This window comes from Streptomyces sp. NPDC102258 (genome assembly GCF_055584685.1).
The window spans coordinates 1-53,883 of sequence record NZ_JBVJLO010000005.1 but is presented as its reverse complement, the minus strand read 5'-3'; the positions used below and the strand labels follow the sequence as shown (position 1 = coordinate 53,883).

The window sequence follows — 53,883 nt, the reverse complement described above, 5'->3', positions numbered from 1 at the left end:
TCGCGGACGCCGGAGTGTCTAACGGTGCCGGGCCAGGGAGCGGACGAGGATCAGGAGCGCGAAGGCCATGACGACGAGGTGGATCCAGGCGGGGCCGGGCACCGGGGTCAGGGCCAGGGACGTGAGCGGATTCGGAGTCATACCGCGCGTGTGCCCCCGGTCGACGCATTGACGCACTCGGCGGAGCGAGCGGCGTGGGCGGCGCGGGGCGCGGGGTGCGCGGACACCCCGACGGCCCGTCAGCCCGGCTGCCATCAGCCAGACGTGAAGTCGGGCAGGACCAGGGAGCCGTCCTCGGTCAGGGTGAAGCCGGGGTTGTGGGCGATCTCCCACGCGTGACCGTCGGGGTCGGTGAAGACGCCCGAGTAGAAGCCGATCGGATTGACCGCGGCCGGCCGGGTGACGCTGCCGCCCGCCCGGGCCGCCGTGTCGAGGAGGGCGTCGACCTCGGCGTCCGTACGGACGTTCTGGGCCAGGGCGATCCCGCCGAAGCCGGCCGGGGGAGGGGCGTCGGGAAGCCCGCAGTCCGCGGCCAGCTTCCCGCGGTCCCACAGCACCAGGGCCAGGCCTCCGGCCTGGTGGAAAACGGTCTCCTCGACCTCGGTGCCGCGCCACCCCAGCGCCTCGTAGAAGGCCTTGGCGCGGGCGAGGTCCGTGACGCCCAGGGTGACCAGGCTGATCCGTTGCTCCATGCCCTCACCGTAACGGCCGCGACCGGTCCGTACAGTCGGCGGCGGCCTTCACCCTGCCGGGCGGTGTCGGGGCCGGGATTCCGGGCAGGTGCGCGGAGTGGCCGGGCGTGATGCCCGGCCGAAGCCACCGAGGAGGAGGCCCCCGTGACCGCCTACGTGATCACCGTTCCCGGAACGTTCCTCACCGAGGTACCGGACGCCGTACGGGACGAACTGGCGCGACGACTGCGCCGGCAGGACCCCGCACGTTCGGACCAGCGGGAGGTGGAGGAGCTGGGTCTGCTCACCGTCAACGAAGACGGCACCTTCTGCCTGCGCCTCGAAGTCGAGGCGGCGGACCGGAACCACGCCGAAGGCACCGCCCTGCGCATGGCCGCGTCGGCCCTCGCCGACTCGGGCCTCGCGGAGAAGGACGCCCCCCTGGGGCCCGCCATCGTCACGGGAATCGACACCACGGGCTGACGAGGCTCGGCAGGCGCGGGAGCGAGCGCCGTCAGAGGGAGCGGGCCGTCGCGAGGCGCCGTTCGTGCACGCTCAACTGGAGGGCGGCGAGATCCAGCAGCGGAGTGGCCACCCCCAGAGCACGGGCGCGCACGGTGAGATCGGTCAGGACGTGGTCGGCCTCCGTGGGAGCCCCGGCGACCAGGTCCCGGTAGAGGGACGGGGTCAGCGGCGAGCCGGGCGCCGAAGAAGCCGCCTACGGCGCCCGCGCCGACCGTGAGGATCCTCATGAGGGCTGCCTTTCGCGGGAGGAGGGAACGGCGGAGGCCGTGCCGGTTCGGTTGGGCCGGGGTGCGTAGCGCGACACCGCCACTCCGGCCAGGCAGAGCACCCCGCCGAGCAGGGTCAGCCAGGCCGGTACCTCACCGAGGAGACCCCAGCTCAGCAGGACGACGACGGCCGGGACGGCGTACGTCGTCGCGCCCAGCCTGCCCGCGGGCATGCGCGCAAGCGCGTACGTCCAGGCGATGAAGGCGAGGGCGGTCGGTACCACGCCCAGGTAGACCATGTTCAGGGTCGCGGACAGCGGCGCCCGGGGCAGTTCGGCCAGCAGCCGACCCGAGAACGGCAGGCAGGCCGTGGTGCCGATCAGGCAGCTGTACGCGGTGATCTGCAAGGGCGTCCCGTGGGCGAGGGCCGGCTTCTGCGCGACGACGCCGGTCGCGTAGGCGACGGCCGCGAGCAGGCAGAGCACGACGCCGAGCACGGAGGTGGAGCCGCCGTCGCCGGACGACATGGACAGGCCCACGACCACCGCCCCGGCGAAGGAGACGGCCATCCCCGCCAGCAGCCGCGGCGGCAGCGCCTCGCCGAGGAGCCGGGCCGCGAGGAGCGCCATGAGGATGGGGCCGGTGTTCACGAGCAGGGACGCCGTGCCCGCGTCGACCAGCCGCTCCCCCCAGTTCAGCGCGACCGTGTAGCCGCAGAACCAGACCACCCCGGACAGCAGGATGCCGCGCCAGGCCGCGCGCGGCGGCAAGCCCTGGCGGCGTACGAGGAGCAGGACGACGAGCACCAGCGAGGCGGCCAGCAGCCTGCCGAGGGCCAGGGCGCCGGGGGAGTAGGCCGCGCCGGCGCTGCGGATGGAGACGAAGGCGGAGGCCCAGGCGAACACCGTGAACGAGACGGCGGCCACGGTGAGCGCGCCGCGGGGGAGGAGACTCGGACGGAACGTCATGGCCTCACCCTAGGGCGCAGATATTTCGGTGTCCACCGAAATGTTCACAGCGGGTCAGGAAAGCCCGGACGGGTTCGGGAAAGCCGGTCGAGCCCGGAAAGTTTGGTCCGGAAAGCCTGGTCCGGCCCCTCATCCCCACGCCTCGGCGCGGAGGCCCAGGAGCTCTTCGAAGGCCCGCTCCCCGGCCGCCGTCACCTCCAGCCCCCGCCCGCCGCCCGCGGCGCGCACCACCCACTTCTCCTCCAGTGCCCGCGCGCACAGCCGCGCCCCGGCGAGACCGCCCAGGTGGCGGCGCCGCTCGGTCCAGTCCAGGCAGGAGCTCACCGCGGGCCTGCGCCCCGCGCCGACGAGGCTGACATCGGCGCCGGCGCACCAGGCGAGGCCGTCCTCCGTCAGCTCGAACACGCGCTCCGTACGCAGCAGCCCGCGCTGCTCCATCGCGTCGGTCACCGCCATGCCGAGCCGTCCGGCGAAGTGGTCGTAGCAGGTCCGGGCCCGCGCGAGCGGATCCGGGGCGCCGACCACCGGTACCGAGAAGGCTGCGTCCCGGTCCGGGATGGCGTGCGAGGCGAGCGCGTCGACCAGGCGGGCGGTCGCGGCATCGGCGATCCGTACGTAGCTGTGGCGGCCCTGCCGTTCGGTCACGCAGATCCCCGCGTCGAGCAGCCGGGCCAGATGGCCGCTGACCGTGGACGGCGCCACCGCGGTGACCCGGGCCAGTTCGCCCGCGGTCCAGGCGCGGCCCTCCAGCAGCGTCATGCAGATCGCGGCCCGGGTCTCGTCCGCCAGGGCGGCGGCGAACGCGGCCAGGAGGGCCGCCGGGGCGGGGCTGTCGGCGGGCGGGGCGGAGTACGACTCGTTCATGTACTCCAGGATGCCCCATCGTTTCGGTGTCTGACGAAGAATGGGCCTACGGTGTCACGGCTCAGTGGCCCGCCGCCGCCTTCACCAGGGCCACGGCAAGGCCGATCGCCGCGTCGAGGGCCCCGGCCAGCACGGCGATGGCCGGACCACTGCCCATCCGGACGCCGCCGTACCACCCCCAGGCGAACAGGCTGGCCACGTTCACCCCGGCGGCGGCGTACAGGGCGGTCCGCAGGTGCATCACGCCGAGCATGGCGGAGCCGATCAGGATCAGCGGGCCGACGGCGGACAGCAGCAGCGGGCTGCTGACCCACAGCATCCGGCGCAGCTCCGCGCCCGTGGCGAGCCGGCCGTGGACCACGCGGTGGGCCTGCTGGTCCGCGACGAGGCTCGCCAGCCACAGCCCGACGGCGGCGGTGAGGACGGTCGCGGTGGCGCCGAGGGCGTCGGCGTGCTCCGACACGGCCAGGCCGATCACCACGGAGATCATCGTGATGGTCGCGTACAGCCGCTCCTTCAACCGCGCGGCGGCAGCGGCAGTGGCTTCGGCGGCGTCGGACCCTCCGGGCCCCCCGGGCTTCGGCCCCGCCCCGCCCCCGGCTGCGCCGCCGCCCTCATCACCCATGCGGCGAGCCTAGGGCCGCGGCCAGTCGGTACGGCGGCAGCGGCCGGAGCCCCCGCCCGGCTCACCCGGACGGCCCCGCCGGCCTGCCGAACGCCGTACGGGCCCGGAGGATGGGAGGTCACCGGCGCAGCGGAGCACCCGGCAGAGAGGCCGTCACCATGCCAGGACCCACTCGCGGCCCGCACGGGCCACGCGGCGGGCACGCGAGGACCGACCGGATGCTCCGTACGCTGCTGCGCCGCCGCAAGCGCTCGCTGAGCACGGCGGACGTGACGGTGTCCGACCAGTTCCAGGTGCGCCGCGCGGTCACCGCGGCGGCGCTCGGCAACACCATGGAATGGTTCGACTTCGGCGTGTACGCCTACCTCGCCGGGACCATGGGCAAGGTCTTCTTCCCGTCGAGCTCCCCGGGCGCGCAAGTCGTCGCCGCCTTCGCCACCTTCGCCGCGGCCTTCCTGGTCCGCCCGCTCGGCGGGCTGGTGTTCGGCCCGCTCGGCGACCGGATCGGCCGCCAGAAGGTGCTCGCCGCCACGATGATCATGATGGCGGCGAGCACCTTCGCGGTCGGCTTCCTCCCCACCTACGCGTCGGTCGGCTTCCTCGCGCCCCTGCTGCTCCTCGTCTGCCGGCTCGTCCAGGGCTTCTCCACCGGCGGCGAGTACGCCGGAGCCACCACCTACATCGCCGAGTACGCCCCCGACCGACGGCGCGGGTTCCTCGGCAGCTGGCTCGACTTCGGCACCTTCGTCGGCTACGCCCTGGGCTCGGGTCTCGTCACGGTCCTCACCCTCACCCTCGGCGCGGACGGACTGGAGTCCTGGGGCTGGCGCATCCCCTTCTTCATCGCGGGCCCCCTCGGCCTCATCGGGCTGTACATGCGGATGAAACTGGAAGAGACCCCGGCCTTCAAGAAGGAGGCGGCCTACGCCGCCGCCGAGGGCGGCCCACGGGACGAGGTGGGCGGTACGACGGCCGCCGAAGCACCGCCCACGGCCAGGGGGAACCTCAAGGAGATCGTCACCCGGCACTGGCACGCGGTGCTCATCTGCATGGGGCTCGTCCTGCTGTACAACGTCACCAACTACATGGTGACCTCGTACCTCCCCACGTACATGACCGTCACCCTCGGGCAGCACGACACCACGGCCCAACTGCTGGTGCTGGGCACCATGCTGCTCGTCGTCCTGACCATCACGACGGTGGGCCACACCTCGGACCGCTGGGGCCGCAGGCCGGTCTTCCTGGCGGGCAGCCTCGCCCTCGTCGTGCTGGCCCTCCCGGCGTTCCTGCTCATCCGGGCGGGCGGCATCCTGTGGCCGGCCGTGGGCTGCGCCGTACTCGGCCTGCTGCTCGTCTGCTTCGCGGGCACGGCCGCCTCCACCCTGCCGGCCCTCTTCCCCACCCGGCTGCGCTACGCCGCGCTCTCCCTCGCCTTCAACATCTCCGTCTCCCTCTTCGGCGGTACGACGCCGCTGTTCACCTCCGCCCTCGTGGAGGTGACGGGCAACGACCTGGTCCCGGCGTACTACCTGATGGCGGCCGGCGTCATCGGCTTCGTGTCCACGCTGTTCCTGCACGAGACGGCGGGCAAACCGCTGCGCGGATCCGGGCCCATGGTCGAGACCTCCGGCGAGGCGGACCGCCTGGTCGCCCACAGCCGTACGGCGGCCGGGCGCCAGGCGCGGGACATCTGGATCCGGCTGCGCCATCCGTGGGCCCACCGCCACCCGGACGACCACCACGACTGACCGGCTCGCCGGACGCCCACGGACCCGCCGCGGAGGTATCAGCCGCCCACGGGCCGCCCCGCCGCATGTGAAACCCGCCGCACGACGCCCGCCGCATACGGGCCGGGGCCCCGGGCAGGCGCGGGCCCATGAACCACTTCACCGCGTACCCCACTCCCTCCGGGAACACCGCCGACGGAACGCGCGTCCGGCGGCTCACCCCGCACGCCGCCCGGACCAGCCCGGCGCCGCGCCCGTAGCGGCGTCCCGACCGGCCACCCCGACGCGCCCCGCGGGCCACGACACCCCCGAGGAGACATGAACATCGTCGCTCGACTGCTGATCGTCCTGACCGGTTCCGTCCTGCTCGCCCTCGCCGCCGGATGGGCCGTCGACCTCCTCCTGCGCAGGGCCGACGCACGGCACCCGGAGACCCCGCTGTGGCAACTGCTGCGCCGCTGCCGCCGGTCCCTGCAGATCGTCCTGATCGCCGCGCTGCTCTCCGCCGCGCTCCGCGGCGCGACCGGCCGGATTGCCTGGCCACCGCTGACCGAGCACCGCGCCGTGATCCTCCACGTCCTCTCCCTCGCCCTCATCGGGGCGGGAGCCTGGCTCGTCGTGCACACCTCCTCCGCCATCGTCGAGACCGCGTACGCCCGTTACGCGACCGGCACCCGCGACCCCGCGCGGGTGCGCCGGGTCCGTACGCAGGCCAGCCTGATCATGCGCGTGGTGACCGCGGCCGTGGCCGTCCTCGCCCTCGCCGCGATGCTGCTCACCTTCCCCGGCTTCCGCGCGCTGGGCACCTCCGTACTGGCCTCCGCCGGACTCATCGGCATCGTCGCGGGCATCGCCGCCCAGTCGACCCTCGGCAACATCTTCGCGGGGTTCCAGATCGCCTTCGGCGACATGGTGCGCATCGGCGACACCGTCGTGGTGTCGGGGGAGTGGGGAGTGGTGGAGGAGATCACCCTCACCTTCCTGGCCGTCCGCACCTGGGACGAGCGGCGCATCACCATGCCCGTCTCCTACTTCACCAACCGCCCCTTCGAGAACTGGTCCCGGGGCGGCGCCCAGATGACCGGCTCCGTCTTCCTGCACTGCGACCACAGCGCCCCGATCGCGCAGATGCGCGACCGGCTCCACGAGATCCTGCTCAACTGCCCCGAATGGGACGGCCGCGGCTGGGACCTCGCCGTCACCGAGACCACCCCGTCGACCATCGTGGTCCGGGCCGTCGTGACCGCGAAGGACGCCTCCGACGTGTGGACCGTACGCTGCGCCGTGCGCGAGGGGCTCATCACCTGGCTGACGGAGAAGCACCCCGACGCCCTGCCGCGCCTGGCCCTCACCACCCCTGACGGCCACGGCCCCGGCTTCTGACGGCGCGCGCCCCGCCCCCGAACCGAGGGGTGACCATGAACTGACGGGGCATCCGTTCCCCATGGACACCCACGCGAACGACACCGAGCCGGCCGCCGCCGCAACCGGCGCCCCCCGGCGGGCCGGCCGGACGGGCCGGCCGTGGCGGTGGGCGGCCCGGGGCGCCGCGGCGCTCGTCGTCCTGGCCGCCCTGCTGGTCCTCGCCGGCCGGCTCTTCGCCCTCCCCGCCCTCGGTGACCTCTTCGGGACCCGTACTCATGACCGCACCGGACCGGCCGTCCTGAAGTCCCTGCGCGACATGAGCCGTTTCGAGGGCGCGGCGGGCGACTACCAGGTCGTGGTCGACCTGGAACACGACGCCCCCTTCCTGCCCGACGCCGTACGCGGCACGCGCACCCTGTACGTCGGCGCCGGCGCCGTCTCGGCGTACGTGGAGCTGGGCGGCCTCGACGAGAAGGCCGTATCGGTCAACGCCGACCGCACTGAAGCGGTCCTCCGCCTCCCGCACGCCCTCCTCGGCGCGCCCGCGCTCGATCCGGCCCGCTCGTACGCCGTCTCCAAGCAGCGCGGGCTGCTCGACCGGCTCGGCGACCTCTTCTCGGACAACCCGGCGGGCGAGCAGGCCGTGCAGAAGCTCGCGGTGGAACGCATCGGCGCGGCGGCCCGGGACAGCGGCCTGACCCAGCGCGCCGAACGGAACACCACGGTGATGCTGGAGGGGCTGCTCGGCTCCCTGGGCTTCGAGCGGGTGTCGGTCACCTACGGCTGAGCCCGCCCACCGCGCCTACGCCGTGACGAGGTCTCACCCGGCGGGCCGGGCCACTCTCCCCGCGACGCCGGCGGACGCGGCGACCACGGCCAGCAGCACCACCACGAGCCCCAGTACCCACCCCGGCCCCGGACCGGCGTACAGCAGAGCGCCGGCCAGGGCCCCGCAGGCCAGCGCCGCCACCGACAGCCCGCGTCGCGGCCCGGCCGGGCGCCAGGGATCGGCGGCCAGCCCCGTCAGCGTCCGCGTGACCACGGTGGTGGTCAGGTCCGGCAGCGCCAGCCGGTGCACCACCGCGTTCTGCACCCCCATGCCGACGGCCAGCGGTACGAGGACGGCGTACCGGCCCAGGCCGCCCGCCGAGGCCGCCAGCGCCACCCCGGTCAGCGCCGCCTGACCGGCCACCAGCGGCGCGAACAGCCGGACCGGACGGACGCCGGACCATCGCCCGCCCACCAGCGCCCCGCCCAGGAAAGCCGCCAGGGCCGTCGCGGACGCGGGCGCCGACAGCCCGCCCACGCCGGCCAGCGCGAAACCCAGCAAGGCCACGTTGCCGGTCATGTTGGCCACGAACACCCGCCCGAGCCCCAGGAAGCTCACCGCGTCGACCAGGCCGCTGACCAGCGTCAGCACCAACAGCAGCGCCCCCAGGCGGGCGTGCGGGTGCCCCTCGGGGAAGAGCCGTCTCATCGGCCCGGGCCGGTCCCCGCCCACCCCGCGGCCCGCCGCGTCGGCGTCCATGCCGACCAGGGGATCACGCGGCCCCGGGCGCCGCGACCGCGCGCACCCGGAGCCGACGGGCCCGGCCGGGGCGCGCGGGCGGCCCGGACCGGCTCAGGGGCGGTAGCGCAAGGGGTGGTCCGCCGGGACCTCCACGACGGCGATCCGTACGCCGTCCGGGTCCGCGATCCACATCTCGATCAGCCCCCACGGCTCGCGCAGCGGGGGCCGCAGCACCTCGGCACCCCGCTCGCGCAGCTCCTCGTACGCCGCCTGCACGTCCGCGACCTGGAGCCACAGCTGGAGCCCGGGCGCGGGCGGGGTCTCGGAACGCCCCGAGACCTCCAGGTAGCCGCCGCCGAGGAAGTAGACCGTGCCGCGCTCGGGGCCGGTTCCGAACTCGCGGAAGACGGCGAGGCCGAGGGTGTCGCCGTAGAAGCTCCGCGACCGCTCGGGGTCGGTCGGCCGCAGGAGGACCCTGCCGCCCAGTACGTGCACCATGATCGGGACTTCCCTTCGCTCGCCGGCAGTCCGGACAGACTGGCACACGGCGCGGCCGCTGCGGGTGCGTACGTCTACGTCCCTCCGGCATGGGTAGGCGCGGCATGCGACACGTCCGAGCCGCCCCGTACCGGGGCCGAGGAGAGGAGAAGCCGTGGGAACCCCTCCGAACGATCCCGTACCCCCCAGCCCCACCCCGGCGCCCGGGCCGGGCCCCGGCCCGCAGCCGGGCCCGCTGCCCGGCCCCGTGCCCGGCCCGGGCGGCCCGGACCCGGTGCCCCCGGCGCCTCCGCAGCCGCCCGGCCCCGACCCGGTGCCGCCCCCGGCCCCCGGCCCGGGGCCCGAACCGGGCCCGCTGCCCGGCCCGGGTCCCGTGCCCGCGCCCGCCACGTGAGGGTGCGCACCACCCCGGGCCGCCGCACCATGGCGGTGTACGGGTACTCCCCGCGGCGAAGGAGACGGCCATGACCACCGGCCCCGCGCCCCACACCCCCTCCGGGTGCCGACTGCTGCTGGTGCGGCACGCCAAGGCCGTCCCGAAGGGGGATCCGGCCGAGGACGCCGAGCGGCCCCTCGGCGAGCGCGGCCGGGCCGACGCGCACCGGACGGGCCGCTGGCTGGCGCAGGCCGGCTACGCGCCCGACCTGGCGCTGTGCTCCCCGTCCCGCCGTACGCGGCAGACCTGGCAGCTGCTGGTCCCGGAACTGGCCGAGCCGCCCTCCGCCGTACACGACGAGCGGCTCTACAATGCGCCGCCGCACGCGCTGGCCACCGTCCTGACCGAGTGCGCGGCGGGGCTCGGCTGCGTGGCCCTCGTCGGGCACAACTCCGGCATCCACGAGTTCGCCAAGGCCCTGTGCGGCTCGGGCCCGCCGAAGCTCCTGGCGGACCTCGCGAAGGCCTTCCCCACGTCGGGGGTCGTGGTGGTGGACCTGCCGGGCGGCTGGGACGCCCTCACCCCCGGCGCGGGCACGCTGACCGACTTCTGGTCCCCCCGCCACTGACCCCTGAAGCCCTCCACCGCGCGCCGTACCGGTCAGCGGCCGTAACCCGCGTCCCCGGCCGGTCCGGTGGGTCCTGCGGGGCGGCAGAAGCGGCGGATCAGGTCGGCGTGCTGGGGGAAGCGCTCCAGCAGGTCGTCCATCAGGCCCAGGGTCATGTCCGCGAAGTCGAAGCCCGGAGCGACCGCTTCGCTGATCAGCGCGTGGTCCCCGGAAGTGAGGTGGGAGGCCTTCCAGGTGCCCCCGGGCACGGCGAGCACCAGCTGCTCGCCGCGTCCGGGGTCCTGACCGAGCACCGCGGTGCGGTGACGGCCGTCGGGGTGGATCAGGTGATAGGTGACCGGGTCGCCGTGGTGGTGGAAGTGCAGGATGTCGGACCGGTTGAGGTGCCAGTGCCCGACCGGCGACCAGTGGGTGAGCAGGTAGTGGATGGACGTGAGGGTGTAGCGGTCGCCGTGGGGAGTGGAGATCGGCGGGCGGTGATCGGACTGGAAGGTCCGTCTGAAGTACCCGCCCTCCACATGCGGCTCCAGGCCGAGGGCGTCGATCCATTCCTGCGCCGTACGCACGGTTCCTCCACTTCAGCGGGGCATGGCCGCGATCGCGGCGCGGGCGATGTTCCTGGCCTCCTGCTTGCAGGTCGGCGCGGGGTGTTTCTCGCCGCCCAAGGCCACGTGGACCACGAGGTTGCCGTCGCGGACGTACAGGCCGCAGTGCTCTTCGGGGTCGGGATAGGCCGGGTAGGGGGCGCTCCAGTACGCATCGTCGCCGAAGCCGAGGTCGCTCGCCCGGGTTTCCTTGGCGGCGTCCTCTTGGAATTTCTCGCGCTGCTGCTCGCTCTCCCGCTCGGTGCGCTTCAGTTCCCAGCCGACGAACGCGTGAACCTTGTCGACCAGGCCGGCGATCCTGACCTTCGTGGGGTCGCCGGATATCTTTCCCCAAGCGCAGCTCGTCGAGGCGCCTGAGCCCTCGCGGTAGTAGTCGAGTTCCTCCGACCGTGCGGGCAGCGGCAGCCGGACCGCCACCTCGGAGCAGATCGGCGCCTTCACGTAGGTGATGACGGGCCTGGCGGGCGTGCTCTTCGCACTGCCCGCTCCGGACGTAGAGCCGGCCCGTGGCGGGTCTGTACCGCCGCCGTCCTTCAGCGCGTACAGCCCGGATCCGATGCCGACGACGGCGAGCACACCGGCCGCCGCCAGGGCGATGGTCCTCGCGGTGCGCCGGCGGGGCGTGGGCAGGAGTGCCGTCGGGTGGGGCGCCCGGCCGAGCGCGGTTGTTGCCACGTCGGCGGGCGCGGCCGGGGCCGGCCCCGGCACGAGCGTGCGGTCCGTGTCGCCGAGCAGCCGGTCGATCTCGGCTTGCCGGGCGGCGATCGTCCGGTGCACGGCGGCCGGCCAGGGCCGGTCGGCGGGCGCGACCCGGCCGAGGAGCGTGAGGAGCCGGTCCGGGGTGGGACGGGCCGCCGGGTCTTTGGCCAGGCACGGAGCGACGACCGCCCGCAGCCCCGGCGTCAGGGCGGACAGGTCGGGCTCGGCGTGCACGACGTTGTAGAGGGTCCCCGCCATGGAGGTACCCGCGAAAGGGCTTTCGCCGAGCGCGGCCATCACCAGGACCGTGCCGAGCGAGAACACATCGCTTCCCGGGGTCAGCGAACGGCCCTCGGCCTGTTCCGGCGACATGAAGGCGGGCGAGCCGACCACCCAGCCGGTCTGGGTCAGCTCGGTGGCCTCCGCGCCCTCGGCGACGCGCGCGATACCGAAGTCGATGACGCGCACCCCGTCCTCGGCGAGCAGGACGTTCTCGGGTTTGAGGTCCCGGTGGACCAGCCCCGCCCGGTGGATCTCGGCGAGTGCGGTGGCCAGTCCGGCGGCGAGGCGGCGTACGGACGCCTCGGGCAGCGGACCCGCCTCCTCCACGGCCGCGCCCAGCGAGGGTCCGTTCACGAACACCGAGGCGAGCCAGGGCGTGCCGGCGTCCGCGTCGGCATCCATCACGGCCGCCGTGTACGCGCCGGACACCCTCCGCGAGGCGGTGACCTCGCGCCGGAAGCGGGCCCGGAATCCGGCGTCGGCGGCGAACCGCGCGTGGACCCGCTTGACCGCGACGAGCCGTCCGTCCGGCGCGGAGCCGAGCAGCACCCGTCCCATCCCGCCCCGGCCCAGCTCGGCGAGGAGACGGTAGGGCCCGGCGGTGGCCGGATCGGCCGGCCCCAGCGGCATCATCGTGGGGACTCCGCCAGCTTCAGGGCCGACTTCCCCACGGTCTTGGCGATGTCCCGGGCCTCCTCGTCGGAGTAGCGCGTGCTCTCCACGATGACGTTGAGCTCCATGTTGATGTCACGGGCGTACAGATTGGCCATGTCCCGCTGCCAGAAGGCCTCCTCACCGACCCCGACGTCGGCGCGCTCGTACGACCGGGAGGCGGAGCCGTAGCCGCTCTCGTACTTCTCCTTCGCCTGTTCGGCTCCGGTCTTGCCGCCTGCCGAGAGGTGACGGTGCCAGGAGACGTAGATCCTGTCGCCGTACCGGTTGCTCCAGAAGCACCCGTTCGACTCCTGCGGGGTTTCACCGACGGCCTCGAGGTTGCCGCTGGGATCGGAGTAGCCCGCGGGCACCTCCACCTTCCCCTTGGCCTCCTTGCACGAGGGAACCAGCTGCGTGTACTTGTCGCCGACCTTCGACAGGGGCGTCGTCCCGGGGGTCGGCACGCTCGGGCTCCCGGCCGGCTCCTTGGGGTCCGCCTTTCCCGGCGATGCGCCCGCCCGGCCGCCGTCCGCGGGCAGGAAGTTGACGGCGATCACCGTGGCGAGCGCCACCGTCGCGGCCGCGCCGGCTCCTGCCGCCCACCAGGTGCGCTTGTGGCGGGCCCGGGCGGCAGGCGCCGCGGGCGGGAGCGGCGGTGGTACGACGGGCGGAGCCGGGGCCCCGGCGGGCGCGGTGACGGTGGGGGCACCGGACACGGCCGGTCCGTCCACCAACCGGCTGATCTCCGAGCGCTGTTCGGCCGTGAGCCGGTGTACCGCCTCGGGCCACGGCCGGGACGCGGGCGTCACCGTGCCGATGGACGTGAGGAGTTCCAGCGGCGACGGACGCCGCGCCGGGTCCTTGGCCAGGCACGGCTCGATGAACGACCGCAGGACCTCCGGCACCGCGTCCAGGTCCGGTGTGCCGTGCGCGACGTTGTAGAGCACGCCCGGCACCGACGTGCCGGCGAAGGGCGGCTTGCCGGTGCATGCCGTCACGAGGGTCGAGCCGAGCGCGAAGACGTCGGTGGCGCCGGTTAGCGGGAGGCCCCGCACCTGTTCCGGCGCCATGAAGGGCGGCGAACCCACCATGGCGCCGGTGTGCGTGAGTTTCGTGTGCTCCTCGGCTGCCCGCGCGATGCCGAAGTCGATCACGCGTACGCCGTCCTCGGCGAGGAGCACGTTGGACGGCTTGAGGTCGCGGTGGACCAGGCCCGCCCGGTGTACGTCGACCAGCGCCTGTGCCAGGCCCGCCGCGAGGAGCCTCACCGCCTCCTGGGGTAACGGGCCCCCTGCGTCGAGGGCCTGGCCGAGCGTGGGACCGGGCACGAATACCGAGGCCAGCCAGGGTGCTTGGGCTTCCGCGTCGGCGGATATCACGGCGGCGGTGTAAGCGCCGGACACCTTGCGCGAGGCCGCCACCTCGCGCCGGAACCGGGCTCGGAACGCGGGGTCCTCGGCCAGTTCGGGGTGGACCCGCTTCACCGCGACGAGACGGCCGTCGGGGGCGACGGCGAGCAGGACGGACCCCATGCCGCCCTTGCCGAGTTCGGCCACTGCCCGGAAAGGGCCGATGTCCACTGCCTGGAACGGCCCCGTGTCCCCTGCCCCGAACGGGTCTGCGTACGGCGGCCCGGATGGCCCTGGTGCGCTCATGGCGTCCTGTCCCTCCCCCGCGAAGGACCCTCCGGTCCCGAAGCGAGAGGATCATACAGGCCGGCCCCTCACCGGGAGCGCGACCGCCCCTGCCCTAGCGGGCGGCGGGGCGGCCGACGCGGTCGGCGCCGTCCGTGGTCCGGTGGGCGCAGTGCCGGACCACCGAGGCCAGGTCCCCCTCCGACCGCAGCAGCTCGCGCTGGACGCGCGCGCCGTTGCCGTGCTCCAGCAGGCCCGCGATCCCGGCCCGTACGAGGTGTTCGTCGCCGTAGTCGGCCAGGGCGTCGCCCACGTGCCGGTACAGCGCCTCCACGGCGGCCTCGGGCGAGGTCTCCCGCAGCGTCTCGGGGTGCAGCAGCGGGCCGTCGAGGCCCGACCGGCCCGCCTGCCACGACGCGAGCCGGAGCATGCTGGTGCTGACCCGCGCGGGGGGCTCCCCGGCCTTCCAGGCGCGGGCCGCGGTCTCCACCAGGCCCCGTACGAGCGCGGCCAGCAGCACCGGCGTCGAGGCGTCCAGGCACACGTCCGCGACCCGGATCTCCACCGTGGGGTAGGACGCGGACAGCCGCGCGTCGAACCAGACCATCCCCTTGTCGCGCAGCACCCCCGAGTCCACCATGGCCCCCACTTCCGCGTGGTAGTGGTCCGCGGAGCCGAAGACGTCCACGGGCCCGGCCGCGGGCAGCCGGTTCCACACCCGGCTGCGGTAGCTGCCGTACAGGGTGTCCTCGCCCTGCCAGAACGGCGAATTCGCGCTCATCGCGGTCAGCACGGGGAGCCAGGGCCGGATGCGGTCCAGCACGCCCACCCCCTCCTCGTCCGACTCGACCGACACGTGGACGTGGCAGCCGCAGGTCAGCTGCTCCTGCGCGGTCATGCCGAACTGGCGCGCCACCCAGTCGTAGCGGTGCCCCGGGGACATGGACGGCCGCACGGGCAGCGGAGAGGTGGCCATCGCCGTGACGACCGCGCCCGCCGTCGCGGCGTGCCGCGCGGCCTCGGCCCGCCACCGGACGATCTCCTCCTGGAGCTCGCCCATCTCCGTCACCGGCTTCGTGGCGAACTCGACCTGCTCCTCCTTGAGCTCCGATTCGAACGTATGCCCCTTTTCGGGGCCCTCCGCGGCGGCGTCCGCCCGGTCGGCCGCGGCGAGCACCGCACCCGACACGGCCAGTGGCTCGCCACTGTCCGCATCCGCCAGCAGCAGTTCTTCCTCGACGCCCACGCTTCGCATGCGGTTACCCATCGCTTCCTCGTCGTACCTGTCCCGAAATCGGTTGTCACCGCCTGCCCGGCCCCGCCCCGGCTATGCGGAACCACCCCGCCCGGTCTGTCGCGCCCCCTGGGCGGACCGTGGCCCGGCGGACAGGACCGGGGCGCCACGGCCCCCTAGGGTGGACGCATGAGGCTGCTGGTGACCTCCGACACCCACGTTCCGGCCCGGGCCAAGCACCTGCCGCCGGCCCTCCTGGCATGCGTGGACGAGGCGGACGTGGTGATCCACGCCGGGGACTGGACCGACGAGGCCACCCTCGACCTGCTGGAGTGCCGGGCGCACCGCCTGATCGCCGTCTACGGGAACAACGACGGGCCCGCGCTGCGCCGCCGACTGCCGGAGGTCGCCCGGGCGGAGCTGGGCGGCCTGCGCTTCGCGGTCGTCCACGAGACGGGCCCCGCCACCGGGCGGGAACGGCGCTGCGCCGCGCGCTTTCCCGACGCGGACGTCCTGGTCTTCGGCCACAGCCACATCCCGTGGGACTCGACCGGCCCCGGCGGGATGCGCCTGCTCAACCCGGGCTCGCCGACCGACCGCCGGCGCCAGCCCCACCACACCTTCCTCACCCTCACCGTCGCGGACGCCGCGCTCGACGTGATCACCCTGCACCGGCTGCCCGGGCGGGCGGCGGAGTAAGGGCCGGAGGATCAGGTGTGCAGGCGGCTGTTGGTGCCGTCGTGGCTGTCGGCGTGCTCGTCGTTGAACCAGTAGTCGCCGGCGGCCAGGTAGCGGAACGAGTGCGCGCTGTGCGTCGGCAGGGCGACGGTCGCGGCGCGGGTGCCGTCACCGCGGGACTCCAGCGGGTGGGCGGCGGGGTTCCAGTGGTTGAAGTCTCCGACGACGCTGACCGGCCCCTCCGGAGTGTGCTCCGGAAGGATGAAGGTGACCTGGGTACGGCCCTTGAGGCGCTTGCGTTCGAGCACGGAGGACTCCAGCCGCGAGGAAATCGGGAAACGGACCTGTGCATCCTCGCGCGCGGGTGTGCCCGATGCCGCGGCACGCGGCCGGGAGGTCACCCGGCCGGTCGCCGGAGCCGGTCCTGCCGGCCCCTCAGGCCCCTCGGCCCCGGTTCACGCGGCCGGGTCCACCCGGCCCGGGCTCATCCGGCGGCTCATCCGGCCCCGGCCCGGATGTCCGTGTCATATGCCTATCGCCGGCGCGCCCGTCGGGTCTACCGTGGCCGTCGCCGGACCTTCCCGGGCCGGCGGCCCTCCCGGCCTCCCCACGGGAGGGCCACCGCGCGCCCGCCGTCAGCCGGCGGCTCGTCTCCACACCTCCGGGCCGCCGCCCTCCCAGCGGATGGGCCCGTCCTCGGACAGGTCCACGTCCTCCAGGCCCGCCCGCCGCAGGAACTCCGCCACGTCGGCCGGCGAGTGGGCGCGGCCGAGGTCCGCGTCCACACCGAGCGCGTGCACGGTGACCTTCCGTCCGCCCTTCGGCGACACGGGATGAACCACGATCTCCGTCTGGTCCGCCATGGCTCCAGCCTGCCGGGACCTGGCCGGTCCGGCACCCCGAGCGCGTCCGGCGGCGGCACGGACCGGGTCCGGCCGCTACATGTGGCCGTAGTACCGGCCGAGCTGCTCCCGGTAGGCGGGATCACCGCGGTGCTCGTCCCGGTCGTACGCGGGGGAGTCCTTGATCTGGTCCTTCGTGAGGTTGACGTGGATCGTCTCGTCGTCCGCGTCCACGCGGACGACGGTCCCGGCCGGTACGAGGACGTGCCGGCCGAAGATCCAGGGCCCGGTGTCCACGACGATGTACGACGCGCCGACGTCCTCGGTGTGCTCGTCGACCCTGCCGATGTGACCGTCACTGGCCTCGACCTTGAAGCCGATCAGCCGGGTGCCCGGCGCGTACCTCGCCTGCGGGTCGTAGCTCCAGATGTCTTCGCTCATGGCACGTCTCCACTTCCTGGGGTCACCGGGTCCGCACCCCCCCCCGTGTCGAACTCTGGCGGCCGGACGGCGCGACCGCATCTCCGGCCGGGGGACGGCGACCCGGCCGCGGGGCACACGCGCGGCGCCCGTCAGTCCTTGCCGGCCGCGTGCCAGCCCATTCCCCAGCCGTACGCGAGGTCCGCGGCCTGCTGCTTGAAGACGCCGGGCGCGGGCACGATGTACCGGGCTTCCCGCCGGACGATCAGCTCCCCGCCCACGTTCTCGATCAGCGCGACGGCGGCCACCGGCGACGCGACGGTGCACTCGTCCAGGCGCACCTCGATCGGCGGCCCGACGGGCGGGTAGAGCGTCGCGACCCCGTGCAGGCCGGCGAAGCTGGACGCCCCGTCGTAGATGACGACGAACACCAGCAGACGCTTGATGTCGGCCGCGTGATCGAGATTGATCAGGAGGTTCTCGCCGGTCTCGCTCGCGCCGGTCCGGTCGTCCTGGTCCAGCAGGACGTACGGCGGCTGGTCGAACGATCCGTACTGCTCCTCGATGGGGTGGACGATCCCCGTCGACCCGTTCCGCAGTTCCCACAGGCAGGAGAGGTCGAGGTCGACGTCCTCCAGCCGGACGGCGCCTCTGCCCTTGTTCAGCCAGCCGCGCGGCGGCGCGGCCGCGCTCCACGTGAGGTTGACCCGCATGGCACCCGAGGTGGCCCCCTGCTTGGTCAGCGACACCGCGGGCGCCGCCTTCGTCAGCGTGATCTTGGACAGCCGCACCGGCGGAGCCTGCGGGGCGGGAACATGGTTCGGCACCGGGACGTTCGGCGCCGGAACCTGGGGCGCCGGGGCCTGCGGGGCGGGGACCCGTGGGGCGGCGACCTGCGGCGCCGGGACCTGGGGCGCCGGGGCCTGGGGCGCCGGTCCGGGGTCGTCCACGGTGATGCCGAAATCGGTGGCGAGCCCGGCCAGGCCGGAGGCGTACCCCTGTCCCACCGCCCGGAACTTCCAGGCGCCCGCGCGCCGGTACAGCTCCCCGAGTACGAACGCCGTCTCCGACGTGGCGTCCACGGCGTCGAACCGGGCCGTCTCGACCCCGGTCTCCGCGTCCAGGACGCGCACGAACAGCCCCGGCACCTGCCCGAAGACACCCTCGGTGGACGCCCCGACGACGATCGTCGCGATCTCCGGCTCCACCTCGGCCAGCGACACCGCGATCGTCTCGACCACGCCCGTGCCCTCCCGGCGTCCGCCCTCGTGGCGCACGGCGCCGCTGGGGTGGACCAGGTGGTTGTAGAACACGAAGTCGTCGTCCGACCGCACCTTGCCCGCCGCCGTCAACAGCAGCGCCACCCCGTCCACTTCGGGAACCCCGGGGCCCCCGTCCCACCCCAGCTCCACCCGGACCCGGGCACTCGCCACCGGTACGTTGGCGCCCTTCCGCAACGACACGCCGTTCCCCTCCCGCGAACTCCGGTATTTCCGCGCAGCGTACGCGTACCGGGGGCCGGCCGGGGGCGTGCCGTCAGGAGGGGTCCTCCGGGAGGGCCGCCACCGCCTCGTCCACCGTCTTCTTCCACAGCGTGGTGATCGGGTCCGACACCGCGAAGCCAGGGGTGGGGGCGCCCACCTCGGCCGCGGTGAAACGGGTGCCGCGGTAGGCCGGGTTGGCGGTGACGGCCAGGCTCGGGACGTAGCGCGCCGAGCCGCCGCGGTCGTCGGTGCGCAGCGCCGCGTACAGGTGGCCCTGGGCGGCGAGCAGGCGGGGGCCGCTCTCGGTGGGCGGCACCGGGCGGGCGGAGCCGTCCAAGCCGGCGAAGGTCACGGTGGGGAAGCGGTCGATGGTGCAGGCGGTGCCGCTCTTGTTGGTGACGGTGACCAGGACGACGCTGCTGGCGATCGGCGGCATGGCGTGGGCCTCGTAGCCGAGCGACGCCTTGGCGCAGGCGGCCGGGGCGGCCGGGGCGGCCGGGGCGGTCGGCGCGGCCGCTTGCGCGTGGGCGGTCGCGGCCGTCGCGGCGACCAGGAGTGAGGGGGCGAGGACGAGGGCGGCGGCGCGAATGAGTGCGGTCATGCGTCCAGTCTGCCCGTTTCGGGCCTCCGGCAAGGGAGTTCGCCCCAAGGCGCCCGGCCGGAGGTCTCCGTACGCGCCCTCCCCGGGTCAACGGCCCCGGCGCCGGCGGGTGCGGAAGCGGGCCCGCCAGCGCGCGAGGAGCTGGCCCGGCGTGCGGGCCGGCGGGGTGTGCTCGGCGGGCCACTCCTCCTCCGGGGTGAGCGGGGCGTTCGGCATCAGGTAGCGCATGCCGTCGCGTTCCAGCACGCAGGGCGGGACGTCGTCCGCGTCGTATGGATGCCGCACCCGGATCACGAACGGCTGCGGCGGAACGGCCGGGACGCTGCCGCGCAGGACGACGCCCTCGGGGGACGTCCGGGCCGTGGAGACGGTCCTCCCGTCGACGAGGACGTCGACGCGACGGCCCCGTACGTCGTACAGGACCGTGATCGAGTGCCCGTCCTGATCGAGGTGGTACCGATGGTGGCCCGCCACGGAAGCCTCCCGCATGGTCTCGTCACCAGGGTAGGACGCGGCACCCCGCTCCCGCCCGCGGCCGGGTGCGTACGCGGCTCCGCCCGCTCACCGGTGGCGGCGCCCCCGGGCGAAGACGGCACGGATCCGTCCCAGCGCCGCCAGGTCCTCGGTCGGGTCGCCGTCGACCAGGAGCAGGTCGGCGGCGTGGCCGGGGGCGATGCGCCCGGTCAGGTCGCCGAGTCCGAGGGCCGCCGCGGCCTCGGTGGTGGCCATGGCGAGGATCCGCTCCCGGGGGACCCCGAGGTCCTCGTAGAAGCCGAGGGCCGCCGCAGTGCCGTCGAAGCCCGCGCGCTGCACCCCGGCGTCGGTGCCGGCGATCAGCCGGGCTCCGGACGCGGCCATGCGCCGGACCAGCCCGGACATGACCGCCGCCCGCTCCTCACCGAAGAAGCGGGGCAGCATGCGCCAGTGCGGGCTGACGGTCGGGCAGACGAAGACGCCCTGCTCGATGATCCGGTCCAGGACGTCCTCGCGGAGGTCGAAGCCGTCCTCGGTCATCCAGGTGCAGTGCTCGATGGTGTCGGCTCCGGCCGTCACGGCGTGGGCGATGGCCTCCGTACCGTGCGCGTGCGCGGCGACCCTGAGGCCGGCCCGGTGCGCCTCCTCGACGACGACCGCCAGCTCCTCGGCGCCGAACTGGCTCTGCCAGCTGGGCGGTCCGTCCTTGGTGAGGCCGCCGCCGCCCGCCATCACCTTCACGACCGCGGCGCCGGCGGCCACGTTGCGCCGTACGAGGGCGCGGGCCTCGTCGGCGCCGGACACCTCACCGCCGAGGAACCAGCAGTGGCCGCCCGGCGGCGTGAGCGGCGCTCCGGCCCCGAGGACGCGCGGGCCCGGCGTCGTACCGTCCGCGATCTCCCGGCCGAGGCGCAGGGCGAGCCCGCCCCGGTCGCCCAGATCGCGGACGGTGGTGACGCCGGAGTCCAGCAGCAGCCGGGCGCGCTCGCGCATCGCGGCCAGCAGCCGCTCGTCGTCGGCGTCCCCCAGGGCGGCCACGGGGTCGGGCCCGCCGTCGAAGACCAGGTGGACGTGGGCGTCGATCAGGCCGGGCAGCAGGGTCGACTCCGGGAAGTCCAGCCGGCTCCCCGCCTCCCCGCCGTCGGCCCCGGCCCCGGCTTCGACCTCGGCGCGCGGCCCGACGGCCGTGATGACGCCGTCCCGTACGAGCACGGCGCCAGCGGCCACGGCGGCGTCCCCGGTCAGCACGCGGCCGGCGGTGATCAGCATCGGGATGTCTCGTTCCATGGCCAGATCAAAACAGCCGCGGGGAGCGGGGTGGGCGAGATCGAGCCACCTCGGGACGGGGCCGCCATGCGGTTACGGCGCCATCTCCTGCCCACCCCGCAGCCGTTCGGCGAAGGCCTGGGCGGCGGCCACGTCGCGGCCGTCCGGCCGCTGCCGGTGGATGCCGCCGACGAGATTGAACGGCGCCCAGGTGTCGAACGCCCGGCAGGTGAAGGTCCCGTCCACCGTGAAGCCCTTGCGTGCGAGGAGCCGGGTCAGGGGACGGGTGAACGGCGCGACCGGCAGCTCGGGAAGCCCACTGGTGGCGAACACGAACGCCCGGCCCCGCTCCCCGGCCTCCGGAAGCGCCTTGGCGAAACCGGTCAGACCGGGGTGGAGCCGGCCGCGAAAGACACCCGACCCGAACCCCACGAGCCCGGCCCCGGCCAGCTCCGCCGGGTCGGCGTCCCCGGGGGCGACGACCTCCGCGCCCAGGACCCGGGCCATGGCATCGGCGATACGACGCGTATTGCCGTGCGACACGGAGGCGCACACGATGACGGTCTTCATGGTGACGGTCCCTTCTCTCGCTCTTCTCGCTTCCGCAGAGGGGACAGCGCACCCGCACCGGACGTGACACCCTCGCCTGTGACGTGGGCCACACCGACCACCTGCCTGTCGCGCGGGCTACCGCTCCGGTTCCCGCCCGGCTTCGTCCACGACGCCGTGGCCGATGATCGCCACGGACGTGACGGCCTCGCCCGCCTTGCCCCACGCGCCGTCCCTGAGCAGGACGGTGCGTTCTCCGAGCAGGCGGAGGCTGTCCTTGTCGAAGATCCATTCGGTGCGCTCGCCGTCGTGGACGCGGGCGACCGCCACCCCGTCGCGTCCGGCGGCGTCCCGCGCCTCCGGGACGAAGACGACCCCGGGGATACGGGCGGCCGCGCGGTACAGGGCGGCGCTCACCCCGGGCGGGGCCTCCATCGTCCGCAGCAGGTCGCCGATGGCCACGAACGCCTCCTGGTCGGGGCCGGTGGTCGAGCCCGAGCCGGGGCCGTGCTGTCGGCGGGTGTCGGCCTGGATCAGCTGGAGGAGCCGGTCGGGGTCGGTCGGGAGGGAGGCGAGGAAGCGGTACGTGGGGCCGTTGACGGTCCCCCCGCCCGCGCGGTTCCCCGGTTCCCTGGTGAGGCCGCCGGCGGTGCGGACCCACACGCCGGCCGACCCGTCGGCGGAGACCCAGCGTTCGGCGGACTCGTCCGTCCGGGACGGCCGCATCCCTCCGTCCGCGGTCTCGGAGAGGGCCGTGGAGTGTCCCGTGGTCTTCGTGTAGAGGAACTGGTCGTCACGGACCACCGGGACGGGCAGCTCCAGGGCCGTCAGGGCCGCGCGGTCGAGCACCCGGACGGCAGCCGGCTGGGGCGGGGCCGCGGCGGGGCCGTCCCCGGAGCCCCCCGTGCCGAGGGCGGTGGCCGCGGCCACCGCGCAGGCGGCGGCTCCGGCGCCGAGAACCAGGACGACGGGCCGACGGGTACGAGCGGCCGGCCGCTCGGTCCGCGCCGCTTCGCGCAGCAGGTGCTCCTTGAGCCGTTGGCGCCGCGGGGCGGGGAAGGGGAGGTCCGCGTCGGCGAGGCCGGGCAGGCGCCGGACGGTCTCCTCCCGCTCGGACGGTTCGGGGCGCTCCGGCGGTTCGGGGCGGGCGGACGGTTCGGGGCGTGCGGCGTCGTCGGCGGCGTTCACAGGGTTCCTTCCCGTGCGGTGCGGGACGCGGGGGCCGGCCGGGTGGCCGGGGGCTCCGCGAGGTGGTCGGCGGTGAGCCGGTGCAGACGGGCGCGGGCGCGGGAGAGGCGCGAACGTACGGTGCCCACGGCCACGCCGCAGACCTGCGCCACCTCCTCGTGGCTGAGCCCGGACCACACGTACAGGAGGAGCACCTCGCGGTCCGCGCGGCGCAGCCGGCCCAGGACGGCGAGGGCGGTGGCGGCCCGCGCGCCGTCGCTCAGGCGGGCGACGACGGCGTCCGCCGGGTCGGGGACGGTGTCCGGGGGTGGCAGTCGGCTCATCGCGGCGCGGTGGCGGCGGGCCGTCCTGCGGGTGTTGCGGATGACGTTCGTCGCGATCCCGAAGAGCCAGGCCCGCTGGTTCGCCACCTGGTCGAGCGAGTCGCGGAGCCGCCAGGCCTCCAGGAAGGTGAGGGAGACGATGTCCTCGGCCCCGGCGCGGTCGGCCGTCATCCGGACGGCGTGCGCGTGCACCGCCCGGGCGTGTGCGTCGTAGATGCTGGCGAACAGTTGGTGATCCACACTGGGAAGTGTCCGCAGGGCCCGCCGCGTTGCATGTGGCCTGCGTCACCCGAAGTGCCAAGCGCGAAGCGCGGGGCGGCCGATGGCCGCCCCGCGCTTCGTGGTGGTACCGCTTGATCAGGCCGTGGTGGCCGTCGCCTCGGCGGGCTGCCGGGGGTCGGCGGGCGTGGTGCCGGCGTCCGGGTGGGGGATGCGGTGCAGGCCCCGGCGGTCGTAGAAGCGGGTGACCGCGAAGCCGAAGAGCAGGGCGGCGACGAGGGCGACGCCCATGGCGGCCCACGCGCGGGTCAGGCCCGCGTCGGCCTGGGCCCCGTAATACAGCAGGGAACGCATGCCCTCGGTGATCTGGCGCAGTGGCTCGAACTCGGCGAGGCCGCGGAAGAATCCGGGCAGCGCCTGGAGCGGCACGGTGGCGCCGGAGGAGGGGACGGCCATGGCGACGAAGACGATGGTGGCCAGCAGCATGCCGGGCGTGCCGAAGGCCGCGAACAGCGTCAGGCTGCCGATGCCGACGACCGCGACGGTGGCGACCGAGAAGAGCCACAGCAGGCCGAGGTGGGAGGCGTCCATGTCGAGGATGCCGACGGTGGCGACCTCGACCAGGGTGCCCATGACCAACGACAGGCCCAGCATCAGCGCCATGCCGATGGCCAGGGTGCGGACCCGGCTGGTGTGCCGTACCGGCTCGCGCTTGCGGATCGGGCCGTAGTCGGTGTGCAGGTAGCCGAGGGCGGTGTCGACCTGGGAGTTCACCAGGTTGGCGCCGAGCATGCCGCAGACGACCAGGACCAGGGCGTAGTAGAAGGCGCTCAGGCCCATGGCGCTGCGCGAGCCGAGGGGGTGCCCGTCGGCCACGGTCACGGTCACCGGGTCGGCCAGCTTGAGCTGCGCGGCCGTCGGGAGCTGGGCCTGCTGGGGTCCGGCCTGCTTGAGGAGCTGCTGGCCGATCTGCGCGGAGGCGGCGTGGGCGGCCTTCTGGGTGGCCTGGGAGGACATGGAGGAGCCGATGCTCCCGGCGGCCTGGTTGGTCAGCACCGTCAGGGTCGGCGGGGCCGCCTTGCCCGGGGCCGCGGGCTGCGGGGCGCCCAGCGCGGTCACCGTCGCGGAGAAGTCCTGGGGGATGACGAGGGCGCCGAAGACCTTGCCCCGGCCCAGCCGCTTGTCGGCCTCCTCGCGGCTGACGACCTGCCACTCGATGCTCTTGTCGCCCTCGGCGGCCTTCTGGATCCCCGCGACGACCTGATCGCCCAGCTTGACGTGGCGGCCGCCCGCGTCGGCGCCGCTGTCGCCGTTGACCAGGGCCACGGGCAGGTCGCGCAGGTTGCCCCGGGGATTGATGTTGCCCCCGACGTAGAGCAGCGCGAACAGCATGGAGACCATTGCGGCGATGAGACCCGTAACGATCCACAACGTGGGTCGTCGGAGCACGGAGGGGGGATTGGGCTGAGGCATCGATTCTCCGGTGCGGATGCGTTCCTGGGGCTGGATACTTAAGGTATCCAGCTACTGGATACTGGCAGTATCTTGTGGTGGTGTCCAATTGACGGCGCCGATTGACGGCGCCCACACCGGACCGCGTGACCAGCAGGGGAGCCGCATGAAGATCTCGGAGCTCAGCCGGCGCACCGGCGTACCGGTCGCCAGCATCAAGTACTTCCTGCGCCAAGGCCTGTTGCCCGCGGGCCGGGCCACCGCCGCGACCCTCGCCGAGTACGGGGAGGAGCACGCGCAGCGGCTGCGCCTGATCAAGGCCCTGACAACGCTCGGCGGCCTGTCCATCGCCGCCACCCGCGAGGTGCTCGGGGCCGTCGACCAGGCCGATACTTCCGAGGGCGCCCTCGGAGCGGTCAGCTACGCCCTCCCGGTGCCGGTGGCCGCCCAGAGCGCCGCCGGCCCCGAGGAGGAGCCCGGGGCCGGCGCCACCGCCGCGGCCGAGGTGGCGGAGCTGCTCGCGGCCCTGGACTGGCAGGCACCCGATACCTCCCCGCACGTGCAGGGGCTCACGGCGGCGCTGCGCGAGCTGCGGCGGCTGGACGCCCAGTACGCCCCGGGCGAGCTCGCCGCCTACGCGCGCCTCGCCGGGTCGGTGGCCCGGCTGGACCTGGAACGGGCGGCCGGCCTCGACGACCCGGTGGCCCTGGCCGAGCGGGCGGTCATCGTCTTCGCGATCTGCGCCCCGGTGTTCGAACTGCTCCGCCGCCTCGCCCAGGAGGACCAGGTCCGCCGCCGGGCCGCGGGCGGCGCGGACGGGCCCGCGGGGCCCCGGTAGCGCCCGGGCGGCGGCTCGAATCCGAAAACGAGTCCCCTTCGTCATGCCTGAGGCGGGTTTAACCCGTATGCCGTTTCCGTATCGTGACATGCCGTTAAGGTGTGACGCGCACCCACCTGCCGGTGCCGGTCGCTCCATGGCACGGCAGGCGCCCGCCACGCCATCCGACCGACCGAGGAACGCCGGTTGCCAGGACCCAAGCCCGCAGCCCGCGCAGGACGACGGCCCGCGCCCGCCTGGGCGCGCACGCGCTACTGGTTCGACACCATCGTGGCCCGCGGCACGGCGGTGCTGATCGGCTGGCTCGTACTGATGTGCCTGGCCGTCGTCGTCCCGGCCAGCGCCGCCCTGGTGTGGGCCGATGACCACGGCCCGACCACCCTCTCCGGCCGCGCCCTCGCCGTATGGGTCAGCGTCGGCCAGACCCTGAAGCTCGGCGGCGCCGTCGGCAGCCCCCTGTACGTGTCCCTCTCGGTGCTGCTCGCCCTCGTCGCGCTGCTGTTCGTCTCCACTCTCGTCAGCCTCATCACCACCGGCCTCAACGACAAGGTGCTCGCGCTGCGCCGGGGCCGCTCCACCGTCCTGGAGTCGGGCCACACGGTCCTGCTCGGCTGGTCCGACCAGGTCTTCCCCATCGTCTCCGAGCTGGTGAAGGCCAACGCCAACCGGCGCCGGGCCGCCCTCGCCGTCCTCGGCCCCCGGGACAAGGCGGAGATGGAGGACGACATCGCCGCCGCCGTCGGACGGCTGGGCCGGACCAGGCTGATCTGCCGCAGCGGGAAGACCACCGATCCCGCCGTCGTCTCCCTGGTCACGCCTCAGACGGCCCGCGCCGTGCTGGTCCTGACCCACGACGGCGAGGGCGGCGACGCCCACGTCGTCAAGACCCTGCTCGCGCTGGAGGCCGTGGTCCGCGGCCACGGCCGGCCCGGCGTGGTCGCGGCCGTCCGCGACGGGCGGCACAAGCGAGCCGCCGAACTGGCGGCGGGGCCGCGCGGGCACGTCCTCAACATCGAGGACATCACCGCCCGGCTGATCGCGCGGACCTCCTGCGAGCCCGGACTCTCGCTCGTCTACCGCGCGCTGCTCGACTTCGACGGCGACGAGATCTACACGGCGCCCGCCGGTCCCCTCGCCGGATCCACCTTCGGCGACCTCCTGTTCGCGTACGCCGACTCCAGCGTCATCGGCCTGCTGCGCGCCGACGGCCGGGTGGAACTGAACCCGCCCTGCGACAGCGTCCTCGGCGCCGAGGACCGGATCGTGGTGATCACCGAGGACGACGACACCGCGGTCCCGGCAGGGGAGCGGCCGGCCGTCGACGACGCGGCGGTCGTGGCGGCGCCGCCCGCGCGGCCGTCGCCGCAGCGCTTCCTGCTGCTCGGCTGGAACCCCCGCGCCCCCCGCATCATCGAGCAGCTGGACGACGGCGTGCCCGACGGCTCCGTACTGGTGGTGATGGCGGAGGGCGAGGACCACCTGCGGGACGCGGACCGCTGCGCCCGCGTCCCCGGGCGGCGGATGCCGGTCACCGTCCTCGACGGCGACGTGACCGACCCGGACGTGCTGGCCGGGCTCGGGCCGCTGACGTTCGACCGGGCCGTCGTCCTCGGCTACGACGGCCCGGAGGCGGGCGGTCTCCCGCTGGCCGGTGACGACCGGACCCTGGTGACGCTGCTGCATCTGCGGGCCCTGGAGGAGGCCGCGGGCCGGGAGCTGGCCGTGGTGACGGAGATGGCCGACGACCGCAACCGGCTGCTCGCGCCCGCCCGCGAGGGCGCCGACTTCATCGTCGGCAGCCGGCTGATCAGCCTGCTGATGACACAGATCGCGGAGGACGGGGACCTCGCGGCGGTCTTCGACTGCCTGCTCGCGTCCACGGGGGAGACCCTCCACCTGCGGCCGGCCGCCGATTACGTCGTCACCGGACGCCCCGTCGGCTACGCGACCGTGGTGGAGGCCGGGCGCCGGCGCGGCCACTGCGTCATCGGATACCGGCTACAACCGGCCGGCCGGGTGAGCTGGGACGGCCCGGACCGCCCCGGCGCTCCGCGGGATCCCGCGCACGGGCTGCGGATCAACCCGGACAAGCGGGAGGCGGTGTGCTTCGGGCCCGAGGACTCGGTCCTCGTCCTGGCCCCCGGCTCCGCCCCGCCCGGCTCCCGCCCCCCGGGCGGAACCGCCGGCCGGGTCCCCCTCCAGGCCCCGGGCCGGCCGGCCGCACCCGAGGCGCGGCCGCGCGGCCAGGACGGCGACGGCGAGTCGGCGTGAGAGCCGCCCGGCCGGGCATGAGGGCCCCGTGGCCGCCAACATCCTCCGGACCTCCGGAAGCCCGAAGAGACCCGCCGACACCCCGGCCCCCACCCGTACCCGCACCGCGCGCACGCTGCGGGCCCTGCGGCGTACCGCGACCCGGGTCTGGGACGACAACGTCGCCGACTCGGCGGCCGCGCTGACCTACTACGCGGTGCTCGCGCTGGTCCCCGCCCTCCTGGTCTCGGTCTCCCTCGTCGGGCTCGCGGGCGCGGACACCCGCGAGCGCCTGATCACCGACCTCACCTCCTACGCGCCGCCCCAGTCGGCCGAGGTGCTGCGGGAGGCGCTGGCCGGTCTGACCGCGCAGCACTCCTCGATGTGGGTGCTCCTCTTCAGCGGGGTCGTCAGCGCGCTGTGGTCGGCCTCCAGTTACCTCGCCGTCTTCCGCCGCGCCCTGCACGCCATGCACCGCATCCCCGACACCCGTACGTCCCTGCACGCCGCCCACACCCTGCTGCTGACCGCTGCCAGCCTGCTGGCGCTGCTGGTGGTCGGGACGGCGACGCTGGTGGTGGGCGGCCCCTTCGCCCGGCGCGCCGGGGCCGCCCTGGGGTTCGGGGGCGGCAACACCATGGCCGCTCTGCGCTGGCCGGTGCTCCTGGTCGTCGTCGCCTCGTTGATCCTGATCCTCTTCCGGACGGGCCCCGCCGGCACGCGCGGGCTGCGCCAGGGGCTGCCGGGCGGCGTCCTGGCGGCCCTGCTGTGGCTCGGGGCTTCCGTCCTCTTCACCCTCTACACCGAGTTCGGCACGTACAACAGGCTGTACGGGTCCCTGGCCGGGGCGGTGGTGTTCCTCGTCTGGCTCTGGTTCACCAACCTCGCGCTCCTGACGGGCGCCCAGTTCAACGCGGCCCGCTCCGCCGGCCCTCCGGCCGACGGGGACGGCGGGGCGTGACCTCGGCGGGGCCCAGCCGCCGCGAGTCCGGCCGCCGCACGCGGTGCCCCGCACGCACTGTGGTCCCGGACCCCAGGGGGGTCCGGGACCACAGCGATCCTGGTCGGGAGGCGCGGGTCAGCGCTTGAAGATGTCCTTCATCTTCTCCTTGGCCTGGCGGGCGTCGCCCTTCGCCTTCTCGGTGCGGCCCTCGGCGGTCAGGCGCTCGTTGCCGACCGCGCGGCCGGCGGTCTCCTTGAGCTTGCCCTTGGCCTGCTCGGCCTCGGCACGGCCCTTCTCGTTCTCCGACACGGCTGATCACTCCTGAGGAGAGGGGAACAACGTACGACTCCTCGTATGGCCGCGAACCCGTACCTCAAACCCGGCAGGGGACCAGGACCTCGATGCGCTTGCCGCCCTGCGGCGTCTGCCTGATCGTGACGCTGTCCGCCAGCCGGCAGACCAGCGGCCAGCCGAACCCGCCGATACGGCTCGGACCGGCGTGCCGGGGGAGGGGGACGGGGGTGGCGCTGCTGGCGTCGGTGACCGCGAGCCGCAGTCCTTCGGCGCAGACGGAGGCACTGAAGTCGAGGAGCCCGCCACCATGCCGGATGGCGTTCGTCACCAGCTCCGACGTCACGAGCAGCGCATCGGTCAGGGCGTCCTCGGAGGAAACATCGTCGTTTTCAGGCCCGGTGCCGGCGCCGGTACGCACCAGGGCGGACGACTCCAGGAGCGCCCGCACGCGATCCCGCGCCTGCGCGGCGTTGAGCGGGACCGGGCGCGTCGCCGCGCTCTCGTCGTACAGCATCGTTCACCTCCTCGTGGATCTCGTCACGGCCGGACCGTCTTCGTCTGCCCGGCCCCGGCGCCGTCAATCACGGAGCCGGTCGTGGGGGTGAACGTCCACCGCTCACCCCCGGTGACGCGGCCGCTCAACGCCGCCGCGGCGGAACGGACACGACGATGGCCTCGTCCACGGTGGGCGCGAAGGTGAACACCTGGTCCGCGCCGGTGAGTTCGAGCAGCCGCGCCAGCCGGCCCGGCACGTTCCCCGCCAGTACCACCGGCCGGTCCAGGGCGGGCTGCAGCATCAGGCTGAGGGCGGTCGAATCCACGAAGGTCACGCCCGAGACGTCCAGGACGAACCGGGCTATGCCGGCGGCCTCCGGGTCCAGCGCCGTCCGCAGCTCGCCCACGCTGTCCATGTCGAACTCGCCCGCCATCACGACGACGCGTACGTTCCCGTCGGACCGCGCCTCCACGTAATTGGGCGCGTCGGTGCTGTGCGTGTCCATGTTTCCCACTCCGCTTCCTTGATCCGGGACCGCTCAGACGGCCCGCGGCAGTTTCACCACGGTGACGAAGAAGTCGTCGATCTGCTGGATCGCCCGGATGAACTGGTCCAGATCGACCGGCTTCGTCACGTACGCGTTGGCGTGCAGCTTGTAACTGCGCAGGATGTCCTCCTCGGCGGCCGAGGTGGTGAGCACGACCACGGGGATGTGCATCAGCTCCGGATCCGTCTTGATCTGTTCGAGCACCTGCCTGCCGTCGTACTTGGGCAGGTTCAGGTCGAGGAGGATCAGGTCGGGACGCGGAGCGCCGGTGTGCTCCCCGCGGCGGTAGAGGAAGTCCAGCGCCTCCAGGCCGTCCCGCACGACGTGCAGCCGGTTCCCGATCTTGTTGTCCTCGAAGGCCTCGCGGGTCATCAGCTCGTCGCCCGCGTCGTCCTCGACGAGGAGGACTTCCGCGGGAGTCGCCGCGGGACGGTCGGTGGGGAGGTTCATCGGCTGCTTCCTTCGGTGGCCGCGGCGGCTGCGGCCGGGGTGGGGGCGGAGTCCTGGCTGTCGGTGTCCACGGCGCCACCGGTGTCCGTGGTGGGCGGGACGGGGACGGGCACGGTGAAGACGATCCGGGTGCCCGTCGTGTGGGCGGTGTCGATCCGGATGCTCCCGCCCGCGTGTTCGACGATCTTCTTGCAGAGCGACAGGCCGATCCCGGTGCCGCCGTACGTCTCCCGGGCGTGCAGCCGCTGGAAGATGACGAACACCTTCTCGGCGAACTCGGCCGGGATGCCGATGCCGTTGTCGGTGACGGCGAACGTGTGGAAGCCGGGCTCGGCGTCGTCGCCGTCCAGCAGGGCGACCTCGACCCGCGGAGCGCGCTCGGGGGAGCGGAACTTGACCGCGTTGCCGATCAGGTTCTGCCAGAGCATGGTGAGCAGCGTCGGGTCGCCCACGGCCTCGGGGAGCCGCTCCGGCCGGACGATCTCGGCCCCGCTCTCCTCGACGGCGGCGGCCAGGTTGCGCAGGGCCCGGTCCAGCGTGTCGTCCAGGGCGAGGGTCTCGCGGGCGTCCTGCACCCGGCCGACCCGGGAGAAGGTGAGCAGGTCGTTGATCAGCACCTGCATCCGCTTGGCGCCGTCCACGGCGAAGGCGATGTACTGGGTGCCGCGCTCGTCGAGCTGGTCCCCGTACCGCTTCTCCAGCAGCTGGCAGAACGACGCGACCTTGCGCAGCGGCTCCTGGAGGTCGTGCGAGGCCACGTACGCGAACTGCTCCAGCTCGGCGTTCGACCGGCGCAGCTCCGCCGCCTGGGCGTCGAGCTCCGCGGCCGTGCGCTTGAGCTCCGTGGCGTGGCCCAGGGACGCGGTCAGCTCCTCGACGGTGCGGTGGCGCATGGCTTCCACCGCTCCCGCCAGCGACCGCAGGTCGGCCGGACCGGCCTGCGGGATCTCCTCCTCGAACGCCCCCTCCGCGACCCGCTGGGACGCCCTCCGCACCAGGGCGAGCGGCCGCAGGACCCCCACGTGGAGGAGGACGGCGAGGAGACCGCTCGTCACCAGGAAGGCAATCGCGAGGGCGAGGAGGATGTGGTCGCGCTCCGTTCGGGCCTCCCCGAAGGTGGCGCGCGCGTCGGTCTGCATGTGGTCCAGGCGGGCCTGCTGGGCCGCGATCCGCCGGCGCACCTCGGCGAAGTGCTCCTGGCCCGTCTGCACCGAGGGCGGCGTGCCGCCGGCGCGGACCGCGGCGATGGCGGGGGTCGCGAACGCGTCCCGCCAGGTCCGCGCGGCTTCCTCCACGGCCCGCAGGTCGTCCTGGGCGGCGGGCTCGTCGCCGAGGACCGCCGTCAGCTTCCGGGCCGCCTCGCGCTCGTTGCGCACACCCCGCTCGTACGGTTCGAGGAGGCTCGGTTCGTCGGCGAGGAGGTTGCCGCGGACCCCGGTCTCCTGGTCCAGCAGGGCGGTCTCCAGCCGGAGGGCCTCCCGCTGGGCCGGCAGGATCCCGTCGACGAGCCTGTTGCCCGCCGTCGTGGTGTTCGACAGCAGGGAGGCGCCGACCGCGCCGGTGCCGAGCACCATGACGGCCAGCAGCACGAGCACGCCCGTGAGCCACGCCCGCAGGCTCAGCCGTGGACGGCTCGCCCCGGCGCGCGGAGCGGCGGGGGCGGGTGCGGGGGACGGCGGGGTTCGTTCGGCGATGCTCACGCGGAGGTGTTCCATTCCAGGTGGAGTACGGCGACGTCGTCGGCCAGGCCACCCCAGTCCGCGGCGAGGTTCTGCGCCTCCCGGATCAGGGTGTCGACGAAGGAGTCGGCGGGCAGGCCGGTGTGCCGGCGGGCGATGTCCAGCAGGCCCGTCTCGTCGAGGCGGGCGTGGTCCGGCCCGACCCGCCCCTCGATGAGGCCGTCGGTGAAGAGCATCACGGCGTCGGCGGGCCCCATCGGGACCTCCGTGACGGGCCAGCCCGGGCCCCAGCCGGGCATGATGCCCAGGGCGGGCCCGCCGGGGACCTCGTGCAGCTCCACACCGGCCGCGGAGCGGAGCAGCAGCCCCGGGTGGCCGGCGCGCTGTACGTGGACGCCGGCGGCGCCCGGCGGGCGGGTGACGGAGATGAGGGTGGCGAAGATCTCCGGCCCGGCCCGCTCCGCCAGCAGGATCTCCTCCAGCAGCCTGAGCAGGTCCGCGCCGCGGGCACCGGCCATGACGAAGGCCCGCCAGGCCACGCGCAGGCACACCCCGAGCGCGGCCTCGCCGGGCCCGTGTCCCGAGACGTCGCCCACCACGGCGTGCGTGGCCCCGTCGGGGGTCTGCACGACGTCGTAGAAGTCGCCGCCGAGCAGCGTCTGGGCGCGACCGGGCTGGTAGCGGGCGCAGACGGTGACCGCGTCGTCGAGCAGGAGGGGCGTCGGCAGCAGGCCGCGTTCGAGGCGGGCGTTCTCCTCGGCGTGCAGCTTTCCGGCGTGCAGGGCGACGGCGGCCAGTTCGGTCCGCTTGCGCTGGATCGCGTAGCGGATGGCCCGCATGAAGACGTCGGCCTCCAGACGGCCCTTGACCAGGTAGTCCTGGGCCCCCGCCGCGACGGCCGTCAGCCCGGCCTGTTCCTCGGAGAGACCGGTCAGGACGACCACGGCGGCCTCGGCGGACACGGCCAGCACCTTGTTGAGGCCGTCTATCCCCTCGGCGTCGGGCAGGTGCAGATCGAGCAGGACGCACTGGGGCGGCTCGGCGGCGAGCAGGCGCAGGGCGTCGGCGAGCGTGCGGGCCCGGCCGAGCCGGACGTCGACTCCGCTGTCCTCCACCAGGGCCTCGACCAGCAGGGCGTCGCCCTCGTCGTCTTCTATGAGGAGGACGTAGGGCGGCCGGCCGCTCCAGAGCGCGAGGGCGGGGTCGTCCTCGGCGGAATGCTGGGACCCCAGGTCGAGAGTGCTCTCCATGGCGTTGTGTTTCCCTTCTCGCCACGGAGCGCGGACGTCCGACGGACGCCAGGTTGCGTCGAGCTCAGCTTAGGTCGATCATTTGTCGTTAGGCAATATTTTATCAAGTCAATTACCCTGCCCCACGCCAGCCCCCCGCACCACCCACGGCACTCCACCGTACGCGTTCGCCCGACGCCGTCCTCAGGCGCTGTCGGAGAGGCTCCGCCCGGCCCGCGGTACGGGGCCCGCGAAGTGGCCGCCGACCGCCTCCCGGAAGGCGGCCAGGCCCACCACCAGGGCTTCCACCGCCGCCGGCTCCATCCGGCCGAGGACCGCGGACATCTCGCGCGACCGGATGCCCCGCTGCTCGTCCAGCAGCGCGGCGCCCCGTGAGGTCAGGCGCAGCTCGATCTCCCGCCGGCTGGTGGGGCTCGTGGACCGCGTCAGCAGTCCCATGGCTTCCAGCCGGTCGCAGAGCCGCGTCACCGACGGCGGCCGCGAGCCGAGCACGGAGCCGAGCGTGCGCAGGTTGATCCCCGCGGCGTTCTCCACGACCAGCAGCGCCCGCATCTGCGAGGGCGAGACGGCGGGCGCCGGGGTGTCCTGGCCCCGGGCGCGCAACACCTCAAGGAGCTCGGCCGCGGCGCTCATCGCCGCGGACGTCTCCTCGTACGGGCCGGAACGACCGCCTGATCGGGGCATGGTGCCCACTGTGCCATCGGCGGACGCGGGATGTCGCCTTCCGGACGCGAACGTCCCCGGATCCACCGCGCCCCCTCCTCCGGTACGCCCCCCGGGGCCCCCGGGCCCCGCCGTCACTCCCGCTCCGCGCCGGGCTCCCCGCCGTCCCGGCCGTGCCAGTCGAGGCAGACGACCATGGCGTCGTCGGCGGCCTGGATCCGGCCCCGGTGCCCGGAGAGCTCCTCCAGGATCGCCCGCGGGACCTGGGAGGGCGGCAGCAGCTGCGTGGTGAGGATGGCCCGGGTCAGCGCGTGCAGGCTGTACGGCTCCCCGCCGGGCGAGGCCACGTCGTAGACCCCGTCGCTCAGGAAGAACAACCGGTCACCGGGCTGGACCCGGAAGCGCTGGCAGGTGTAGACGGTGTCCTCGAACATGCCGAGCGGCAGCTGCGGTTCCAGGTCGATCGGTTCCACGGAGCCCTGCCGGAGCCGCCAGATCCGGGGCGACCCGGCGTCGATGATCTCGACGTCGCCGGTGTCCAGGCAGAAGCGGAGCAGGAGCATGGCCAGGTGCTGGCGCCCCCGGTACTGGCCGTACACGGCCTGGTCCGCCAGGGAGGCCTGGTCGACCAGGCCGAGACCGGCCCGCCGGGCGTTGCGCAGGGCGCTGACGGCGAGGTTGGTCAGCAGGGAGGCGTCGATGCCCTGCCCCATGCCGTTGTTGACGGTCAGCGTCAGATGTTCGGCGGAGGCCGACCAGTCGAAGCTGTCCCCGTAGATGGCGTAGGCGGGCTCCAGCTGGCCGCCGAGGTCGTACTCGGGCCGGGAGCAGGAGCGCCCCGGGAGCAGCTGCCACTGCATCTCCGCCGCCAGGGTGAGCCGGGTCGCCCGCCTCGCCTGGAGGAACAGGTCGGTGTCCCGTTCCGCGACGAGGATCTCGTGGCCCAGGGCGTCCGCGACGTCCTGGAGCTCCCCGAGCAGACCGGGATCGTACGCGTCCGCCGGGAAGTGCGCGCTGAGCACCCCGATGCGGTCGCCGCGCACGGTCACCGGCAGGTGGGCGGTGACCGTGGCGCCGGTTTCGAGCACGTACGGCTCCTGGGCGCCGAAGGCCCGGCCCTGCGGGCTGCTGTGCACCGACACCGGATCGGCGGTGAACGGAAGTGCGATGACGGGCTGGAGTCGGGTCATGGCGTAGTCCGCCATCAACAGTTCGACGCGGTCCGCGCGGTACCGCTGGAGCAGGACGTCGCGCACCTTGTCGAACAGCTCGTGAGGGGCCGCATTCCGCAGAATGCGCTCCACTCCCTCGGGTCGTGCCACCGGCCTGGGTCCTGCCTCTCTGGGAACTGCCACTATGGAGGACCACGAAGCCGCCGGTCCGTCGGGCAAGGGCGACTCGTACATCCGGTAGGGAGTGTCACATGAGTCAGAGGCCGGTCGACTCCTCCCGGCCCGTCACGTCGGCGGTGGCGGAGATGAGCGGCCTGATCGAGCTGCTGGAGGTGGTGTGGGAGCGGGGCCGTGACACGGTCTGCGCCCCTCCCGTCTCCTCGGCGCAGGCGCGGGTCCTCTTCCTGATCGACGGGAACGGGGAGATGAACCTGCGCGCGCTCGGCAAGCTGCTGGGAGCGGCTCCGCCCTCGGTGACCAGGCTGTGCGACCGGCTCCAGGCCGTCGGGTTCCTGGAGCGCCAGCCCGGGCCGGAGGACCGCCGCGAGATCCGGCTGGAGCTCACGCACGCGGGCCGGACGTACCTCGGCGAGCTGCGGGTCCGCCGGGAGGAGGCGCTGACGGAGGCGATGGCCGCCATGCCGGCGGCCTCCCGGGCCGCCCTGGCCCTGGGCCTGGCCGACTTCCGCGCGGCCGTCGCGCGCCCGCTGAGGCTGCCGTCCCCGGAGGCGCCGGCGCCGCGCACGGCCACGGCCTGAACGGCAGTGGCATACGGCCGCCCGCCGCCCGCCCGACCACGACGGCCCGACCGGCACAGGGGTGGCCGGCAAGCGTGGTGACGAGCCGTCAACTGTACGGACGTACGTCTGTTCGGGGCGTCACGATGACGGGTGAGGGTGCGCCCGGCCGTCCGGGGCGGGATTGCGCCCGCACCGCCGGATGGTAGATAGTTGCCGAGGGGAAACTATTCTGCCGTCCAAAGTGAAGAGGTGAGGGGCCCGCGCTGCGAGTCCTTGTCTATGGCCAGTTTCCCGGGGCCTTCCGCCCAGACGAGCCGAACCGTCACAGGACTGACGTACGCCACCGCCCCCTGCCCCGTCCTCGTGGTCGATCCCGAGGGGGCGCTGTCCCTGGTGAACCAGGCCGCCGCCGTGCTCTTCCCGAGGGCCCGCATCGGCGCCGACCTGAGCGCCGCGGTGCCCCGCTGGATCACCACCGCCCACCGGCTCCTCAAGAGCGGCGGCCGGCTCCCGGCCGCCGGCCAGTCCCTGGCACCCGCCGACGGGCCCGTCGGCGACCGCAGCTTCGCGGCCCACCCGACCCGCCTGGAACACGGCGACGTCGCCTGGTGGTTCATCGACGACACCGAACGCCGCACCACCGCCGAGGCGTTGGCCGTGGAGCGCCGCAGGACGGAATTCCTCGGCCTGGCCTCCAACGCGCTGCTGTCCTCCCTCAACGTCGACCGCTGCATGGCCGTCACCGCGCAGCTCGCGGCGGAACACCTCGCCGACGGCGCCCTCGTGGTCGGCCGGGCCTCGGGCCGCACCCACGCCGTCGTCTTCTGCGGCCGGGGCGGGGAGCCCCGCGCCGGCCGCCTGACCATCGACCCCTCCGCGCTCCCCGGCCTGGCCGAAGCGCTCCAGGGCTTCCCGCCGGTGCCCTCCCGCTGGGTGGACCCGGCGCTGGCGCCGCCCTGGGTGGTGCCCGAGGGGTTCGGCACCGTCGGATCGATGGTGGTCACCCCGCTGCCCGGCCCCGGAGTGGCCGCCGGAGCCCTCGTCCTGCTCCGCCAGGACGGCAAGGCCGCCTTCGACGACAACGAAGAGGTCTTCGCGCGGCTCTTCGCCGCACGGGCGGGAGCCGCGATGTCCGCCGCGCGCCTCTACGCCGAACAGACCTCCATCACCGAGACCCTCATGCGGGACCTGCTGCCCCCCGCCCTGCGCCACATCGACGGGATCGAATTCGCCGGGGGCTACCGGCCGTCCGGCGACGGTCACCGCATCGGCGGCGACTTCTACGACGTCCACCCGCCCGCCGTCCCCTCCCCGGACCCGGAGGAGGCCGGCAGCGGTGAGACCCTCGTCGTCCTCGGGGACGTCTGCGGCAAGGGACTGGACGCCGCCGTACTCACGGGCAAGATCCGCAACACCCTCCAGGCCCTCCTGCCCATGGCCTCCGACCACCGGCGCATGCTCCGCCTCCTCAACGGGGCGCTCCTCAACTCGCACCACGCCCGCTTCGCCACCCTCGTCCTCGCCTCGGCCGCCCGCCACGACGGCAGGGTCAGGCTCCGGCTGACCAGCGCCGGCCACCCGGCGCCGCTGCTCGTACGCGCCGACGGCAGGGTGGAGGAGGTGGCGACCCGGGGGACGCTCGTCGGGGCCCTGCCGGAGATCGAGGCCGTGACCGCACACGCGGAACTCGCCCCCGGTGAGAGCTGCGTGCTGTTCACCGACGGCTTCACCGAAGCCAGGGGCGGGCCACTGGGAGGCGAACTGTTCGGCGAGACCCGGATGCAGCAGGTCCTCTCCGCGTGCGCGGGGATGCCCGCGGAGGCGATCGTGGAGCGCGTGCAGATGCTGGTCTCCCAGTGGATCGGCGCCGGCCGCCACGACGACATGGCCATCGTCACCATCACCGCGCCGCGGACCAACCACCTCAGCGCGGTCGGCGGACACGGCCCCGGAAGGTACACGGCATGAGCGCCACCGCCTCCGCGGCGGCGCCGCACCCCTGGGCGGAACGCCTCTGGGAAGCGGTCCTCGCCCAGGACGAGGCCGCCGCCCGCGCCGTCGTCCTCGCCGCCGCCGACGGCGCGGGCACCGAGAGCGCCCTGCTCGACGTCATCGGCGCCGTACAGCGCCGGGTCGGCGCGGAATGGGCCGCCGACCGGATCACCGTGGCCCAGGAACACGCGGCCACCGCCATGAACGACCGGGCCGTCTCCGCCCTCACCGCGCGGACCCCGCCACCGCCCCCGGCCCGGGGCGGCGGGCACATCACCGTCGCCTGCGTGGACGGGGAGTGGCACGGCCTGCCGGCCAGACTGCTCTGCGAGGTCCTGCGCCTGCGCGGCTGGCAGGTCGACCACCTCGGCACCCTCGTCTCGCCCCCGCGGCTCGTCGAGCACCTCCACCGCACCGGACCCGCAGCCCTCTGCCTCTCCGGCTCCCTGGCCACCCGGCTCCCGGTGGCCCACGCCACCATCTCCGCCTGCCAGGCGGCGGGCGTCACCGTACTCGCCGGGGGCTCCGCCTTCGGCGGCGACGGGCGCTACGCCCGGATGCTCGGCGCCGACGCCTGGGCGCCCGACGCCCGCGCCGCCGCCGACCGCCTGGCCGCGGGCCCCCTGCCGCGCCCCCGCCCGGGCCACGAACGCGCCGACGACCTGCCCCACCTGCGCGACCAGGAGTACACCCTGGTCACCCGCTCCGCCCCGCAACTGGTCAGGGCCGTCATGACCGGCCTCGCCGGCGCGCTGCCCGCCCTGCGCGACTACTCCGACCGGCAACTCCAGCAGACGGCGCAGGACATCGCCCACATCGTCGAGTTCCTCGGTGCGGCGCTCTACGTCGACGACGAGGACCTCTTCGCGGACTTCCTGGGCTGGACCGCCGACATCCTCACCGCCCGTCACGTCCCCGCGGGCGTGCTGCTCCCCGCCCTGGACCTGCTCGGCGCCGAACTGGGGGACTTCCCCCGGGCCACCCGGCTGATCCGCCATGGCGCCGGGGAGCTGAACGACCGTCCCGTCCCGAAGGCACACCGATGACCACCAGCCCACCGCTCCCGCCCCTGGTCCTCACGGTGTGCGTACCGGAGGCCGGTGACCGGAGCGTCGTCATCGCCCTGGACGGCGACCTCGACGACGAGACGTGCCACCTGCTGGTGGACCTGGTGGACCGCGAACTCGGCGCGCGGCCGGACGTGGGGCACCTGCGCCTCGACTGTTCGCGCCTGCTCGTGTGCGACTCCATGGGCCTGTCGGCGCTGCTGCTGGTCCGACGACGGACGAACGCGGCCGGGATCCGTCTCCACCTCGACGGCAGACGGCCCTCGCTGGGGCGAATCCTCACCCTGACCGGCACCCTGGAGCACCTGACCGGCCTCCCCGCCGGGGAGGCCCGCGACGACCGCCGCGGCCGCGAACGCCCCTGACACACCCTGCGGTACGCGGCTCAGCCGGCCGGGACGGGCCAGGAGACGCCGGTCTCGACCGGGGCGGCGTAGTCGACCCCGGGGACGGAGAAGCCGTAGAGGCGGCGGACCTCGTCGCGGAACCAGTCGAGGTCGGCGAGTTCCGCGATGGTGTCGCTGGTGGCGGCGCTCCAGCGCGCGGCGACGGCCGCCTGTACGGCGGGGTCGAGCTCCCAGGTGTCGAGGCGGACCCGGCCCTCGTCGTCGAGGTCGAGCGGCAGGACGCCGGTCAGCTGGTCCCACAGCCGCGTCAGCTGGCCGGCCGGATCCACCATGGCCGCCCCGAGTACGCCGCGCAGCAGCCCGGTGTACAGGGCGATGCCCGGGATGGCGGTGGAAGACTGGGTGACGGCGGCGGCGTTGACCGACGTGACGGCCCGGCCGCCCACCGACGCGCGGAGCCGCTCGTCCAGCGTCCGCGCGGTCGCTTCGAGATGGGCCTTCGCGGCGCCGATGGTGCCCTGCCGGTAGATCGCCGCGGTGAGGGGCGAGCCGATGTAGGACAGGGCGGCGGTGGTGAACCCGGGCGCGAGCAGGGCCCGGTCGGCCAGGAAGGTGATCCACCGCTCCCAGTCGGCGCCGCCCATCACCGCCACGGTCTGCTCGATGTCGTCGCCCTCGGCCGGCGCGGCGGTGACCTCCTTGACCTCCGGGGCGCCGTGCTCGTCGAAGACCAGGGTCTTGGTGGTGTGCGGCGAGCCGACCGGCTTGAGGGCCGAGGCGTACACCGCGCCGGTGTCCGGGTCGGTGCGGCGGGGCGCGGCGACCGAGTAGACCAGGAAGTCGAGCCGTCCCCCGAACCGCTCGGCGAGCAGGCCGGCGACCTGCTCCTTCATCGCGTCGCCGAACGCGTCACCGTTGAGGAAGACCATGTCCCGCCCGTGCTCCCGGGCGAGCCGGGCGGTGGCGGCGGTGCGGTACCAGCCGGCCGTGCCGGTGCGGCGCCCGGGCGCCTTCTCCAAGCAGACGCCGATGCCCCGGATTCCGGCCCGGGCCATGCCCGCGACCGTGGCGGCCAGGCCGTACCCGGCGGAGGAGCCGATGACCAGCGCCACCGGCCCCTCACCCGCGGCGGGGGCGGCCGCGGGGGCGGGGACGGCCCGCCACATGTCCTCCACCAGCCGCAGGCAGCCGTCGGGGTGGGAGTCGAGGAACAGGAAGCCCCGGCTCTTGGGTGCGATGACGCGTTCGCTCATGGTGTGCGGTCCCGGGTGTCGTCACGGACGAGGACGCGGCGGCCGTCGCGGCCGCCCCGTCCCGCCAGTCTGTGTCCCGGCCGGCCGGCGCGGTGATCTTGACCGGCACAACGATGCCCGGCCGGACTTGGAGGGTTCCCCTCTGGTCCCGCACCCGCTCCGGGCTCAGGGGCGGGTACGGGTCAGCAGCGGGGGAGCGGGATTCGGCAGGGGAGTGGCCGCGGCGGGGGAGAGGCCGTCCAGGACGAGGCTCACGTAGCGCCGCCAGCCGCCGTCGGCCGGGTCCATCGTCCAGAGCACGCTCACGAGCATGCCCATGACCCGCTTCAGGTCCTCGGGCACGAGGTCCCCCCGGATGACGCCGGCCCGCTGGCCCCGCGTCACCAGCGGGTCGAGCGCGTCGAAGAAGCGCGCGCTGGTTTCCGCGGTGAAGATCCCGGCGTTGCGCGCCGCCGTGAGGACGTGGTGCTCCTGCGCCGCCGCCGTCAGAGCCGCCTCGATCACCGCGGTCAGCCCGCGGCGCGGGTCCTCGTCGCCGAGGGCCCGGTCGATGACGGGGCGGACCTGCCCGGTGAACTGCTGGTCCAGCACCGCCCGCAGCAGGGCCCCCTTGTCGGGGAAGCGGCGGAAGAGCGTCGCGATGCCCACCCCGGCCCGCCGGGCGATCTCGTCGAGCGGTGCCTCGGGGCCCTGCTCGGCGTAGACGTCGCGGGCCGCCCGCACGATCTTCTCCACGTTGCGCAGCGCGTCGGCGCGCAGGGGTCTGGGGGTTTCGGTGGGCACCCGCCAAGCCTAACAACCGAGGGCCGGCCCTCAGTTCGAGTTGACACCCCGCGAGCCCTGAAGTGATAGTTGACTACTGAATAGCTCTGACGTCCTCACGCCCCACCGCGCCCGGCCGGCGGGGCGGCCGACCCACGCCCCGAGGGACCTCCATGCCCCAGCCGCCCACGGCTCCGCAGACCGGCAAAGTGATCGCCACGCTCGCCCTCGCGGGCGTCACCGCCGCCGTCATGCAGACCCTGGTCACCCCGCTCCTGGCCGACCTGCCGAAGCTCCTGCACACCTCCTCCTCCGACTCCGCCTGGGTCGTCACCGCCACGCTCCTGGTCGCGGGCGTCTGCGTCCCCATCAGCGGGCGCCTCGGCGACATGCTCGGCAAGCGCCGCATGCTCCTGGCGTGCGCGGTGCCGCTGATCCTCGGATCGGTGGTGTGCGCCCTGTCGGGCAGCGTCGTCCCGATGATCGTCGGCCGCGGCCTCCAGGGCATCGGCATGGGCATGATCCCGCTCGGGATAGCCCTGCTCCGCGACCTCGTGCCCGCCGAGAAGCTCAGCTCCTCCATCGCGCTGGTCAGCGCCTCCATGGGCATCGGCGGCGGCATCGGCCTCCCGCTCTCCGCCGCGGTCGCCCAGTACGCCGACTGGCGCTTCCTCTTCTGGGGGGCCGCCGGGCTCGCGACGGCCGTCGCCGCCATGATCCTGGCCTTCGTACCCGACGTCCCCGCCGGAGCGCGGGGCCAGCGCTTCGACTTCGCCGGCGCGGTGGGCCTGGCCGTGGGCCTCGTGTGCCTGCTGCTGGCCGTGTCCAAGGGCGCCGACTGGGGCTGGGGCTCGGTCACCACCCTCGGCCTGTTCGCCGGCGCTGTCGTCGTCCTGGGCGCCTGGGGGTGGTTCGAGTGGCGCACCACGCACCCGCTCGTGGACCTGCGCACCACCGTCCGCCCGCGCGTCCTGCTGACGAACCTCGCCTCCGTCTTCATCGGCTTCGGCATGTACGCGAGCATGCTGGTCGTCCCGCAGCTCCTCCAGTACCCGAAGGCCACCGGCTTCGGACTCGGCCAGTCCATGCTGGCGGCCGGTCTGTGGATGCTGCCCGGCGGCCTGATGATGATGGCCGTGTCCCCGCTCGGCGGCCGGCTCACCAACGCCCGCGGCCCGAAGGTCACCCTGGTCTGCGGCGCCCTCGTACTGGCCGCGGGCTACGCCGCCGCCCTGCTGCTGTCCGGCACCGCCCCGGGCCTCATGGTCGCCGCCATGGTCGTCAACAGCGGTGTCGCCCTCGCCTACGGGGCCATGCCGGCCCTGATCATGGGAGCGGTGCCCGTCGCGGAGACCGGCGCCGCCAACGGCTTCAACACGCTCATGCGCTCCCTGGGCACCTCCGTCGGCGCCGCCGTGGTCGGCGTGGTCCTGGCCCACATGACCACCACGGCCGGCGGCCTCACCCTCACCTCGGAGAGCGGCTTCCGTACCGGCCTGCTGCTGGGCGGCGCCCTCGCACTGGTCTCCGCCGCCGTGGCCGCCCTGATCCCGGCCCCGCGCACGCAGCCGCGTACGCCGAGGGATCCGGCGGGCCCGGCGGCCGAGACCGCCCGCGCGTCCGCGGGCACCTGACGGCCGGCCCGCCCGGGGGACGCGGCCGGCGCCCGGTGGTTAGCATGCGGGAATGGAGACCCGCGTGGGCCAGGTGCGCGTCCACCACGTGGAGCACGGCAGAGGCCGGCCCGTGCTGGTCCTCCACGGCGCCGGCGTCGACCACCGCGAGGCCGAAGCGTGCTTCGAGCGGGCCCTCGACGGGGCCGCCGGACTGCGGCGGATCTATCCCGACCTCCCCGGCATGGGCCGCACGCCCGCCCCCGCGACGCTGCGCTCCGCCGACGACGTCCTCGACACGCTGCTCGGCTTCGCCGACGAGGTCACGGGCGGGTCCGCGTACCTGCTCATCGGGCACTCGGCGGGCGCGTACTACGCGGCGGCGATGGCCGCGCGGCGCCCGGCCCGCGTCGCCGGCCTGGCGCTCGTCTGCCCCTTGACGCCGGAGGTCCGCGAGGTCCCGGTGCACCGTGTCGTCGCCGGGTCCGGCGGGCTGGGGGACGAGGTCTTCCGGAGCTACTTCGTCATCCAGACCCCGGAGATGCTCGACCGGTACGAGCGCTACGTCGCCCCGGCCGCCGCCCTCGTCGACCAGGCGGCGCTCGAACGGATCGGGGCCCGGTGGGCCCTCACCCCCGAGGCCGCACCGGCCTACCCCGGCCCGACCGCGGTGGTGGCGGGGCGGCTGGACTCCACCGTCGGGTACGCCGCCGCCATCGACCTGGCCCGCCGCCATCCGCGCGCCTCGCTCACCGTGGCCGACGAGACGGGCCACGCCCTGCCCCACGAGCGGCCCGCGCTCCTGCGCGCCCTCCTCGCCGAGTGGCTCGTACGCGTCGACCGCGCGGGCTGACCCGCGTACGAGGCGCCGGGCCCGGGGGGCCGGCCCACGGGCCCGGCGCGTACGGGCGGGGTGGGCACCCGCTCGGAGGGGGAGGGGGCAGGTGCCCACGGGTGACGGCCGGCGGCCGCTCATCGGGCCGGCCGCCCTGTTCCAGCGTAAGCCGCGCTCCCGCCCCCGCGCCCGCGCGACTGGTCGCGGTCAGCGGGCCGGGTAGTCCGTGTAGCCGCGGGCGTCGCCGCCGAAGAAGGTGGCCGGGTCCGGGGTGTTGTACGGGCCCGCGCTGCGCAGGCGCCCGGGCAGGTCCGGGTTGGCCAGGAAGAGGGCGCCGAAGGCGAGGACGTCGGCGATGCCGTCCTCGATCAGGGGCAGGGCGCGGTGGTCGGTGGGGCCCTGCGTCGCGGGGTTCAGCACCAGCGGCCCGGAGAACAGCTTGCGCAGCGCGAGGGTGGACTCCCGGCTCTCGGGGCTCACCTCCATGACGTGCAGGTAGGCCAGGCCGAGCCCGTCGATCTCCTTGACCAGCGCCTCGTACGCGGGCTGGGGGTCGGGCTCGGAGATGTCGTTGTACGGGTTCCCGGGGGAGACGCGCAGGGCGGTCCGCTCGGCGCCGACCGCGGCGGCCACCGCCTTGACCACCTCCACCGCGAAGCGGATCCGGTTCTCCACCGGGCCGCCCCACTCGTCGGTGCGCAGGTTCGAGCCCGGGGCCAGGAACTGGTGGATCAGGTAGCCGTTGGCCCCGTGCAGCTCCACCCCGTCGAAGCCGGCCTCGACCGCGTTGCGCGCGGCCTGCGCGTAGTCCGCGATGGTCTGCCGGACCTCGGCCCCGGTCAGCTCGCGCGGGGTCACGTAGTCCTTCATGCCGTCGGCGGTGAACAGCTGCCCGCTCGGCGCCACCGCGGACGGGGCCACGGGCACGAGAGCGTCGGGCAGCAGCGAGGGGTGGCCGATCCGGCCGGAGTGCATCAGCTGGGCGAAGATCCGGCCCCCGCTGGCGTGGACGGAGTCGGTGACCGCGCGCCAGGACGCGACCTGCTCGGCGGTGTGCAGGCCGGGGGTGAAGGGGTAGCCCTGGCCGACGGCGGAGGGCTGGATCCCTTCGGTGATCACCAGTCCGGCCGAGGCGCGCTGGGTGTAGTACTCGGCCATGAGGGGGGTCGCCACGCCGCCCGCGCCCGCCCGGCTGCGGGTCATCGGCGCCAGGGCGATCCGGTTGGACAGGGTGGTGCCGGGAATGCGGACCGGTTCGAAAGCGCTGGTCATCTTCGCCTCGCAGAGTTAGTTGGCCGACCAATGATTGGCTGCGATGTCAGCGTACCGCATTACTTGGCCGACCAAACTAAATGCGGGGCGGCGGGTAGAATTCCCCTGACAGCGGCCGGGCGGCCCGCCCACCGGCCGCGCCCACCGGCCCGATCCGCCGGACCCACCTGCCCAGGAGGCGCGCCCCGATGACAGCGGAACCCGTCCAGGAGCCGCGCACCACCCCGGCGTGCGCGGCGCCCGGCGCCGTACTGGACGGACCGGTGAGCCATGCGATCAGCCGGGTCTCCCGGCTCCACCGGATCGCGGCGGGCCGCGTGCTGCGCGACCTCGGGCTGCACCCCGGGCAGGAGTTCGTGATGATGCACCTCTGGGACAGCGGCGCGGTGCGCCAGTCCGAGCTGATCAAGGCCGTCGGCCTCGACCCCTCCACGGTCACGAAGATGCTCCAGCGCCTGGAACACGCGGGCCACGTCCGCCGCCGCCCCGACCCGGCCGACCGGCGGGCCTCGCTGGTGGAGGCGACGGAGACCAGCTGCGGGCTCCTGGTCGAGGTCCGCAAGGCCTGGGGCGAGCTGGAACGCCAGACCCTGGACGGCCTGGACGCCGGCGAACGCGCCGAACTCGCCCGCCTGCTGGGCAGGGTCGAAGCCACGCTGTGGACGGAGCTCACCCGCGGCGGCGGGGACGCGTGCGCCGCCGACCCCAAGAGCCCGTGCGCGTGAGCGGGGTCCAGCGGCGGTAGACGGCCGTCGCGGCGCGGACGAACGGGGGGATCAGCGGGTCCGGGCGCTGGGACGATACCCGTACGGTATCGGGCGGTTCGGTATCGGTCTTGGACAGCCGGAGCACCGGGCGGTGGAATCGGCGCATGACCGAAACTTCGCTCGCCGACCCCGCCGTGCACGTCGCCGGCGCCCGTGAGATCGCCCGCGACCTGCTGGTGATCCCGGACCGCGGGATCCCGCTCGTCCCCAACATCGGCGTCATCGGCGGCACCCGGGCCGTCCTCGTCGTCGACACGGGCATGGGCACCGCCAACGCCGAGGAGGTCCTCGCCCTGGCCTCCGATGTGGCCGGCGGGCGCCGGCTGTACCTGACCACGACGCACTTCCATCCCGAGCACGCCTTCGGGGCGCACGCCTTCGACGGCCGGGCCACGTACATCGCCAACCGCGCCCAGGCGGACGACCTGGCGCGGAAGGGTCCGGGCTACCTGGAGATGTTCCGCGGCCTCGGCGCGTCGGTCGCCGACCGCCTCGACGCCGCCGTCCGGGTACCCACCCCCGATGTCGTCTACGACGACGCGTACGACCTGGACCTCGGCGGCCGCACGGTACGACTGCGCCCCACCGGCCGGGGGCACACCAGGGGGGACCAGGTGATCGAAGTACCCGACGCGGGCGTGCTCTTCACCGGCGACCTGGCCGAGACCGGCCAGTTCGCGATCTTCCCCTGGTTCCCGCCGTACGACACCGACGTCTCCGGCACCGGCTGGCTGGCGGTGATGGAGCGGCTGGCGGCCGACGGCCACCGGGTGGTGGTTCCCGGCCACGGCGAGGTCGGCGGCCCCCGGGTGCTCGCCGACGTCCGCGACTACCTGCGCGAGCTGCGCGACGAGACCTGGCGGCGACGGGACTCCGCGGGGGAGGAGAGCGAGATCATCGCCGAGGTCAGGGCGCTGCTGATCGAACGGCACCCGCAGTGGAGCGGACAGGAGTGGATCGAGAAGGGCGTCGGCTGCCTGTGCGCCGAACACTCCGCCTGACCCGGCCGAGTCGGGGAGGCGAGGACGTCAGAACGTCAGCCGCAGCAGCGCCCCGCCGCCCGGAGCCGCCCGCGCCGTCAGCTCGGCCCCGTGCGCCCGCGCGATCTGCCGGGCCATCGCCAGCCCCAGCCCGGACCCGGGCAGGGCGCGGGCGCTCCCGGCCCGGTAGAAGCGGTCGAAGACGTACGGGAGGTCCCCCTCGGCGATCCCCGGGCCGTGGTCCCGGACGGTCAGCTCCGGCGCGCCGCCCGGCCCCACGGTCAGGTCCACCTCCACCGGCCGGCCCGGCGGGCTGAACTTCGCGGCGTTGTCCAGCAGGTTGCCGACGAGCCGGCTCAGCCGCGCGGGCACCCCGTCGACCGTCACCGGGGTCGTCCTGACCCGGAACTCCGTGCTGGGCCAGTGGGCGCGGGCCGCCTCCGCGCAGTGGTCGACCAGCGCCCCGAGCTGTACCGGTTCCACCAGCGCCTGCGGCTCCTCGTCCCTGGCCAGCTCGATCAGGTCGTTGACCAGGCCCGTCACCTCCCGCAGCTGCCGGCCCAGCGCCAGCGACGCCCGCTCGCGCTGCTCCGGCGTCAGCCGCTCGCCCCGCGCCAGCAGTTCGGCGTTGGTGCGCAGGGCGGTGAGCGGGGTCCGCAGTTCGTGCGAGGCGTCGGCCACCAGCCGCCGCTGGGCGGTGACCGACTGCTCCAGTTCCGCCAGCATGGTGTTGAAGCTCCGGGCCAGCCGGGTGATCTCGTCCTCGCGCCCCGGCGGGGGCAGGTCGATGCGGTGGCGCGCGTCCCGGGTGGCGGCGATCCGCTCGGCGGTCGCGGTGAGCCGGGTGACGGGCGCCAGGCCGGTCCGCGACACCCAGTACCCGAGCACCGCCGCCAGCAGCACCCCGGCGGCGGCGGTCACCGCGAGCCAGCGGGCGGCCCGGTCGATGCCCAGTTCCACCTTGTCGGAGCGCAGGGCCACCTGGAGGGCGCGGCCCTTCAGGAAGTTCGTGGTGAGCATCCGCGCGGGATGGCCCTCGACGACGATGTCCGTGTAGTACGGGGCCATCTTCCGCTCGGCGACCAGCCGGGTCTGCGGAGCCACCGGCATCCGGTACGCGTGCTCGCCGCCCTTCGGGTCCGCGCCCGGATCGGCGGGCACGATCTGGACGCAGGCGGGCGCCGCCAGGTACTGGCACGACCAGGAGGCCATCCCGGGCGGGGAGTCCCCGTACTCGTCGGCGGCCCGCCGGGCGGCCTCGGTCAGGCTCAGGTCCAGCTGCCCGTACAGCGCGGACCGGCCCTGGAGGAAGGCCGCGCCGCAGACGCCGACCGCGACGAAGGCCACGGCGGCGGTGACGGCGATCGCCAGCCGGGTCCGCAGCTGCCGGCGCCGCCGCCAGGGCGGCAGGGGCCGCTCCGCACCCGGGGTCACCGGACGTCCAGCCGGTAGCCCACCCCGTGGACGGTGTGCACGAGCCGGGGCTCCCCGCCGGCCTCCAGCTTCCGCCGCAGGTAGCCGACGTAGACGGCCAGGGAATTGGAGTCCGGGCCGAAGTCCCGCCCCCAGACCCGCTCCAGGATCAGCTCCCGGGCCAGGACCTGCCCGGGGTGGCGCAGCAGCAGCTCCAGCAGGGCCGCCTCGGTCCGGCTGAATTCGAGCGTACGGACGCCGCGCCGGCCGGTCCGGGTGACCGGGTCCAGGACGAGATCGGCGTACCCGAGGCAGACCGGCCCGGCATCCGCCGGGTCGGGGGCGGCGCGCCGCAGCAGAGCCCGCACCCGGGCCACGAGCTCGTCCAGGGCGAAGGGCTTCACGAGGTAGTCGTCGGCCCCGGCCTCCAGACCGTCCACCCGCTCGCTGACGGAGTCCAGCGCCGTCAGCACGAGCACCGGCGTACGGTCGCCCACCGCGCGCAGCCGGCGGCACACCCCCAGGCCGTCCAGCACCGGCATCATCACGTCCAGGACCACGGCGTCCGGCTCCCACGCCGCCACCTCGGACAGCGCCGCCAGCCCGTCGGCCGCCCCCCGTACCTCGTACCCCTCGACGGACAGCCCGTCCTGTACGGCGGCCCGCACCTCGGGTTCGTCGTCGACCACCAGAATCCGGTACCTGCTCGCGGAGCTCATGGACAAAGCCTGCCAAAGCCCTGCGCCGTAACTCTTAGAACCCTCTTAAGGCACACCGGCAGGGTGCCACCATGACCACCTCACACCTCTCCGTAGTCATCGGCGCGGGCGGCACCGGCGGCCACATCTATCCGGGTCTGGCGCTCGCCGAAGCCCTGCGCACGGCCGTGCCCGGAGCCGTGATCTCCTTCGTCGGCACCGAACGGGGCCTGGAGACCGAGCTGATCCCGGCCGCCGGATACCCCCTCCACACCGTCGACATGATCCCCTTCGACCCGGCCCTGGGAGCCAGGCGCTATCTGCTCCCGGCGGCGCTGCTGCGCTCGGCCGGGCAGGCCAGGTCCGTGATCCGGGCCCAGGGCGCGCAGGTCGTCGTGGGCATGGGCGGCTACCCGAGCGCGCCCGCCGTGCTCGGTGCCCGGATGGCCGGGCTGCCCGCGGTGATCCACGAGTCCAACGCGGTCCCGGGCCGCGCCAACCGGTTCGCGGCCCGGCTCACCCCGCACGTCGCCGTCGCCTTCGACCGCAGCCGCCCCCACCTCGCGGGCGGCGACCGGGCCCTGACCACCGGCATGCCCATATCGGCCGCCCTGGCGGAGCTCGCCACCCGCACCCCCGCCGAGCGCACCGCACTGCGCGCCGAAGCCCGCCGGGCCCTGGGGGTACCGGAGGGGCGCCGGCTCGTCGTCTTCAACGGTGGCAGCCTCGGCGCGCTCCGCCTGACCGGGGCGGCCGTCGCCCTGGCGGCGCGGTGGCAGGACCGCCGGGACGTCCACCTGCTGATCAAGACGGGCCCGGCCGCGCTCCCGGCCACGGCGGCCGGCCTCGCGGAACAGGGCGGGCAGCGCATCGCCCGCGCCGTGCCCTACCTGGACCGGATGGACCTCGTGTACGCCGCCGCCGACCTGGTCGTGTGCCGGGCCGGCTCCGCCACGGTGGCCGAACTCGCCGCGACCGGGGTCCCGGCCGTGCTCGTCCCGTATCCGCACGCCCCCGGGGACCACCAGACCCACAACGCCCGGGTGCTGTCCGACGCCGGCGCCGGCCTGCTGCTGCCCGACGGGGAGACCGGAGCCGAGGCCCTGGCCGACCGGATCGGCCCGCTGCTGGCCGACCCGGCCCGGCTGGCGTCCATGGCCGGCGCCGCCGACCCCGGCCCGCACGCGCGGGCCGCCGAACTCCTCGCCGCGCTCGTCCTGGACGTCGCCGGCCTGCCCACCACCAGCCCCCTCCCGAACCTGGAGCACCTGTGAACAACACCGCGCACCCGACCGCCACCGCCGCCGCTGACTCCCTCGTATCGGCGCCGGACAGCTGGGCGGGCCGTACCGTCCTCGTCACCGGCGCGGAGGGCTTCATCGGCTCGACGCTGGTGGACCTCCTCGCCGCCCGGGGCGCGCGGGTCCGGGCCCTCGTGCACTACAAGCCGTACGCCGAGAAGGGCCACCTGGCCGGCCACCTGGCCGCGCCGGACGGCCCGGTGGAGATGTGGGCCGGCGACGTCCGCGACCCGGGCCGCGTGGACGACGCCGTCGCCGGCTGCGACACCGTCTTCCACCTGGCCGCGCTGATCGGCATCCCGTACAGCTACACCTCGCCCGGCGCCTACGTCCAGACCAACGTGACCGGCACGCAGCACATCGCCGAGGCCTGTCGCCGCCACGGGGTCCGCCGCCTCGTGCACACCTCCACCAGCGAGGTCTACGGGACCGCCCTGACCGCCCCGATCTCCGAGAGCCACCCGCTCCAGCCGCAGTCCCCGTACTCCGCCTCGAAGATCGGCGCCGACATGCTGGCGCTCTCCTTCCACCACGCCTTCGAGCTGCCGGTGACGGTGGTGCGTCCGTTCAACACCTACGGACCCCGCCAGTCGGCCCGCGCCGTGATACCGGCGATCCTGGCGCAGCTGCACTCCGGCGCCCGCGAGATACGGCTGGGATCCCTGACGCCGACGCGGGACTTCACGTACGTCACGGACACGGCGGAGGGCTTCCTCGCGGTCGCCGAGTGCGACCGCGCGCTCGGCGAGGTCGTCAACCTGGGCACGGGCCGGGAGATCTCGATCGGCGACCTGGCGCGGGAGCTGATCGCGGCTTCCGGCAGGGACGCGGTGGTGGTCGAGGACCCGTCCCGGCTGCGCCCGTCGGGCAGTGAGGTGCACCGCCTCCTGTCCGACAACTCCCGGGCCCGTGAATGGGCGGGCTGGAGCCCGCGGATCTCCCTGGCCGAGGGCCTGCGCCACACCTCGCGCTGGGTCGCCGACCACCTCTCCCAGTTCGCCCCGGACCGCTACCAGGTCTGAGGCGCGGGCCGCTACCGGGTCTGAGCGGCGGGCCGCCGGGGGCCCGCCGCCCGGGGCGCACGTGCGCTCAGGCGACCGGCTCCCCGACGCCGAGGAGGTTCCCCTCGCTGTCACGGAACCAGGCGCCCCGCTCGCCCCGGGCGCCCTTGCTCGGATAGTTCCCCTCGATCTCCGCGATCCCGTCCCGGGTCCGGAACCCGGGCGCGTCGACCTCCTCGAACACCACCCCACGCCGCTTGAGCTCCGCGACGACGCCGTCCAGGTCGCCCACCTCGAAGCCCATCTGGGTGAAGGTGCCCGCAGACGCACCCGTCGAGCGGAACACGACGAAGTCCGTGCCCCCGCACCGGTACAGCAGCCCGCCGGGGCGCTCGTCGACGGGCTCCAGGCCGAGCCGCTCGGCATAGAAGCGCCGGGCCCGTTCCAGGTCCTGCGCGGGGAGCCGGGTCGCCACGCGCGCCCGGGCCAGGAGGGTGCTGCCGCTCGTGTCCATGCCCCCACTGTGCCGCGCCGGGCGGCCGGACACGGGGACGGCTACCGACCGGCGCGGCGGCGCGGACCCGCTCCCGGCCGGCGGCGCGGTACGTGCGCCTGGCCGGGGCGGCACGGCCGCGGTCCGTCGAGCACCGCCGCCAGTACCGACTGCTGGAAGGGGGGCAGGGCGGTCCCCACCCGCGCGCTGAGTTCACGTAGCCGGACTTTCTGACTCCATGTCATGACCCGCTCTTGCCCCGGCCGCGCCCGCGCACGCACCGGAATCCGAACCACCGGTACGTCCCGCACGTCTTGACGCGCTTCGTCTCGTGCGCCTTCAATCAAGTAGTGAACTAAGGGGCTCGGGCAAGTCGTTGCCGTGTTCATCCTCTGGATGCCACGCGCTGCGGTGTCGTGCTTTGTCATGCCCATGTCTCTGCCTGTGTCTCTCTCCCCCCACATGAATCGAAGTGATGCCCGTGCACCCCACCTGGCACCGGCGCGCGCTCCTGGGTGCGCTCGCCCTCGTCTGCTGGAGCGGTCTGGCCGCCCCGGCCACCGGAGCCCCCCAGTCGGCCCCCGCCCCGCGCGCCGCGGCGGCCGTGAGCTTCTCCGACGACTTCGACGGACCGGCCGGGGCCGCCGTGGACCCCGGCAAGTGGCAGACCGAGACGGGTGACAACGTCAACAACCACGAGCGGCAGTACTACACGGCGGGCAACCGCAACGCCGCCCTCGACGGTCAGGGTCACCTGGTCATCACCGCCCGCCGCGAGAATCCCGCCAACTACGCCTGCTGGTACGGCCGCTGCGAGTACACCTCGGCCCGCCTCAACACCGCGGGCCGCTTCACGCAGACGTACGGACACGTCGAGGCGAGGGTCAAGGTGCCTCGGGGGCAGGGCATGTGGCCCGCCTTCTGGATGCTCGGCAACGACATCGGCCAGGTCGGCTGGCCGAACTCCGGCGAGATCGACGTGATGGAGAACGTCGGCTTCGAACCGTCCACCGTGCACGGCACCCTCCACGGACCGGGCTACTCCGGCTCCGGCGGCATCGGGGCGGCGTACTCCCTCCCCGGCGGCCAGGCCTTCGCCGACGCCTTCCACACCTTCGCCGTCGACTGGGCCCCCGACTCGGTCACCTGGTCCGTGGACGGCGTGGTCTATCAGCGGCGCACCCCGGCCGACCTGGGCGGACGCACCTGGGCCTTCAACAAGCCGTTCTTCCTGATCCTGAACCTCGCGGTCGGCGGCTACTGGCCGGGCGACCCCGACGGCAGCACGTCCTTCCCCCAGCAGCTGATCGTCGACCACGTCCGCGTCACCTCGTACGACGGCGGTTCCGGCGGCCGTACCGGCCAGATCAGCGGGCTCGCCGGCAAATGCGTCGACGTCGCCGGGGCGAACCCGGCCAACGGCACGCCCGTCCAGCTCTACGACTGCAACGGCACCGGCGCCCAGCAGTGGACACTCGGCTCCGACGGGACGGTACGGGCCCTCGGCAAGTGCCTCGACGTCGCGAACGGCGCCACCGCCGACGGGTCCCCGGTCCAGCTCTACGACTGCAACGGGACCGGCGCCCAGCGCTGGGCGGTCTCCGGAGCCCGCGACATCGTGAACCCGCAGGCGGACAAGTGCCTCGACGTGGCGGGCGGCAACTCCGCCAACGGCACCAGGCTCCAGCTCTGGACCTGCACCGGAGCCGCCCAGCAGAAGTGGACGGCCCCGGCGGGCTGACGGTGCGGCGCACGGCCCGGCCCCTTCTCCCTCCGCGAGGAGGAGGGGCCGGTCCCTCGGGTTCCGGCGGTGAAGGCGTACGGCCGCAGGGGAGACGAACGGCCACGCAGGGTGAGATCGGGGTCCCCGGTGGGTGAGGCGCCCCACAGGACCCACGTCACATACGACCCGGGATCGTAGAGCCGACGTCCCGTCTGCCCCCGGATCGTTCCGCCCACCCGGGCCGAAGGACCCCCTCCCGCCGTCCGGGTCCTTGCACCCCGTCTCCGAGGCGGGCTAGTACCGGGGCTCGTTGCCAGCCTGGGAGGCGGTCTGTAGTACTGGATGAGTCGCCGGGCGGCCCGGGTGCTTCACCCGCCGCCCACGAACCCCTCTCCCTCGCGTGAGTGGCTCACGCACGTCTCCGGCGTGCCGCGACCGCCCCTGTTCCCTACGGAAGGTCTGCCTCCGTGTCCCACG

The 53,883-nt window shown here is 74.3% G+C and carries 57 protein-coding genes; 20 read left to right on the top strand and 37 right to left on the bottom strand.

What is annotated here, in order from left to right:
• Positions 1-18: 18 nt before the first annotated feature.
• Both ACZ6ZT_RS10330 and ACZ6ZT_RS10325 read right to left on the bottom strand, forming a co-directional pair.
• Positions 19-141 carry a hypothetical protein gene (locus ACZ6ZT_RS10330; RefSeq protein WP_469717442.1) on the bottom strand — a complete coding sequence of 41 codons (123 nt, stop codon included), beginning with the start codon at positions 139-141 and terminating at the stop codon, positions 19-21.
• Between the two features lie 113 nt (positions 142-254).
• Positions 255-692, bottom strand: coding sequence for a VOC family protein (locus ACZ6ZT_RS10325; protein ID WP_469717440.1), 438 nt, complete (start codon positions 690-692; stop codon positions 255-257).
• 144 nt (positions 693-836) lie between these two features.
• Here ACZ6ZT_RS10325 and ACZ6ZT_RS10320 point away from each other — a divergent pair, with 144 nt between their 5' ends.
• Positions 837-1,154 (top strand): hypothetical protein, encoded by a 318-nt coding sequence (locus ACZ6ZT_RS10320; RefSeq protein WP_469717438.1) that lies wholly within the window; start codon positions 837-839, stop codon positions 1,152-1,154.
• Between the two features lie 31 nt (positions 1,155-1,185).
• On the opposite strand, the gene ACZ6ZT_RS10315 is transcribed toward ACZ6ZT_RS10320, so the two are convergent.
• The 4 genes from ACZ6ZT_RS10315 to ACZ6ZT_RS10300 all read right to left on the bottom strand — a co-directional run bounded on the left by ACZ6ZT_RS10315 (position 1,186) and on the right by ACZ6ZT_RS10300 (position 3,859).
• Positions 1,186-1,362: a ketopantoate reductase C-terminal domain-containing protein gene (locus tag ACZ6ZT_RS10315; RefSeq protein ID WP_469718239.1), complete on the bottom strand. Its 177-nt coding sequence runs from the start codon at positions 1,360-1,362 to the stop codon at positions 1,186-1,188.
• Positions 1,363-1,419: 57 nt separating this feature from the next.
• Entirely contained in the window at positions 1,420-2,370 is a 951-nt protein-coding gene (locus tag ACZ6ZT_RS10310) for a DMT family transporter (protein WP_469717436.1), read from the bottom strand.
• Between the two features lie 129 nt (positions 2,371-2,499).
• On the bottom strand, positions 2,500-3,234 hold the full coding sequence (locus ACZ6ZT_RS10305; protein WP_469717434.1) for an ArsR/SmtB family transcription factor: 735 nt from the start codon (positions 3,232-3,234) through the stop codon (positions 2,500-2,502).
• 61 nt (positions 3,235-3,295) lie between these two features.
• On the bottom strand, positions 3,296-3,859 hold the full coding sequence (locus ACZ6ZT_RS10300; RefSeq protein WP_469717432.1) for a hypothetical protein: 564 nt from the start codon (positions 3,857-3,859) through the stop codon (positions 3,296-3,298).
• Between the two features lie 218 nt (positions 3,860-4,077).
• Here ACZ6ZT_RS10300 and proP point away from each other — a divergent pair, with 218 nt between their 5' ends.
• The 3 genes from proP to ACZ6ZT_RS10285 all read left to right on the top strand — a co-directional run bounded on the left by proP (position 4,078) and on the right by ACZ6ZT_RS10285 (position 7,738).
• Positions 4,078-5,607, top strand: coding sequence for a glycine betaine/L-proline transporter ProP (proP, locus tag ACZ6ZT_RS10295; RefSeq protein ID WP_469717430.1), 1,530 nt, complete (start codon positions 4,078-4,080; stop codon positions 5,605-5,607).
• Between the two features lie 297 nt (positions 5,608-5,904).
• Positions 5,905-6,969 (top strand): mechanosensitive ion channel family protein, encoded by a 1,065-nt coding sequence (locus ACZ6ZT_RS10290; protein ID WP_469717428.1) that lies wholly within the window; start codon positions 5,905-5,907, stop codon positions 6,967-6,969.
• 61 nt (positions 6,970-7,030) lie between these two features.
• A complete protein-coding gene (locus tag ACZ6ZT_RS10285; RefSeq protein ID WP_469717426.1) occupies positions 7,031-7,738 on the top strand; it encodes a DUF4230 domain-containing protein in 708 nt (235 codons plus the stop codon).
• 33 nt (positions 7,739-7,771) lie between these two features.
• On the opposite strand, the gene ACZ6ZT_RS10280 is transcribed toward ACZ6ZT_RS10285, so the two are convergent.
• Both ACZ6ZT_RS10280 and ACZ6ZT_RS10275 read right to left on the bottom strand, forming a co-directional pair.
• Positions 7,772-8,479 carry a YoaK family protein gene (locus tag ACZ6ZT_RS10280; protein WP_469717424.1) on the bottom strand — a complete coding sequence of 236 codons (708 nt, stop codon included), beginning with the start codon at positions 8,477-8,479 and terminating at the stop codon, positions 7,772-7,774.
• A 93-nt stretch (positions 8,480-8,572) separates the two neighbouring features.
• Positions 8,573-8,959: a VOC family protein gene (locus ACZ6ZT_RS10275; RefSeq protein ID WP_469717422.1), complete on the bottom strand. Its 387-nt coding sequence runs from the start codon at positions 8,957-8,959 to the stop codon at positions 8,573-8,575.
• A gap of 464 nt (positions 8,960-9,423) precedes the next feature.
• Between ACZ6ZT_RS10275 and ACZ6ZT_RS10270 the strand changes: the two genes are divergently transcribed.
• A complete protein-coding gene (locus ACZ6ZT_RS10270) occupies positions 9,424-9,963 on the top strand; it encodes a SixA phosphatase family protein (RefSeq protein ID WP_469717420.1) in 540 nt (179 codons plus the stop codon).
• A 32-nt stretch (positions 9,964-9,995) separates the two neighbouring features.
• On the opposite strand, the gene ACZ6ZT_RS10265 is transcribed toward ACZ6ZT_RS10270, so the two are convergent.
• The 4 genes from ACZ6ZT_RS10265 to ACZ6ZT_RS10250 all read right to left on the bottom strand — a co-directional run bounded on the left by ACZ6ZT_RS10265 (position 9,996) and on the right by ACZ6ZT_RS10250 (position 15,092).
• On the bottom strand, positions 9,996-10,529 hold the full coding sequence (locus ACZ6ZT_RS10265) for a cupin domain-containing protein (RefSeq protein WP_469717418.1): 534 nt from the start codon (positions 10,527-10,529) through the stop codon (positions 9,996-9,998).
• A gap of 12 nt (positions 10,530-10,541) precedes the next feature.
• The gene (locus ACZ6ZT_RS10260) at positions 10,542-12,179 is read right to left on the bottom strand and encodes a serine/threonine-protein kinase (protein ID WP_469717416.1); all 1,638 of its coding nucleotides are present in this window, start codon (positions 12,177-12,179) and stop codon (positions 10,542-10,544) included.
• Complete coding sequence (locus tag ACZ6ZT_RS10255; RefSeq protein ID WP_469717414.1) at positions 12,179-13,783, bottom strand: serine/threonine-protein kinase; 1,605 nt, start codon at positions 13,781-13,783, stop codon at positions 12,179-12,181. Before ACZ6ZT_RS10255 ends, ACZ6ZT_RS10260 begins: the two co-directional genes overlap by 1 nt.
• Before the next feature lie 169 nt (positions 13,784-13,952).
• Positions 13,953-15,092: a glutamate--cysteine ligase gene (locus ACZ6ZT_RS10250; RefSeq protein WP_469717412.1), complete on the bottom strand. Its 1,140-nt coding sequence runs from the start codon at positions 15,090-15,092 to the stop codon at positions 13,953-13,955.
• A 168-nt stretch (positions 15,093-15,260) separates the two neighbouring features.
• Between ACZ6ZT_RS10250 and ACZ6ZT_RS10245 the strand changes: the two genes are divergently transcribed.
• On the top strand, positions 15,261-15,770 hold the full coding sequence (locus ACZ6ZT_RS10245) for a metallophosphoesterase family protein (RefSeq protein ID WP_469717410.1): 510 nt from the start codon (positions 15,261-15,263) through the stop codon (positions 15,768-15,770).
• A gap of 11 nt (positions 15,771-15,781) precedes the next feature.
• Here the strand turns inward: ACZ6ZT_RS10245 and ACZ6ZT_RS10240 are convergent, their stop codons facing one another.
• The 11 genes from ACZ6ZT_RS10240 to ACZ6ZT_RS10190 form a co-directional block, all read right to left on the bottom strand.
• Positions 15,782-16,057 (bottom strand): isoamylase early set domain-containing protein, encoded by a 276-nt coding sequence (locus ACZ6ZT_RS10240; RefSeq protein ID WP_469717408.1) that lies wholly within the window; start codon positions 16,055-16,057, stop codon positions 15,782-15,784.
• 327 nt (positions 16,058-16,384) lie between these two features.
• Positions 16,385-16,612, bottom strand: a complete 228-nt coding sequence (locus tag ACZ6ZT_RS10235) for a hypothetical protein (protein ID WP_469717407.1) — start codon at positions 16,610-16,612, stop codon at positions 16,385-16,387.
• 75 nt (positions 16,613-16,687) lie between these two features.
• Entirely contained in the window at positions 16,688-17,032 is a 345-nt protein-coding gene (locus tag ACZ6ZT_RS10230; RefSeq protein ID WP_469717405.1) for a PRC-barrel domain-containing protein, read from the bottom strand.
• A gap of 131 nt (positions 17,033-17,163) precedes the next feature.
• A complete protein-coding gene (locus tag ACZ6ZT_RS10225; RefSeq protein ID WP_469717403.1) occupies positions 17,164-18,474 on the bottom strand; it encodes a TerD family protein in 1,311 nt (436 codons plus the stop codon).
• A 73-nt stretch (positions 18,475-18,547) separates the two neighbouring features.
• Positions 18,548-19,096, bottom strand: a complete 549-nt coding sequence (locus ACZ6ZT_RS10220) for a DUF4232 domain-containing protein (protein WP_469717401.1) — start codon at positions 19,094-19,096, stop codon at positions 18,548-18,550.
• A gap of 87 nt (positions 19,097-19,183) precedes the next feature.
• A complete protein-coding gene (locus tag ACZ6ZT_RS10215) occupies positions 19,184-19,585 on the bottom strand; it encodes a hypothetical protein (protein ID WP_469717400.1) in 402 nt (133 codons plus the stop codon).
• A 72-nt stretch (positions 19,586-19,657) separates the two neighbouring features.
• On the bottom strand, positions 19,658-20,857 hold the full coding sequence (locus ACZ6ZT_RS10210; RefSeq protein WP_469717398.1) for an amidohydrolase family protein: 1,200 nt from the start codon (positions 20,855-20,857) through the stop codon (positions 19,658-19,660).
• A 72-nt stretch (positions 20,858-20,929) separates the two neighbouring features.
• Positions 20,930-21,406 carry a flavodoxin family protein gene (locus tag ACZ6ZT_RS10205; protein ID WP_469717396.1) on the bottom strand — a complete coding sequence of 159 codons (477 nt, stop codon included), beginning with the start codon at positions 21,404-21,406 and terminating at the stop codon, positions 20,930-20,932.
• Positions 21,407-21,523: 117 nt separating this feature from the next.
• A complete protein-coding gene (locus ACZ6ZT_RS10200) occupies positions 21,524-22,573 on the bottom strand; it encodes a CU044_5270 family protein (RefSeq protein WP_469717393.1) in 1,050 nt (349 codons plus the stop codon).
• The gene (locus ACZ6ZT_RS10195; RefSeq protein ID WP_469717392.1) at positions 22,570-23,136 is read right to left on the bottom strand and encodes an RNA polymerase sigma factor; all 567 of its coding nucleotides are present in this window, start codon (positions 23,134-23,136) and stop codon (positions 22,570-22,572) included. The genes ACZ6ZT_RS10200 and ACZ6ZT_RS10195 overlap by 4 nt, the downstream gene beginning before the upstream one ends.
• Positions 23,137-23,253: 117 nt before the next feature.
• Positions 23,254-24,588: a YhgE/Pip domain-containing protein gene (locus tag ACZ6ZT_RS10190; protein WP_469717390.1), complete on the bottom strand. Its 1,335-nt coding sequence runs from the start codon at positions 24,586-24,588 to the stop codon at positions 23,254-23,256.
• Positions 24,589-24,733: 145 nt separating this feature from the next.
• On the opposite strand from ACZ6ZT_RS10190, the gene ACZ6ZT_RS10185 reads away from it, so the two are divergent.
• From ACZ6ZT_RS10185 to ACZ6ZT_RS10175, 3 genes are all read left to right on the top strand, one after another.
• Entirely contained in the window at positions 24,734-25,405 is a 672-nt protein-coding gene (locus ACZ6ZT_RS10185; protein ID WP_469717388.1) for a MerR family transcriptional regulator, read from the top strand.
• A 186-nt stretch (positions 25,406-25,591) separates the two neighbouring features.
• Positions 25,592-27,676 (top strand): CASTOR/POLLUX-related putative ion channel, encoded by a 2,085-nt coding sequence (locus tag ACZ6ZT_RS10180; RefSeq protein WP_469717386.1) that lies wholly within the window; start codon positions 25,592-25,594, stop codon positions 27,674-27,676.
• Between the two features lie 28 nt (positions 27,677-27,704).
• A complete protein-coding gene (locus ACZ6ZT_RS10175; protein WP_469717385.1) occupies positions 27,705-28,616 on the top strand; it encodes a YihY/virulence factor BrkB family protein in 912 nt (303 codons plus the stop codon).
• Between the two features lie 117 nt (positions 28,617-28,733).
• Here ACZ6ZT_RS10175 and ACZ6ZT_RS10170 read toward each other — a convergent pair whose 3' ends face one another.
• The 8 genes from ACZ6ZT_RS10170 to ACZ6ZT_RS10135 form a co-directional block, all read right to left on the bottom strand.
• Positions 28,734-28,907, bottom strand: coding sequence for a CsbD family protein (locus ACZ6ZT_RS10170; RefSeq protein WP_469717383.1), 174 nt, complete (start codon positions 28,905-28,907; stop codon positions 28,734-28,736).
• 64 nt (positions 28,908-28,971) lie between these two features.
• Entirely contained in the window at positions 28,972-29,406 is a 435-nt protein-coding gene (locus ACZ6ZT_RS10165; protein ID WP_469717380.1) for an ATP-binding protein, read from the bottom strand.
• A 124-nt stretch (positions 29,407-29,530) separates the two neighbouring features.
• Positions 29,531-29,893, bottom strand: a complete 363-nt coding sequence (locus ACZ6ZT_RS10160; RefSeq protein WP_469717378.1) for an STAS domain-containing protein — start codon at positions 29,891-29,893, stop codon at positions 29,531-29,533.
• 33 nt (positions 29,894-29,926) lie between these two features.
• Positions 29,927-30,385 carry a response regulator gene (locus tag ACZ6ZT_RS10155; RefSeq protein ID WP_469717376.1) on the bottom strand — a complete coding sequence of 153 codons (459 nt, stop codon included), beginning with the start codon at positions 30,383-30,385 and terminating at the stop codon, positions 29,927-29,929.
• Positions 30,382-31,959 (bottom strand): sensor histidine kinase, encoded by a 1,578-nt coding sequence (locus tag ACZ6ZT_RS10150; RefSeq protein WP_469718235.1) that lies wholly within the window; start codon positions 31,957-31,959, stop codon positions 30,382-30,384. The genes ACZ6ZT_RS10155 and ACZ6ZT_RS10150 overlap by 4 nt, the downstream gene beginning before the upstream one ends.
• Before the next feature lie 122 nt (positions 31,960-32,081).
• The gene (locus ACZ6ZT_RS10145; RefSeq protein WP_469717375.1) at positions 32,082-33,314 is read right to left on the bottom strand and encodes a PP2C family protein-serine/threonine phosphatase; all 1,233 of its coding nucleotides are present in this window, start codon (positions 33,312-33,314) and stop codon (positions 32,082-32,084) included.
• A 183-nt stretch (positions 33,315-33,497) separates the two neighbouring features.
• Entirely contained in the window at positions 33,498-33,998 is a 501-nt protein-coding gene (locus ACZ6ZT_RS10140) for a MarR family winged helix-turn-helix transcriptional regulator (protein ID WP_469717372.1), read from the bottom strand.
• A 113-nt stretch (positions 33,999-34,111) separates the two neighbouring features.
• The gene (locus tag ACZ6ZT_RS10135; RefSeq protein ID WP_469717368.1) at positions 34,112-35,299 is read right to left on the bottom strand and encodes a PP2C family protein-serine/threonine phosphatase; all 1,188 of its coding nucleotides are present in this window, start codon (positions 35,297-35,299) and stop codon (positions 34,112-34,114) included.
• Between the two features lie 101 nt (positions 35,300-35,400).
• On the opposite strand from ACZ6ZT_RS10135, the gene ACZ6ZT_RS10130 reads away from it, so the two are divergent.
• The 4 genes from ACZ6ZT_RS10130 (at position 35,401) to ACZ6ZT_RS10115 (ending at position 39,313) form a co-directional block, all read left to right on the top strand.
• The gene (locus ACZ6ZT_RS10130) at positions 35,401-35,907 is read left to right on the top strand and encodes a MarR family winged helix-turn-helix transcriptional regulator (protein ID WP_469717366.1); all 507 of its coding nucleotides are present in this window, start codon (positions 35,401-35,403) and stop codon (positions 35,905-35,907) included.
• Between the two features lie 261 nt (positions 35,908-36,168).
• Entirely contained in the window at positions 36,169-37,857 is a 1,689-nt protein-coding gene (locus ACZ6ZT_RS10125; RefSeq protein WP_469717364.1) for a PP2C family protein-serine/threonine phosphatase, read from the top strand.
• Positions 37,854-38,927, top strand: coding sequence for a cobalamin B12-binding domain-containing protein (locus ACZ6ZT_RS10120; RefSeq protein ID WP_469717362.1), 1,074 nt, complete (start codon positions 37,854-37,856; stop codon positions 38,925-38,927). The genes ACZ6ZT_RS10125 and ACZ6ZT_RS10120 overlap by 4 nt, the downstream gene beginning before the upstream one ends.
• The gene (locus ACZ6ZT_RS10115; RefSeq protein WP_469717360.1) at positions 38,924-39,313 is read left to right on the top strand and encodes an STAS domain-containing protein; all 390 of its coding nucleotides are present in this window, start codon (positions 38,924-38,926) and stop codon (positions 39,311-39,313) included. Before ACZ6ZT_RS10120 ends, ACZ6ZT_RS10115 begins: the two co-directional genes overlap by 4 nt.
• Before the next feature lie 20 nt (positions 39,314-39,333).
• Here the strand turns inward: ACZ6ZT_RS10115 and fabV are convergent, their stop codons facing one another.
• Both fabV and ACZ6ZT_RS10105 read right to left on the bottom strand, forming a co-directional pair.
• A complete protein-coding gene (fabV, locus tag ACZ6ZT_RS10110) occupies positions 39,334-40,548 on the bottom strand; it encodes an enoyl-[acyl-carrier-protein] reductase FabV (RefSeq protein ID WP_469717358.1) in 1,215 nt (404 codons plus the stop codon).
• A 165-nt stretch (positions 40,549-40,713) separates the two neighbouring features.
• The gene (locus tag ACZ6ZT_RS10105; protein WP_469717356.1) at positions 40,714-41,331 is read right to left on the bottom strand and encodes a TetR/AcrR family transcriptional regulator; all 618 of its coding nucleotides are present in this window, start codon (positions 41,329-41,331) and stop codon (positions 40,714-40,716) included.
• A 152-nt stretch (positions 41,332-41,483) separates the two neighbouring features.
• Here ACZ6ZT_RS10105 and ACZ6ZT_RS10100 point away from each other — a divergent pair, with 152 nt between their 5' ends.
• Together ACZ6ZT_RS10100 and ACZ6ZT_RS10095 are read left to right on the top strand one after the other, a co-directional pair.
• The gene (locus ACZ6ZT_RS10100; protein ID WP_469717353.1) at positions 41,484-42,944 is read left to right on the top strand and encodes an MFS transporter; all 1,461 of its coding nucleotides are present in this window, start codon (positions 41,484-41,486) and stop codon (positions 42,942-42,944) included.
• Between the two features lie 52 nt (positions 42,945-42,996).
• Positions 42,997-43,776, top strand: coding sequence for an alpha/beta fold hydrolase (locus tag ACZ6ZT_RS10095; RefSeq protein WP_469717351.1), 780 nt, complete (start codon positions 42,997-42,999; stop codon positions 43,774-43,776).
• Between the two features lie 189 nt (positions 43,777-43,965).
• On the opposite strand, the gene ACZ6ZT_RS10090 is transcribed toward ACZ6ZT_RS10095, so the two are convergent.
• A complete protein-coding gene (locus ACZ6ZT_RS10090) occupies positions 43,966-45,030 on the bottom strand; it encodes an alkene reductase (protein WP_469717349.1) in 1,065 nt (354 codons plus the stop codon).
• A 188-nt stretch (positions 45,031-45,218) separates the two neighbouring features.
• Here ACZ6ZT_RS10090 and ACZ6ZT_RS10085 point away from each other — a divergent pair, with 188 nt between their 5' ends.
• Both ACZ6ZT_RS10085 and ACZ6ZT_RS10080 read left to right on the top strand, forming a co-directional pair.
• On the top strand, positions 45,219-45,755 hold the full coding sequence (locus ACZ6ZT_RS10085; RefSeq protein WP_469717346.1) for a MarR family winged helix-turn-helix transcriptional regulator: 537 nt from the start codon (positions 45,219-45,221) through the stop codon (positions 45,753-45,755).
• A gap of 146 nt (positions 45,756-45,901) precedes the next feature.
• Positions 45,902-46,798: an MBL fold metallo-hydrolase gene (locus ACZ6ZT_RS10080; protein WP_469717344.1), complete on the top strand. Its 897-nt coding sequence runs from the start codon at positions 45,902-45,904 to the stop codon at positions 46,796-46,798.
• Between the two features lie 27 nt (positions 46,799-46,825).
• Here the strand turns inward: ACZ6ZT_RS10080 and ACZ6ZT_RS10075 are convergent, their stop codons facing one another.
• Together ACZ6ZT_RS10075 and ACZ6ZT_RS10070 are read right to left on the bottom strand one after the other, a co-directional pair.
• Positions 46,826-48,211, bottom strand: a complete 1,386-nt coding sequence (locus ACZ6ZT_RS10075; protein ID WP_469717342.1) for a sensor histidine kinase — start codon at positions 48,209-48,211, stop codon at positions 46,826-46,828.
• A complete protein-coding gene (locus ACZ6ZT_RS10070) occupies positions 48,208-48,909 on the bottom strand; it encodes a response regulator transcription factor (RefSeq protein ID WP_469717340.1) in 702 nt (233 codons plus the stop codon). The genes ACZ6ZT_RS10075 and ACZ6ZT_RS10070 overlap by 4 nt, the downstream gene beginning before the upstream one ends.
• A gap of 71 nt (positions 48,910-48,980) precedes the next feature.
• Between ACZ6ZT_RS10070 and ACZ6ZT_RS10065 the strand changes: the two genes are divergently transcribed.
• Positions 48,981-50,162, top strand: a complete 1,182-nt coding sequence (locus tag ACZ6ZT_RS10065; RefSeq protein WP_469717338.1) for a UDP-N-acetylglucosamine--N-acetylmuramyl-(pentapeptide) pyrophosphoryl-undecaprenol N-acetylglucosamine transferase — start codon at positions 48,981-48,983, stop codon at positions 50,160-50,162.
• Positions 50,159-51,211, top strand: coding sequence for an SDR family NAD(P)-dependent oxidoreductase (locus tag ACZ6ZT_RS10060; RefSeq protein WP_469717337.1), 1,053 nt, complete (start codon positions 50,159-50,161; stop codon positions 51,209-51,211). Before ACZ6ZT_RS10065 ends, ACZ6ZT_RS10060 begins: the two co-directional genes overlap by 4 nt.
• A gap of 67 nt (positions 51,212-51,278) precedes the next feature.
• On the opposite strand, the gene ACZ6ZT_RS10055 is transcribed toward ACZ6ZT_RS10060, so the two are convergent.
• A complete protein-coding gene (locus ACZ6ZT_RS10055; RefSeq protein WP_469717335.1) occupies positions 51,279-51,704 on the bottom strand; it encodes a VOC family protein in 426 nt (141 codons plus the stop codon).
• Positions 51,705-52,158: 454 nt separating this feature from the next.
• Here ACZ6ZT_RS10055 and ACZ6ZT_RS10050 point away from each other — a divergent pair, with 454 nt between their 5' ends.
• Entirely contained in the window at positions 52,159-53,424 is a 1,266-nt protein-coding gene (locus ACZ6ZT_RS10050; RefSeq protein ID WP_469717334.1) for a ricin-type beta-trefoil lectin domain protein, read from the top strand.
• Positions 53,425-53,883: the final 459 nt, after the last annotated feature.

Bases quoted from the DNA above. Each gene is read 5' to 3' on its own strand.
- ACZ6ZT_RS10325 (WP_469717440.1), bottom strand. From the start codon at position 692: ATGGAGCAACGGATCAGCCTGGTCACCCTGGGCGTCACGGACCTCGCC.
- ACZ6ZT_RS10210 (WP_469717398.1), bottom strand. From the start codon at position 20,857: ATGGAACGAGACATCCCGATGCTGATCACCGCCGGCCGCGTGCTGACC.
- ACZ6ZT_RS10275 (WP_469717422.1), bottom strand. From the start codon at position 8,959: ATGGTGCACGTACTGGGCGGCAGGGTCCTCCTGCGGCCGACCGACCCC.
- ACZ6ZT_RS10250 (WP_469717412.1), bottom strand. From the start codon at position 15,092: ATGCGAAGCGTGGGCGTCGAGGAAGAACTGCTGCTGGCGGATGCGGAC.
- ACZ6ZT_RS10120 (WP_469717362.1), top strand. From the start codon at position 37,854: ATGAGCGCCACCGCCTCCGCGGCGGCGCCGCACCCCTGGGCGGAACGC.
- ACZ6ZT_RS10085 (WP_469717346.1), top strand. From the start codon at position 45,219: ATGACAGCGGAACCCGTCCAGGAGCCGCGCACCACCCCGGCGTGCGCG.
- ACZ6ZT_RS10285 (WP_469717426.1), top strand. From the start codon at position 7,031: ATGGACACCCACGCGAACGACACCGAGCCGGCCGCCGCCGCAACCGGC.
- ACZ6ZT_RS10300 (WP_469717432.1), bottom strand. From the start codon at position 3,859: ATGGGTGATGAGGGCGGCGGCGCAGCCGGGGGCGGGGCGGGGCCGAAG.
- ACZ6ZT_RS10220 (WP_469717401.1), bottom strand. From the start codon at position 19,096: ATGACCGCACTCATTCGCGCCGCCGCCCTCGTCCTCGCCCCCTCACTC.
- ACZ6ZT_RS10330 (WP_469717442.1), bottom strand. From the start codon at position 141: ATGACTCCGAATCCGCTCACGTCCCTGGCCCTGACCCCGGTGCCCGGC.
- ACZ6ZT_RS10100 (WP_469717353.1), top strand. From the start codon at position 41,484: ATGCCCCAGCCGCCCACGGCTCCGCAGACCGGCAAAGTGATCGCCACG.
- ACZ6ZT_RS10215 (WP_469717400.1), bottom strand. From the start codon at position 19,585: ATGCGGGAGGCTTCCGTGGCGGGCCACCATCGGTACCACCTCGATCAG.
- ACZ6ZT_RS10305 (WP_469717434.1), bottom strand. From the start codon at position 3,234: ATGAACGAGTCGTACTCCGCCCCGCCCGCCGACAGCCCCGCCCCGGCG.
- ACZ6ZT_RS10070 (WP_469717340.1), bottom strand. From the start codon at position 48,909: ATGAGCTCCGCGAGCAGGTACCGGATTCTGGTGGTCGACGACGAACCC.
- ACZ6ZT_RS10145 (WP_469717375.1), bottom strand. From the start codon at position 33,314: ATGGAGAGCACTCTCGACCTGGGGTCCCAGCATTCCGCCGAGGACGAC.
- ACZ6ZT_RS10235 (WP_469717407.1), bottom strand. From the start codon at position 16,612: ATGGCGGACCAGACGGAGATCGTGGTTCATCCCGTGTCGCCGAAGGGC.
- ACZ6ZT_RS10245 (WP_469717410.1), top strand. From the start codon at position 15,261: ATGAGGCTGCTGGTGACCTCCGACACCCACGTTCCGGCCCGGGCCAAG.
- ACZ6ZT_RS10205 (WP_469717396.1), bottom strand. From the start codon at position 21,406: ATGAAGACCGTCATCGTGTGCGCCTCCGTGTCGCACGGCAATACGCGT.
- ACZ6ZT_RS10140 (WP_469717372.1), bottom strand. From the start codon at position 33,998: ATGCCCCGATCAGGCGGTCGTTCCGGCCCGTACGAGGAGACGTCCGCG.
- ACZ6ZT_RS10155 (WP_469717376.1), bottom strand. From the start codon at position 30,385: ATGAACCTCCCCACCGACCGTCCCGCGGCGACTCCCGCGGAAGTCCTC.
- ACZ6ZT_RS10270 (WP_469717420.1), top strand. From the start codon at position 9,424: ATGACCACCGGCCCCGCGCCCCACACCCCCTCCGGGTGCCGACTGCTG.
- ACZ6ZT_RS10050 (WP_469717334.1), top strand. From the start codon at position 52,159: ATGCCCGTGCACCCCACCTGGCACCGGCGCGCGCTCCTGGGTGCGCTC.
- ACZ6ZT_RS10055 (WP_469717335.1), bottom strand. From the start codon at position 51,704: ATGGACACGAGCGGCAGCACCCTCCTGGCCCGGGCGCGCGTGGCGACC.
- ACZ6ZT_RS10230 (WP_469717405.1), bottom strand. From the start codon at position 17,032: ATGAGCGAAGACATCTGGAGCTACGACCCGCAGGCGAGGTACGCGCCG.
- ACZ6ZT_RS10095 (WP_469717351.1), top strand. From the start codon at position 42,997: ATGGAGACCCGCGTGGGCCAGGTGCGCGTCCACCACGTGGAGCACGGC.
- ACZ6ZT_RS10080 (WP_469717344.1), top strand. From the start codon at position 45,902: ATGACCGAAACTTCGCTCGCCGACCCCGCCGTGCACGTCGCCGGCGCC.
- fabV (WP_469717358.1), bottom strand. From the start codon at position 40,548: ATGAGCGAACGCGTCATCGCACCCAAGAGCCGGGGCTTCCTGTTCCTC.
- ACZ6ZT_RS10290 (WP_469717428.1), top strand. From the start codon at position 5,905: ATGAACATCGTCGCTCGACTGCTGATCGTCCTGACCGGTTCCGTCCTG.
- ACZ6ZT_RS10310 (WP_469717436.1), bottom strand. From the start codon at position 2,370: ATGACGTTCCGTCCGAGTCTCCTCCCCCGCGGCGCGCTCACCGTGGCC.
- ACZ6ZT_RS10150 (WP_469718235.1), bottom strand. From the start codon at position 31,959: ATGGTGCTCGGCACCGGCGCGGTCGGCGCCTCCCTGCTGTCGAACACC.
- ACZ6ZT_RS10130 (WP_469717366.1), top strand. From the start codon at position 35,401: ATGAGTCAGAGGCCGGTCGACTCCTCCCGGCCCGTCACGTCGGCGGTG.
- ACZ6ZT_RS10160 (WP_469717378.1), bottom strand. From the start codon at position 29,893: ATGGACACGCACAGCACCGACGCGCCCAATTACGTGGAGGCGCGGTCC.
- ACZ6ZT_RS10260 (WP_469717416.1), bottom strand. From the start codon at position 12,179: ATGCCGCTGGGGCCGGCCGATCCGGCCACCGCCGGGCCCTACCGTCTC.
- ACZ6ZT_RS10065 (WP_469717338.1), top strand. From the start codon at position 48,981: ATGACCACCTCACACCTCTCCGTAGTCATCGGCGCGGGCGGCACCGGC.
- ACZ6ZT_RS10165 (WP_469717380.1), bottom strand. From the start codon at position 29,406: ATGCTGTACGACGAGAGCGCGGCGACGCGCCCGGTCCCGCTCAACGCC.
- proP (WP_469717430.1), top strand. From the start codon at position 4,078: ATGCTCCGTACGCTGCTGCGCCGCCGCAAGCGCTCGCTGAGCACGGCG.
- ACZ6ZT_RS10115 (WP_469717360.1), top strand. From the start codon at position 38,924: ATGACCACCAGCCCACCGCTCCCGCCCCTGGTCCTCACGGTGTGCGTA.
- ACZ6ZT_RS10280 (WP_469717424.1), bottom strand. From the start codon at position 8,479: ATGGACGCCGACGCGGCGGGCCGCGGGGTGGGCGGGGACCGGCCCGGG.
- ACZ6ZT_RS10090 (WP_469717349.1), bottom strand. From the start codon at position 45,030: ATGACCAGCGCTTTCGAACCGGTCCGCATTCCCGGCACCACCCTGTCC.
- ACZ6ZT_RS10125 (WP_469717364.1), top strand. From the start codon at position 36,169: ATGGCCAGTTTCCCGGGGCCTTCCGCCCAGACGAGCCGAACCGTCACA.
- ACZ6ZT_RS10185 (WP_469717388.1), top strand. From the start codon at position 24,734: ATGAAGATCTCGGAGCTCAGCCGGCGCACCGGCGTACCGGTCGCCAGC.
- ACZ6ZT_RS10190 (WP_469717390.1), bottom strand. From the start codon at position 24,588: ATGCCTCAGCCCAATCCCCCCTCCGTGCTCCGACGACCCACGTTGTGG.